This is a genomic window from Mycobacterium scrofulaceum, assembly GCF_001667885.1.
GTDB lineage: Bacteria > Actinomycetota > Actinomycetes > Mycobacteriales > Mycobacteriaceae > Mycobacterium > Mycobacterium scrofulaceum_C.
Genome location: NZ_LZJW01000171.1, coordinates 1 through 57671, shown reverse-complemented (window position 1 = coordinate 57671; position 57671 = coordinate 1). Strand labels below are relative to the sequence as shown.

Sequence of the window (57671 nt, the reverse complement as noted above, 5' to 3'; positions counted from 1 at the left end):
CCCTCACTTGGAAGTACTTCGGCGATCTCCGCACGGGAATGATGGGCGTGTGGATCGGCGCGATCCAGAACATGTACCCGGAGCTGGGCGCCGGCGTCGAGCAACATTCGATCCTGCTGCGCGAGCCCCTGCAGCGGGTGGCCCGGTCGGTGTACCCGATCATGGGCGTCGTCTACGACGGCGAGCGCGCGGCGGCGACCGGGCGGCAGATCACCAGCTACCACCACACCATCAAGGGCGTCGACGCGACCGGTCGCCGGTATCACGCGCTGAACCCCGAGACGTTCTACTGGGCGCACGCGACCTTCTTCATGCTGGTCATCAAGGTGGCCGAGTACTTCTGCGGCGGCCTGACGGAGGCCGAGAAAAGGCAGCTGTTCGAGGAGCACGTGCGGTGGTACCGGATGTACGGGATGAGCATGCGCCCGGTGCCCAACTCCTGGGAGGAGTTCTGCGAGTACTGGGATCGGGTGTGTCGCGAGCAACTCGAGATCAATCAGGCCACGCTGGACATCTTCCAAATCCGCATCCCGAAGCCGAAATTCGTGCTGATGCCCACGCCGATCTGGGACCAGATGTTCAAGCCGCTGGTCGCCGGCCAGCGCTGGATCGCGGCGGGCCTGTTCGAGCCCGCGGTCCGCGAGAAGGCGGGCATGCGCTGGACCCCGGGCGACGAGGTGCTGCTGCGCCTGTTCGGCAAGCTCGTCGAGCTGGCCTTCCTGGCGGTGCCCGACGAGATCCGGCTGCACCCGCGCGCGCTGGCCGCCTACCGCCGCGCCGATGGCCGGCTGCCCAGCAATGCGCCGCTGGTGGAGGCACCGACGTTCGTGGCGCCGCCCCGCGACCGCCGCGGACTACCGATGCACTACTTCCCCCCGAGGCCCCGCTCGCCGCTCGACCCGGCCAAGGCGCTGATGGAGCGCGCGGGCTCGCTGGTGCACGGGACGCTGTCGCTGGCGGGTCTGCGGCCGGCCCGCGGACGGGTCAGGGCCGCCTGAACACGCCCAGCGCCTGCGCGCTCTGGTAGAGGCAGATCGCCGCGGCGGAGGCGACGTTCAGGCTCTCGGCCCCGCCGGCCATCGGGATGCGCATGCGGTGATCGGCCGCCGCCGCCAGTTCGGTTGGCAGGCCATGGGATTCGGGACCGAACAGCCACGCCGTCGGCCTGCCGAGCACCCCGGCGGCCTCGTCAAGCCGCGTCTCGCCGTCGACCGTGGTGGCCAGCACCTGCAGCCCCGCCTCGCGCAACGCGGCCAGCGCCGCGGCGGCGTCGGGCGCGGCGACGACCGGAATCGAGAAGATGCTGCCGGTCGAGGCGCGCAGGCACTTGCCGTTGTACGGGTCGACGCTGTGGCCGCCGAGGATCACGCCGTCGGCGCCCATGGCGTCGGCGATGCGGATGACCGTGCCGGCGTTGCCGGGCTCGCCGATCTCGACGGCGACCGCGACCAGCCGGGGCGAGCCGGCCAGCACGTCCGCCAGCCCGGTCGGCGGCATCTCGCACACCGCCACCAGCCCGGTGGGAGTGACGGTGTCCGACAGCGCCTTCGCGGCCCGCTCGGTGACCAGGTGGACCGGACCACGCTGCGCGGCAAGCAAATCCGCATACCGCTGCTCGGCGGCTTCGGTGACGAAGACGTCGCGGACCAGGCCGCGGGCGGCCGCGGCCTCGACCAGGTTGGGGCCCTCGGCCAGGAACCGGCCCGCCCGCCGCCGGCCGACGTGCCGATGCAGTTTGACCGCCGCGGCGACGCGGGCCGAACGTTCGGTCAGCAGGGGCTAGGCGGCCTCTCCGGAATCCGACGGAGCGTTGACGTCCTCGGGCAGCGCGGCCCGGGCGACGTCAACCAGCGCGGTGAACGCCGCGGGGTCGGTGATCGCGATGTCGGCGAGGTTCTTGCGGTCCACTTCCACACCGGCGGCCTTCAGGCCCTGGATCAGCCGGTTGTAGGTGATGTCGTTGGCGCGCGCCGCCGCATTGATCCGCGAGATCCACAGTTTCCGGAACTCGCCCTTGCGCGCGCGGCGGTCGCGGTAGGCGTAGTTCAGCGAATGCAGTTGCTGCTCTTTGGCTTTGCGGTAGAGCCGCGAGCGCTGGCCGCGATAGCCCTTCGAGGCCTTGAGAATGCTGCGCCTCTTCTTTTGGGCGTTGACCGCCCGCTTCACGCGTGCCATGGGTGTTCCTACTCTCTAAGTAATCGGGTCGGGTGTCGGCAGCGGCGCCGGCGCCCCGGCTTGTTGAAGCTCAGCCGTTGAGCAGCTTGTTGATCCGCTTGGTGTCGTTGGCGGCCACGGTGGTGCGGCCTTCCAGCCGGCGGGTCCTGGTGGACGGCTTGTGCTCGAACAGGTGCCGACGATTGGCTTTCTGGCGGACGATCTTGCCGGTTCCGGTGCGCCGGAACCGCTTCGAGGCCCCGCTGTGGGTCTTGGCCTTGGGCATGTTTCCTCTAATTCTTCGTTTCGTGCCGGGTCAGTTGGGTGAAGGGTTGGTGTCGGCGCCCGCATCGGCGTCCGGTGCCGCGCCCTCCCCGTGTCCTTCGGGGTGCCGCGCCCTGGCGCGGGTTTTCGCGCCGCGGTGCGGGGCCAGCACCATCGTCATGTTGCGGCCGTCCTGCTTGGCGGACGTCTCGACGAAGCCGTATTCGGCGACGTCGGCGCCCAGCCGCTGCAGCAGGCGGTAGCCCAGTTCGGGCCGCGACTGCTCACGTCCGCGGAACATGATGGTGACCTTCACCTTCGAACCCGCCTCCAGGAAGCGGATCACGTGACCCTTTTTGGTCTCGTAATCGTGATCGTCGATCTTGGGTCGCAGCTTCTGCTCTTTGACGACGGTCTGCTGCTGGTTCCGGCGGGATTCGCGCGCCTTTTGCGCCGCCTCGTATTTGAACTTGCCGTAGTCCATGATCTTGCAGACCGGGGGTCTGGCGTTCGGGGCGACTTCGACAAGGTCGAGATCGGCGTCCGCAGCGACGCGCAGTGCGTCTTCGATGCGCACTATGCCTACCTGCTCTCCCCCGGGGCCGATCAATCTGACTTCAGGTACGCGGATGCGCTCGTTGACGCGGGTCTCAGTGCTGATGGGGCCTCCCTTGTTGGGCTTATACGTGTACTGCGATTCACGGCCGGGCCTGTGTCGGGATCCAGCGGCGGAATAACCACACCACCAGCAGAAAAGCCCTGCAATAGCAGGGCCCAATGCCGACCGATCGGGGCTTGCCAATGGTCAAGCCGCCCGCGTCGCTCGCGGAACAGGCATGCGCGATGCCTGTGACCGGACCGCCAAGCCTTGGTCAATCTCGTGGCTCGCGGTGGGAGTGGGACTCCACTTACTGTTTCCTGGCCTTCGCCGGGATGGTCGCGATCGCCAGTTTAGCAGCCACGGGGTGGCTTTTTGCACTTCGCCCCCGGACCCCGTCCGGCGTCCTTCGGCAACGGGGCGAACTATTGCTAGCCACTCTTAGCGCTTCGTCAAGCTTTTCACGGATTGAGGGCATATCCTCGCGGTCTGTGACACTCGCTTCATCTCGCTCGGGGCGTCGTTCGGGGCCCCGCGGTCGGTCGCATTCCCGGTATCGCTGGGTACCGGCGGCGGCCGGGTGGATCGTGGGCGTCATCGCCACCGTGTCGTTGCTGGCCAGCGTGTCCCCGGCGCTGCGGTGGCTGATCAAGGTGCCCCGCGAGTTCATCAACGACTACCTGTTCAACTTCCCCGACACCAGCATCGCGTGGTCGTTCGTGCTGGCCCTGCTGGCGGCGGCCCTGACCGCGCGGAAACGCATCGCCTGGCTGGTGTTGCTGGGCCAGATGATCCTCGCCGCCGCGTTGAACGCCGCCGACATCGCCGCGGGCGACAACACCGCCGCCGAGACGTTCGGGGAGAACCTCGGGTTCGCGGTGCACATCGTCGCGATCGTGCTGCTGGTGCTGGCCTATCGCGAGTTCTGGGCCAAGGTTCGCAAGGGTGCGCTGGTCAAGGCGGCGGCGGTGCTGGTCGCCGGCGACGTGATCGGGATCCTGGTGTCCTGGGGTCTGGTCGAGTTGTGGCCGGGAACGCTGGCGCGCCAGGACCGCCTGCCCTACGTCGCCAACCGGGTGGTCGGGTTCGCCCTGGCCGACCCGGACCTGTTCACCGGCAAGCCGCACGTTTTCCTCAACGCCATCTTCGGCCTGTTCGGCGCGCTGGCGCTGATCATGGCGACCATCGTGCTCTTCCAATCGCAGCGGGCCGAGAACGCGCTGACGGGTGAGGACGAGTCGGCCATCCGCGGGCTCCTCGAGCTGTACGGCAAGAACGACTCGCTGGGTTACTTCGCGACCCGCCGCGACAAGTCGGTGGTGTTCGCGCCCAGCGGCCGCGCCGCGATCACCTACCGCGTCGAGGTCGGCGTGTGCCTGGCCAGCGGCGACCCGATCGGCGAACCCCGGGCGTGGCCGCAGGCCATCGACGCCTGGCTCGGGCTGTGCCAGACCTACGGCTGGGCGCCCGGGGTCATGGGCGCCAGCACGCAGGGGGCTCGGGTGTACCGGGAGGCCGGGCTGAACGCGCTCGAGTTGGGCGACGAGGCGATCCTGCGGACCGCCGACTTCCGGCTGTCGGGTCCCGACATGCGCGGGGTGCGCCAGGCCGTGACCCGGGCCCGCCGGGCCGGGCTGACCGTGCGCATCCGGCGGCACCGGGACATCGCGGCCGAGGAGATGGCCGAGACCATTACCCGCGCCGACGCCTGGCGGGACACCCAGACCGAGCGCGGCTTCTCCATGGCGCTGGGCCGGCTCGGCGATCCCGCGGACGGCGATTGCCTGCTGGTCGAGGCGCTCGACCGCGACGGCGCGGTCGTCGCGATGCTGTCGCTGGTCCCGTGGGGAACCACGGGTGTCTCCCTGGACCTGATGCGCCGTTCGCCGCAATCCCCCAACGGCACCATCGAACTGATGGTCAGCGAGCTCGCCCTGACCGCCGAAACCCTTGGCATCAGCCGGATTTCGCTGAACTTCGCGATGTTCCGCTCGGCGTTCGAACAAGGTGCCCAGCTCGGCGCCGGCCCGGTCGCGCGGTTGTGGCGGGGGCTGCTGCTGTTCTTCTCGCGGTGGTGGCAGCTGGAGACGCTGTACCGCTCGAACATGAAGTACCAACCCGACTGGGTTCCGCGCTACGCCTGCTACGAGGACGCGCGCCTGATCCCCCGCGTGGGCGTCGCGTCGGTGATCGCCGAGGGGTTCCTGGTGTTGCCGTTCACCCGGCGCGACAGGGTGCACACCGGCCATCACCCGGCCGTGCCCGCGCGACTGGCGGAGTCGGGCCTGTTGCATCACGACGGCTCGGCGCCCGACGTCAGCGGGCTGCAACGACGAAACGACGACGAGGAACTGGAAGAGTCCAGGGCCCGTCTGCCCGAGCAGGTCAGGGTCCGGCTGGCGAAGCTGAAGGTGCTGCGGCGCAAGGGAATCGACGCCTACCCGGTCGGCTCCCCGCCCACCCACACCGTTTCCCGGGCGCTGGAAGCGGACGACCAGGAGACGGTCTCGGTGTCGGGCCGGATCCTGCGCATCCGCGACTACGGCGGCGTGCTGTTCGCCCAGCTGCGCGACTGGTCGGGCGAACTGCAAGTGCTGCTGGACAATTCGCGCCTCGAGCGTGGCCGTACCGCCGATTTCACCGCGGCCATCGACCTGGGCGATCTGGTCGAGATGACCGGGCACATGGGCTTCTCCAAGAACGGAACCCGGTCGTTGATCGTGCGCGACTGGCGGATGATCGGCAAGTGCCTGCGGCCGCTGCCGAACAAGTGGAACGGGTTGACCGACCCGGAGGCGCGGGTGCGGACCCGCTACGTCGACCTGGCGGTCAATCCCGAATCCCGCGAGCTGATCACGGCCCGCAGCAGCGTCTTGCGCTCCCTCCGGGAGACGTTGTTCGCCAAGGGTTTCATCGAGGTCGAGACGCCGATCCTGCAGCAGATCCACGGCGGGGCGACCGCCCGGCCGTTCGTCACCCACATCAACACCTACGACATGGACCTGTTCCTGCGCATCGCGCCGGAGCTGTACCTGAAGCGGTTGTGCGTCGGCGGCGTGGAGCGGGTGTTCGAGCTGGGCCGGGCCTTCCGCAACGAGGGCGTCGACTTCAGCCACAACCCGGAGTTCACCCTGCTGGAGGCCTACCAGGCGCACGCCGACTACACCGTCTGGATCGACGGCTGCCGCGAGCTCATCCAAAACGCCGCGCAGGCGGCCCACGGGGAGCAGACCGTGCTGAGGCCCCGCGGTGACGGCGCCGACGGCAAGCTGCATCCGGTCGACATCTCCGGCGACTGGCCGGTGAAGACGGTGCACGACGCGGTGTCCGAGGCGCTCGGGGAGCATATCGATCCCGACACGCCCCTGCCCGTGCTGCGCAAGCTCTCCGACGCCGCCCGCATCCCGTATCGCGCGCAGTGGGACGCCGGCGCCGTGGTGCTCGAGCTCTACGAGCACCTGGTCGAGGACCGCACCGAGGGGCCGACGTTCTACATCGACTTCCCGACGTCCGTCTCGCCGTTGACCCGGCCGCATCGCAGTCGGCACGGCGTCGCCGAGCGGTGGGACCTGGTGGCGTGGGGGGTCGAGTTGGGGACCGCTTACAGCGAACTCACCGATCCGGTGGAGCAGCGGCGCCGCCTGCAGGAGCAGTCGCTGCTGGCCGCCGGCGGTGACCCCGAGGCGATGGAACTCGACGAGGACTTCCTGCAGGCCATGGAGTATGCGATGCCGCCCACGGGCGGGCTCGGCATGGGCGTCGATCGGCTCGTGATGCTCATAACCGGCCGCAGCATCCGCGAGACGCTGCCATTTCCGCTGGCCAAGCCGCACTGACCCGCCCCGCGACACGGCGGCGGCCGACGGCGAACATTCGGTGAATATGTTCCAGGCCGGTTAACAATCGATCACAATGAATGCCGTGACCGCGTCGACGACCTACGCCACGACGCAGTTGCTGGCAAGTAGTCACACGTCCCTGATGCACGGCTGGGTGCCCATCACGGTCCAGGTGGTGACCGCCGTGGTGCTGACGCTGGCGGTGGGCTGGCGATCGCGCCGGTGGCGGACGGTGTGGCTGCCGGCGGCTGCGTTGGCCGGCGGCGCCGCCGCCTACCTGACGCACTGGTACATCGTCGACCGCGGCCTGTCCGACGAGCCCGCGCCGGCCGCGCTGTGGCTCTGGATCGCGCTGACCGGCACCGCGGTGGCGGTGCTGGTCCTCGGGTGGCGCAGCGCGCGCGGCTGGCGGCGCGGCGCCGGCCTGCTGGCCATACCGCTGTGCGCGCTGTGCGCCGCGCTGGTGCTCAACCTGTGGGTCGGCTACTTCCCCACCGTGCAGGCGGCGTGGAGCCAGCTCACCTCCGGCCCCCTGCCCGATCAGACCGACCCGGCCACCGTCACCGCCATGGTCGCCAAGCGGGCGCGGCCGTCGCACGGCAGCGTGGTCCCGGTGGTGATCCCCTCCGACGCTTCGCATTTCAAGCACCGCGGTGAACTGGTTTACCTGCCACCCGAATGGTTCACCAGCAGCCCGCCGCCGGCGCTGCCGACGGTCATGATGATCGGCGGTCAGTTCAACACCCCGGCGGACTGGACCAGAGCGGGCAACGCGGTCAAGACGATCGACGACTTCGCGGCCGCCCACGACGGCAAGGCGCCGGTGCTGGTGTTCGTCGACTCCGGCGGGGCCTTCAACAACGACACCGAATGCGTCAACGGCGTCCGCGGTAACGCCGCCGACCATCTGACCAAAGACGTTGTGCCATATATGGTTTCCAAGTTCGGCGTCAGCCGCGACCGGTCAAACTGGGGCGTCGCCGGCTGGTCGATGGGCGGGACCTGCGCCGTGGACCTGACCGTGATGCATCCCGACATGTTCAGCGCGTTCGTCGACGTGGCCGGCGACTTCTTCCCCAACGCCGGAACCAAGGCGCAAACGATCGCCCGGCTCTTCGGCGGAAACGCCGACGCATGGGCCGCGTTCGATCCGACGACGGTGATCAGCCGGCACGGGCCGTACAGCGACGTGGCCGGCTGGTTCGCCATCTCGTCCGAGGGCCCGCCCGCCGGGCGCCCGCTGATGACCGACAGCGGCGCGATTCGGCTGGCCGGCCGGGAGGCCGCGGCCGACCCCGGCAACCAGACCGCGGCCGCCTATTCGCTGTGCGCGCTCGGGCGCGCCAACGGCATCGACTGCGCCGTGCTGGCGCAGCCCGGCAAGCACGACTGGCCGTTCGCCGACCGGGTCTTCGCCGCCGCGCTGCCGTGGCTGGCCGGCCGGCTGGGGACGCCCGGGATTCCGCGGATCCCGCTGCCCGGCGCCGCGCCGCCCGCGCCCGCCACCCCGGTCATCGTCCCGGCCGACCGTTCCAACCCCGCCCGGCGGTAGCGGGGGGTGCCTTCCGTTGCGCGGGTTCGGCGTGCGATCTTCGCGCGGCACTGCAATCCCTGGAGCGCCTGGACCCGGTGGGCGAGCACTCCGCTGATCCTGGTGCCGCCGTGGACGCGGCGCGTCAGCCACGCGGCGTGGATCGCGCTGTGGCTGGCGGTGAACCCGTTCGTGTTCGGCGCGCCGTCGCACCAGCGGGCGTGGTCGACGCGGGCGATGCTCGGCGAGGAGCTGTGGATCAGCCGTCGCCCGCGCGACGGCGCGATGGCGGTCAGCGCGCTGACGTCGGTGGCCGCGCTCGTTGCCGTCGCCGCCGCCTGGCGCCGCCGGCCGCTGCCCGCGGCGATCGCCGTCACGGCGCAGATGGCGCTGACGCTGGTGTACTGGGAGCAAATGGTGCGCTATCTGGAGCGCGAACGGCGGGGGCGGGCCGGGCTTTTAGTAGCGTAGCGCCCATGCCCGACGAACCAGCGACGCCCGGCGCCACCCCACCCGACCCCGGCTACGACAGCGCCGGTGTGCCCACCTTCGAGTCGGTGCGCGAGAAGATCGAGAATCGCTACGCGACGTCGTTGGGCGGCGCGGAATTGGACGCCGAGTCCCCCGAGGGCCGTTCCGTCGCCGAGCAATACGACGAGCGCGAGCGCGCCGCCGCCGAGCGGTTGGCCCAGATCCGCGAGTCGATGCGCGCGGACGAGGGCTAGGGAAGTCGGCTTAGCGTCGGGGGGACGTCGATGAGTGAAACGCAGCCCAGTTCGCGGATTGGGAGCCGGTTCGGCCCCTACCAACTGCGGCGACTGCTGGGGCGCGGCGGGATGGGCGAGGTCTACGAGGCCTACGACACCGTCAAGGACCGCGTGGTGGCGCTCAAGCTGATGTCCGAGCAGGTGAGTTCGGATGACTCGTTTCGGCGGCGCATGCAACGCGAGGCCCGCACAGCGGGCCGGCTGCAGGAGCCGCACATCGTGCCGATCCATGATTTCGGCGAGGTGGACGGGCAGGTGTTCATCGACATGCGCCTCATCGAGGGGCGTGACGTGGGGACGGTGCTCAGCCGCACCGGGCCGCTACCGCCGCCGCGCGCGGTCGCGATCGTCGAACAGGTCGCCGCCGCCCTCGATGCCGCGCACCGCGCCGGGGTCATCCATCGCGACATCAAGCCCGAGAACATCCTGCTCGGCGAGGGCGACTTCGCCTACCTGGTCGACTTCGGCATCGCCGCCGCGGCCACCGACGAGCGGGTCACCAAGACCGGCGCCGCGATCGGCAGCTGGAACTACATGGCACCCGAGCGATTCGGCAACGACGACCCCACCTACCGCGTCGACATCTACGCACTCGCCTGCCTGCTTTTCGAATGCCTCACGGGCACAAGGCCTTTCCAGACCACCAGCCTCAGCAGCCTGATGGCCGCGCATCTGGTGGAGCCGGTGCCGCGCCCGAGCATGCGCAATCCCGCCGTCCCGGCGGCGTTCGACGAGGTCGTCGCCCGCGGGATGGCCAAAGACCCGAACGACCGCTACCTGACCGCGGGCGATCTGGCGAAGGCGGCCCTGCACGCGCTGAGCACGCCGGATCAGCGCGCCGCGACCGAGCTGATTCAGCACAGCCAACATTTCGCGCCGCCGCCGCGGGTGGAGCCGTTTGCCGGCCAGCCCGCGCCGCCGCACCCGGCGTGGTTCGCGACTCCGCCCGGCGCGCCCTGGCCGCCGCCGGCGCCCCCGCGGCGCAGGCTGGGGCTGGTCATCGGCGCACTCGCGCTCGTCGTCGCGGTCATCGCGGGCACCGGGGTGTGGTTGGCGGTCGACAAGTCCGGGGCGACGCAGCCCGACAGCCCGAGCACCACCGCCGCCGCACCACCGACGACGAGCGCGGTGACCACGAGCGCCGCCCCCACAGTGGCTCCCGCACAACTGGATTCGCTGATGCTTCCGGTCGACCAAATCAACGCCCTGGTCGGCACCACCGGAATCGTCGTCGAGGGCAGCACGCGCGAGATGACGGACCCCGACCCAACCAGCACCGTGTCCGACGACAAGTGCACCGGGGCGTTCATCGGTTTGCAGACCCGGACGTACAAGAGCAGCGGCTACACCGCGATGCTCGCCCAGGTGATGAAGAAGCCGCAAGGCGACCCGGCCTACGTCGTGGTCCAGGGGGCGGTGATCTTCGCGTCCGCCGACCAGGCCCGGGGATTCGTGAACAACCAGTGGCCGCAATGGCGCGACTGCGGCGGGAAGACCGTCACCCAGCTCGGCGACAAAGGGTCACTCCAATGGACCTTCGGGCAGATCAGCGGCAATCCACCCAACATCGCCATACAGCACACGCTGGCCAACAGCCTGGTGGTGTGCCAGCACGTCCTGGAGGCGGCGTCCAACGTGGTTTTCGACGTCGACGTCTGCGGCCTGGGAATCATCAACCAGGCCAGGCTGATCGCCAACCAGATGGCGACCAAGATTCCCGGGTGAGAATCAGGCGGTGACTTTGCGTCGCCGCTTCGACCGCTGCGGCGGGGCGGCGCGGCCGATCACCTCGGCGAGAAATTTGCCGGTGTAGCTTTCCGGCACGGCGGCGATGTCCTCCGGGGTGCCCTCGGCCACAACGGTTCCGCCCTCGGCGCCGCCCTCGGGTCCCATGTCGACGATCCAGTCGGACGTCTTGATGACGTCCAGGTTGTGCTCGATGACGATCACGGTGTTGCCCTTGTCCACCAGCCCGTTGATGACGGTGAGCAGCTTGCGGATGTCGTCGAAATGCAGTCCGGTGGTGGGCTCGTCGAGGATGTAGATGGTCCGCCCGGTCGAGCGCTTCTGCAGTTCGGCGGCCAGCTTGACGCGCTGCGCCTCACCGCCGGACAGGGTCGGGGCGGGCTGGCCCAGCCGGACGTAGCCCAGGCCGACGTCGACCAGCGTGCGCAGGTAGCGGTGGATGCCGGTGATCGGCTCGAAGAACTCCGCCGCCTCCTCGATCGACATGTCCAGCACCTCGGAGATGGTCTTGCCCTTGTAGTGCACCTCCAGGGTTTCCCGGTTGTAGCGCGCGCCGTGGCAGACCTCGCAGGGCACGTATACGTCCGGCAGGAAGTTCATCTCGATCTTGATCGTGCCGTCGCCGGTGCACGCCTCGCAGCGGCCGCCCTTGACGTTGAACGAGAACCGGCCCGGTTGGTAGCCACGGACTTTGGCCTCCGTGGTAGCCGCGAACAGCGTGCGGATCTTGTCGAACACGCCGGTGTAGGTGGCCGGGTTGGACCGCGGCGTGCGACCGATCGGCGACTGGTCGACGCGGACCAGCTTGTCCAGGTGATCCAGGCCCGTCACCCGGGTGTGCCGGCCCGGCACCAGCCGGGCGCCGTTGAGCCGGTTGGCCAGCACCGTGGCCAGGATGTCGTTGACCAGCGTCGACTTGCCGGACCCGGACACCCCGGTCACCGAGGTCAGCACCCCAAGCGGGAACGAGACGTCGATGCCGCGCAGGTTGTGCTCGCGCGCGCCGACCACGGTGAGCTGACGCTTGCGGTCTATCGGACGCCGGATCGCCGGCATCTCGATGGCCTCCTTGCCCGACAGGAAGGCGCCGGTGATCGACTCCGTGTTGGCCAGCAGCTCGGCGTAGGTGCCGCTGTGCACGATCTGCCCGCCGTGCTCACCGGCCCGGGGACCGATGTCGACGATCCAGTCCGCGTGGGCGATGGTGTCCTCGTCGTGCTCGACGACGATCAGCGTGTTGCCCAAATCCCTTAGCCGCGTGAGGGTTTCGATGAGCCGACGGTTGTCGCGCTGGTGCAGCCCGATCGACGGCTCGTCCAGCACGTACAGCACGCCCACCAGGCCCGACCCGATCTGGGTGGCCAACCGGATGCGTTGGGCCTCACCCCCGGACAGCGTGGCAGCGGCGCGGGACAGCGACAGATAGTCCAGCCCGACGTCGAGCAGAAAACCCAGCCGGGACTGGATCTCCTTGAGCACCTGCCCGGCGATCGCCTGCTCCCGGTGACCCAGGGTAAGCGCGTTCAGGAAGTCCGAGCAGTCCGAGATCGACAGCTCGGACACCTCGGCGATGGACTTGGCACCCCGGTCCCCCGCGGACAGCGTCACCGCCAGGATCTCCGGCTTGAGCCGGGTGCCGTGGCACTCCGGGCAGGGCACGTCGCGCATGAAGCCCTCGTAGCGTTCCTTCATCTGCTCGGACTCGGTCTGCGCCATCTTGCGCTGCAGGAACGCCAGCACGCCCTCGAAATCGGCGTAGTAGGAACGGGTTCGGCCGTACCGGTTGCGGTAGCGCACGTGCACCTGGTGGTCGGAGCCCTCGAGAATCGCCTTGCGCGCCTTGGCCGGCAGCTTGCGCCACGGGGTGTCGACGTCGAAGCCCAGCTCGTCGCCGAGGCCGGCCATCATCCGGGTGAAGTACTCCGCGGTGTGGCCCGTCGACCACGGCGCCACCGCGCCCTCGGCCAGCGTGCGCTCGGGGTCGGGCACCACCAGGTCGGGGTCGACCTCCTTGCGGATGCCCAGGCCGGTGCACTCGGGGCAGGCACCGTAGGGCGAGTTGAACGAGAACGACCGCGGCTCGAGGTCGTCGACCGCCAGCGCGTGCCCGTTGGGGCAGGCCAGCTTCTCGGAGAACCGCTGCTCGCGGTTGTGAGCGTCGTGCTCGTGGTCGACGAACTCCAGCACCACGATGCCGTCGGCCAGGTTCAGCGCGGTCTCCACCGAGTCGGTGAGCCGCTGCTTGGCGCTGGCCTTGACGGTCAGGCGGTCGACCACCACCTCGATGTCGTGCTTCTCCTGCTTCTTCAGCTTCGGCGGATCGGTCAGCGAATGCACCACGCCGTCGACCCGCACCCGGCTGTAGCCCTGCGCGTTGAGCTTCTCGAACAGGTCGGCGAACTCGCCCTTGCGGGTGCGCACCACCGGGGCGAGCACCAGGAACCGGGTGCCCTCGGGCATCGCCAGCACCTGGTCGACGATTTGCTGGGGCGTCTGACGGGCGATCCGCTCACCGCAGACCGGGCAGTGCGGCGTGCCGGCGCGCGCGTAGAGCAGCCGGAGGTAGTCGTACACCTCGGTGATAGTCCCGACCGTCGACCGCGGGTTGCGGTTGGTGGACTTCTGGTCGATCGACACCGCCGGGGACAGGCCCTCGATGAAGTCGACGTCCGGCTTGTCCATCTGCCCCAGGAACTGGCGGGCGTAGGCCGACAACGACTCCACGTACCGGCGCTGGCCCTCGGCGAAAATCGTGTCGAAAGCCAGCGACGATTTGCCCGATCCCGACAGCCCGGTGAACACGATCAACGCGTCACGCGGCAGGTCGAGGTCGACGCCCCGCAGGTTGTGTTCGCGGGCGCCCTTGACGATCAGGCGGTCAGCCACGCTGCCCTCTCTCAGTGAATCTTTGACGTGCGGTAGCCGTTGATGCGCACGGCGCATTCCATGCTATGTGCCCATACCGACAAGCAACGTTTGACCAGTAACGTGGCCGCTATGACTGCCCTGGACGACAACTACACCGGACACGTCGACCCTGGTACCGCGGCCCGCCGGACCCTACCCGGCGCCACGATCCTAAAGGCCTCGGTGGGCCCCATGGACAACAACGCGTATTTGGTGACTTGTTCCGCCACCGGCGAAACGCTCTTGATCGACGCCGCCAACGACGCCGACGTCCTGATCGACCTGATCCGGCAGAACGCGCCCAAGGTGTCGTTGATCGTGACCAGCCACCAGCACTTCGACCACTGGCAGGCGCTTCAGGCCGTGGCCGCGGCCACCGGCGCGCCGACCGCCGCGCACGAGATCGACGCCGAGCCGTTGCCGGTCAAGCCGGACCGTTTGCTGGCCGACGGCGACACCGTCGAAATCGGCGAGCTGCGGTTCAAGGTCATCCACCTGCGCGGCCACACGCCCGGCTCGGTCGCGCTCGCCCTCGACGGGCCCGCGACGGGCGGGGTCACCCAGCTGTTCACCGGCGACTGCCTGTTCCCGGGCGGCGTCGGCAAGACGTGGCAGCCGGGCGATTTCACCCAGTTGCTCGACGACGTCACCACCCGGGTGTTCGACGTGTACGACGATTCCACCGTCATCTACCCCGGCCACGGCGACGACACCGTGCTGGGCGCCGAGCGTCCGCACCTGGCCGAATGGCGCGAGCGGGGCTGGTAGACCCCGTGGCGTAGTCGGAAGGGACTACGACGTGGTGTGCACGATCAGCACGTCGACCTTGGCCCGGCGTGAGACGTTGGCGGGCACCGATCCCAGCAACCGGCCGGCGATCGTGCTCAGGCCGACGTTTCCGACGACGAGCAGGTCGGCCTTCTCGTCCTCGGCGAGCTTGACCAGCGCGTCGACCGGGGCGCCGACGATCGGGCGCTCCTCGACGTTCTTGGCTCCGGCCTTGTGCGCCCGCTCCTTGGCGTCCTGCAGGATCGCGTAGATGGGCGCCGTGCCGGACACCTTGTAGCTCTCGTCGCGCAGCGCGTCGGCGGCCCGGGTGTCCTCGTGCTGGGGCAGGTATGCCGACGCGACGAGCAGCTTGGCGTCGGGCCCGGCGATCTGCGCCGCCTTGTCTACCGCACGCATTGACGAGTCCGAGCCGTCGGTTCCCACCACCACAGTCCGATAGGCGCCCATTTACCCTCCCTGATTCGGTTGGTCAGCCAACCCAAGACACTATCGCGTTTGCCCGTTGCGCAGGGAAGAGATTAGCGACACCACGTGGCTCGGCGTGTCGACAATTTGCGGCGCCGCGCTGCGGCGACGGACAATATCGCCGATGACAAAACAATCAAATGCTCTGGCCCGGGGCGGAAAGCGTTGCATAACGCCGCTTTTCGCGGAATGCGCATGCCGGTGCCGAATAGGCCGGAGCCGTTTTGTGACCCGGGCCGGCGATTCAGCTTTACAGTGACAAGCATCATGTCCATCGTCGAGCAGCGCGTCGCGGATGAAGTCGAGGAGCCCGCTCCCGAAAGTCCGCCCGGCCGATTGCTCGACCCGTGGGTCATCGCCGTCTTCGCGGCCGTGGTCAGCGGCGCCTGGGCCTGCCGGCCCTCCCTGTGGTTCGACGAGGGCGCGACCATATCGGCCGCGGCGAGCCGGAACTTGGCCGAGCTGTGGCGGCTGCTGAGCCACATCGACGCGGTGCACGGGCTGTATTACCTGCTGATGCACGGTTGGTTCGCCGTTTTTCCGCCGACCGAGTTCTGGTCGCGGGCCCCCAGCGCCCTGGCGGTCGGCGCCGCCGCCGCCGGTGTCACGGTGTTCACCCGACGCTTCTCGACCCGGCCGGTCGCGGTGTGCGCGGGCGTCGTCTTCGCCATCCTCCCGCGCACCACCTGGGCGGGCATGGAGGCGCGGCCCTACGCGTTCGTGGCCGCCGCGGCGGTCTGGCTCACCGTATTGCTCGTCGCCGCCGTCCGGCGCAACAGAGCGCGATTGTGGATTTGCTATGCGCTGGCGTTAATGCTGTCGATTCTGCTGAATCTGAACATGGTGCTGATGGTGCCGGTTTATGCGGTAATGGTGCCGCTGCTGGCGCAAGAGAAAGCGCGCAAATCTCCGGTCATTTGGTGGGCCGCCAGCTCGGCGGTCGCGGTCGCGGCGATGACGCCGTTCATGTTGTTCGCCCACGCCCAGGTTTGGCAGGTCAACTGGATTTATCCGGTCAGCTGGCATTACGCGTTCGACATCGTCCTGCGCCAGTATTTCGACCACAGCGTTCCGTTCGCCATCGGATCCGCGGTCCTCATCGTGGCGGCGATCGCGGCCCGGCTGGCGGGGGTCCGGCCCCCGGCCGGCGACCTGCGCCGCCTGTTGATCGCCTGCTCGGCGTGGCTGGTCATTCCCACCGCGCTCGTGGTCGTCTATTCGGCCGTCAGCGAACCGATCTACTACCCGCGCTACCTGATCTTCACCGCGCCCGCGATGGCCGTCGTGCTGGCCGTGTGCATCGTCACGCTCGCCCGCAAACCGTGGGCCATCGCCGCTGTGGTGCTGGTCTGTGCCGTGGCAGCGGTGCCGAACTACCTGTTCATCCAGCGCTGGCCGTACGCCAAGGAGGGCTGGGATTACAGCCAGGTCGCCGATTTGATCAGCTCCCGCGCGGCCCCGGGTGACTGCCTGATGGTGGACAACACCGTGCCGTGGCGGCCCGGGCCGATCCGCGCGCTGCTGGCCACCCGGCCGGCGGCCTTCCGATCCCTGATCGACGTCGAACGGGGCGCGTACGGGCCGAAGGTCGGGTCGCTGTGGGACGGCCACGTCGCCGTCTGGCTGACCACGGCCAAAATCAACAAATGCCCCGCGATCTGGACCATTACCAACAAAGAAACGTCGCTGCCCGATCACCAAACCGGGGCGTCATTGCCCCCCGGGCCGGCATTCGGCCGCGCCCCGGCCTATCGATTCCCGAGTTACCTCGGATTCCGCATTGTCGAACGCTGGCAGTTCCATTACTCGCAGGTGGTGAAGTCCACCCGCTGATTGGCGCTTTGCCGGCGGCGTGAACCGCCATTTGTGGGGTAGTTGATCAGGTATGCAAAACTGGCTGGCCGCGCCGCTGCTGGGCGGCAACGTGCAGGGTCTCCGACACCTGGTCGAGCTGTTCGCCGCGTTCGGGCTGACCGCGCTCATCGGCCTTGAACGCACCGTCCAGGGCAAGAGCGCCGGGCTGCGGACGCAGACCATCGTCGGGACGTCGTCGGCGTTGATCATGCTGGTCAGTAAGTACGGTTTCGCCGACGTCCTGTCGGCCGGCACGATCGTGCTCGACCCGTCCCGGGTCGCCGCCCAAATCGTCTCGGGCATCGGATTTTTGGGAGCCGGAATCATCATCACCCGACGCGGCGCCGTGCATGGGCTCACGACGGCGGCCGCGGTGTGGGAATCGGCCGCGGTCGGCATGGCCGTGGGCGCCGGCCTGCTGCTGCTCGCCATCGCCGTCGTGGCCCTGCACTTCGTCAGCGCGCTCCTCTTCAAGGCCGTCGAGGGGCGCCTGACGGCCCAGCTGCGGGGCACGGTCCGGGTACAGATCATCTACGAGAACGGCCGCGGCATGCTGCGGGAGGTGCTGCGCATCTGCGGGCAGCAAAACTGGCAGCTCACCGAGCTCGACGCGGACGCGCACGACATCGACGACGGCGAGGTTCGGGTGGCAATGACGTTGTCCGGCAGCAGGATCGCCAGCGCGCGGCAGGTGTTGGGCGACGTCGACGGGGTGGTGGCCGTCCTGCAGGCCGACGAAGACCCGGACTAGGACGGGCTAACCGACCGGCTGCACCTGGCGCGCGCCGCGCGTCGCCCCGTAGGACACCGCCACCCCGGCGGCGCAGAGCGCGGTGAACACGGTGAACAGCCAGTGCGCCGCCATCCCGTCGCCACCCTTGGTGGTGTTGACCACCACCCCGGCCAGGCCGGCGGCGATCGCCGCGGAAATCAGCTGGACGGTGTTGATCGCCGCCGATGCGGCGCCGCCTTCGGCCGGATCGTCGACCGAGGCCATCGCGCGCGCCGACAGATGCGGCCAGGCCATCCCGATCCCGGTGCCCGCGACCAGCAGTGCCACCGCCCACAGCGCGGCCGTCCACGGGGACGTGTCCCCGCGGCGGGCCACCGCGGCCAGGGCCAGACCGGAAGCCGCCACGATGGGTGCCGCCACGATGACCCGCGCGATCGTCCGCGGGCTCTCCAGGGATGCGCTGAGGATCTCGCTGACCGTCCAGCCCAGCGCCAGCGCCGCTCCCAGGAATCCGGCCGCTATCGGGGTCAGGTGCGCCAGCCGCTGGCCGAACAGCGGCACGTAGGTGTTCACCATCGCGGCGCCCATCAGCGCCCCCATGGTCAGGTAGATCCATTTCGACGGCCCGGGGCCGAAGACGCTGGGCGGCAGGATCGCCGCGTGCGTCCGCCAGTCGACGAGCACGAACGCCCCCACCAGGGCGACGCCGAGGGCGAGCAGCGCGAACGTCGCCAGCGTGTTGCTCGGGATCTGGGCGACGCTGACCGCCAGCGCCGCGGCACCGATCAGCAGCAGCGAGCGCACCGGAACCTTGATCGGCGCCAGGACGGGCGTGCGCTCGACGCGGTCCAGCGCGACGGGCACCAGCAGGGCCATCAGCGCGGTCAGCACCGCCATCGCCACGAAGGCCCACCGCCACAGCCCCAGCTGGGCGAACAGGCCACCCGTCGTCGGGCCAACCACCGTCGCCACGCCCCACATCGCCGACACCAGCGCCGAGCCGCGGGTCCACAGCATCCGCGGCAGGGCGGAGTTGATGACCGCGTATCCGAGCCCGGCCAGCAGGCCCCCGGCCACACCCTGCAGGGCGCGGCCCGCGATCAGAACCTGCATGTTGGGCGCCGCCGCGCAAACCAGGCTGGAGACGCCGAACACGGCGAGTCCGGTCAAATAGCACGAGCGCGCCCCGACGCGCAGCAGCATCGGATTGACCATCGCCGCCGCCACCACCGACCCGACGAGGTACAGCGTCGTGACCCAGGCGTAGAGCCGGCTGCCGCCGATTTCGGCGATCGTGTTGGGCAACAAGCTGGTGGTCAGGAACTCGTTGGTGGCGTAGAGAGCCACCCCACCGGCCAGCAGGATGGCGGTCCTCAAATACCTGGCGCCCAGCAGCTGGCGCCAGCCGCCAGTCACGGTCGCGGTGTCGGTCACCCTTCTACCGTATGGGGTGACTCGGGGGTGGAAATCGGAGATCCCCTGCCAGCAAACTCATTTCAGGCCGGCGGCGTCCATCCCCCGCAGCTCCTTCTTCAGGTCGGCGATCTCGTCGCGGAAGCGCGCGGCCAGCTCGAACTGCAGGTCCCGCGCGGCGGCCATCATCTGCTCGGTGAGGTCCTTGATCAGGTCGGCCAGCTCGGCGCGCGGCATGCTGGTCGTGTCGCGGCCCTCGAACACCCCGGCGCTGACGGCGCGGCCCGGTTCGCCCTGAGCGCGCCGGCCTCGCGAGGAGTTGCGGCCGGACCCGCCCACCCCCACGGTGTCCGTGTCGTCGGCCTCGCGATACACCTGGTCGAGGATGTCGGCGATCTTCTTGCGCAGCGGCTGCGGGTCGATGCCGTGCGCCTCGTTGTAGGCGACCTGCTTGGCCCGCCGCCGTTCGGTCTCGTCGATCGCCTCCTTCATCGAGTCGGTGATCGAGTCCGCGTACATGTGCACTTCGCCGGACACGTTGCGGGCGGCGCGGCCGATGGTCTGGATCAGGCTGCGCGATGACCGCAGGAAGCCCTCCTTGTCGGCGTCCAGGATCGCCACCAGGGAGACCTCGGGGAGGTCCAGACCCTCACGGAGCAGGTTGATGCCGACGAGCACGTCGTACTCGCCCAGCCGCAGCTGGCGCAGCAGTTCCACCCGGCGCAGCGTGTCGACCTCCGAGTGCAGGTAGCGCACCCTGATGCCCATCTCCAGTAGGTAGTCGGTGAGGTCCTCGGCCATCTTCTTGGTCAGCGTGGTGACCAGCACCCGCTCGTCGGCGTCGGTGCGCTTGCGTATCTCGCCGATCAGGTCGTCGATCTGCCCCTTGGTGGGTTTGACCACCACCTTCGGGTCCACCAGGCCGGTCGGCCGGATCACCTGCTCGACGAACTCGCCGCCGGCCTGGCTCAGTTCGTAGGGGCCCGGGGTGGCCGACAGGTACACCGTCTGCCCGATCCGGTCGGCGAATTCCTCCCAGGTCAGTGGGCGGTTGTCGCACGCGGACGGCAGCCGGAACCCGTACTCGACCAGGTTGCGCTTGCGGGACATGTCGCCCTCGTACATGCCGCCGATCTGCGGCACGGTGACGTGCGACTCGTCGATGACCAGCAGGAAGTCCTCCGGGAAGTAGTCGAGCAGGGTCGCCGGCGGCGAGCCCGGGCCGCGGCCGTCGATGTGGCGCGAGTAGTTCTCGATGCCCGAGCAGAAGCCGACCTGGCGCATCATCTCGATGTCGTAGTTGGTGCGCATCCGCAGCCGCTGCGCCTCGAGCAGCTTGCCCTGGCCCTCCAGCTCGGCCAGCCGCTGCGCCAGCTCCTCCTCGATCGTCGAGATCGCGTGGGCCATCCGCTCCGGGCCGGCGACGTAGTGGGTGGCCGGGAAGATCCGCAGCGAGTCGACCTGGCGGATCACGTCGCCCGTCAGCGGGTGCAGGTAGTACAGCGCCTCCACCTCGTCGCCGAAGAACTCGATGCGCACCGCCAGTTCCTCGTAGGACGGGATGATCTCGACGGTGTCGCCGCGCACCCGGAACGAGCCGCGGGTGAAGGACAGGTCGTTGCGGGTGTACTGCACGTCCACGAGCAGTCGCAGCAGGGCGTCGCGGGGCACCTCGGTGCCCACTTTGAGTTCCACGGAGCGGTCCAGGTACGACTGCGGGGTGCCCAGACCGTAGATGCACGACACCGAGGCGACCACGACCACGTCGCGCCGCGACAGCAATGACGACGTCGCGGAGTGCCGCAGCCGCTCCACGTCGTCGTTGATCGAGCTGTCCTTCTCGATGTAGGTGTCGGTCTGGGCGATGTACGCCTCCGGCTGGTAGTAGTCGTAGTACGACACGAAGTACTCAACCGCGTTGTGCGGCAACATCTCTCGCAGCTCGTTGGCCAGCTGGGCGGCCAGCGTCTTGTTCGGCGCCATGACCAGGGTGGGCCGCTGCAGCCGCTCGATGAGCCAGGCGGTGGTGGCCGACTTCCCGGTGCCGGTGGCACCGAGCAGCACCACGTCGCGCTCCCCCGCCCTGATGCGGCGTTCCAGCTCGTCGATGGCCGCCGGCTGGTCGCCGGCGGGCGCGTGGGGGCTGACGACCTCGAAGTGGCCGCCGACGCGCACGACCTCGTCGACCGCGCGGTATTCCGAATGTGCGAGTACCGGATGTTCCGTGGCGAAAGCCATGCCACCAGGTTAGAACCGCGCACCGACAAGTGTCGCGGTGCTGGCTCTATGCAGGCCTTTTGACCGGATGATGCGATCAGACCGGATTGCCGTAACGGCGAGGCGGCGTGGCGGGCCGGCCTTCGTTCGGGCGGGGCATCGAGGCGGACGCCCTGCGCGATGGCGTGCGCCGATACGCCTCGGCAATGTCCGATGGCCGTTCGGGAAGGTCCGCGCGCGGCGAGCCGAACCACCAAATGGCGTTGGGCTCGCCCGGCCGACGCGTCGACGAGGAGGGCTGGTTCTCCTCGAAATCGAGCAGATAGTAATAGAGCACCGCCTCGTCCACGGTCGGCCACGGGCCGGGGTCGATGATCGATTCCCTGGTGTCGCGGACCAGGCCCCAGGTCCCGTCCGACGGCGGTGCCGTGTAGACCAGGTACATCATCGGTCCGTCGGTCCACGCGTGGGTGATGAGATACGGCTGGGTGCGCCTGCGGTTCTCGTCGTCGATGTGGCGCAACAGCTTTCGCAGCACAGCGGCCGCAAACCGCACGTGGCCGTCGGCGGCGTCAGTCGACGGGCACATCCGACCGGACACCCATCGCCCGCAGAGCCGCTGGGTCGACCCGCACTACCTGCATACGCGGAAGCTTATTCGGAACATGACGTCGCCAATGCCGGTCGGCACGTGGGCGAACCGGCCACATCCGTCACACGAGTACCGGTCCGGCGGGGAAAGGCGAGCCCGAAAACTGATAGCGCCGGCGATATCAAATTCGACGGTCGCCTGATGGTGCGGACACCCGCTACCCCACCGGCCGGGTCCACGTCCGCGTGACGGGGTCACACTGCAGCAAGTAGCCGTCGTTCGAGGTGGTCATCGCGAACACCGAGGTGCCCGGCCGGTCGCATGAGCTGCCGGAGGCGTGCACGCCCATCGTGATGGGCGCCTTGGCCCAGCTGTTGCCCTCGCAGACGATCTGCTCGCTGTTGGTCGGGTCATAGGCCAGCTTGCCGACGTCGCCGCACGCCGCGCCGAGCACGGGCGGCGCCGGGGCGGCCGCGGCGGTCGACGTGGCGACGGCCTGGGCGGGGTCGCCGAGGTTCACCCCGGCGGGCACGTCGCCGACCCGGGTGGCCACCACGGGCACCCGCACCACCGCACCCTGCGCACCACATTCGTTGGTCAGCACGGTCTCGGTCACGGTGCCCCGCAGGGTGCCGTCGGCCTGGGGGGCCAACGACCACACCAGCGTCTCCTGCTGGGCCGCGTTCTGGCCGGGGGCCGGCGTGCAGTCCATCCGTTCCTGCTGAGGCGCGCCCTGCCAGTAGCCGCCGACGAAGCGCAGCGTGTCCGTCGGGCCGCTCGCCGTCTGGTGCGCCGCGTTGTCCAGCCGTGCGCCGGTGGCCGCGCAGCCGTTGGTGGTGCACACGGATCTGAAGGCCCACCAGCCGGTGGCGGGGCCGTCGTGGCGGATCGCGACGCCGTTGGTGGTCCGCTTGCTCTGGTCGTAGTCCAGCCGGTAGCTGCCGGAGAGCGACGGTCCCCCGGACCTCGCGGGCGCCGGGACGGAAGGCTTCGACGCGAGCGCCGGGTTGGCCGGCGGGGTGTCGGGCTCGAAGGAGTACAGGACCGATCCGGTGGCGGCCACCGCGATGAGCATTGCGCACACCAACCCGACCGCCCATCGCGTCCGCGCCGAGAACCGGTGGTTCAGCGCGGCGAAAGCGGCGCGCGGGCCGCTGCGCGGCGGCGCCGTCGCCACGGTGCGGGCGCGGGCGCGTTGGCCGGCTTCCGCGGCGGTGTCGCACCGCTCGCTGACGGCGGCGGCGAACGCGCGACACCGCTCGAAGCGGTCCTCGGGTTGCTTCGCGAGGGCAGTGCGGAACACCTCGTCGAGATGCGCCAGCTCCGGGCGGTAATCGCTGAGCCGGGGCGGCTCTTCGTGCAGGTGCTGGCTGATCACCGCGATCGGATTCGAATGCTGGAACGGCGGGGCTCCGGTGAGCAGATGGAAAGCCGTTGCGGCCAAGGCGTATTGGTCGGCCCGACCGTCGATGTTGGATCCCGTCAACTGTTCCGGCGCGGCATAGGCCACCGTGCCCACCGCGACGTTGGTCTCGGTGATCCCGCTGATGTCGCCCAGGTGACGCGCCACACCGAAGTCCGCCAACAGGATTCGGCGTTCGCCGTCCTCCGGATGGGTGAGCAGGATGTTCGCCGGTTTCACGTCCCGGTGCAGCAGCCCGCGGTCGTGGGCGTAGTCGAGGGCCCCGGCGACGGCCTGGACGATGGCGCACACCTCGCCGACCGGCATCCCGTCGGGATAGCGCTCCTTCACCAGCCGGGAGGCGTCGGTGCCCTCCACGTAGTCCATGGAAATCCAGAGGTGACCGTTGTATTCGCCGCGGTCGTGGACGCCGACGATGTGGGGATGCCACAACGTCGCGGCGAGATCGGCCTCGCGGTTGAACCTTTCGCGAAACTCGGGATCGGCGGTGACCGCTTCCGCCAGGACCTTGATGACGTCGCGACGCGGCAACCGGGGATGCAGTGCCAGGTACACCTCGGCCATCCCGCCCGCGCCCAGCTGGCGCAGGATCGTGTAGCCCGCGAACGGCGCCCCGCTGGAAATCGACAGGCGGGCACCGTCGGCCTCCACGAGGCCGGCCACGGGCTCCGCGTTCGGCGCCGAGCTGACCGGCGGGATGCGACGGAACAGATGGGAGATGGTGACCGCGGGCAGCGACTGAAATCCCGCCCGCAGCGCCGCGCGGGCCCCGCTCGGGTTGCTCAGCAGCCGCCGCCCGGCGCCGATGCGCCGGGTCGTGCCCTTGTCGTCATCCATCTACCGCCCCGCCCCCTCGTCGTTTCAGCCCCGGCTTGCCGCAACCTGCGCGGTGCGCACTGCCTCGGGCACGTACATCGCGATTGAGCCTCGCTTCGCCTCGGCGCTGCCGCCGGCACGACGATGTGCCCGGCGCGCACGGAAACAGGCCTCCCCCTTCCGTTGAAGATCATGCCGGATCCCGGTAGGGGCTGGTTTTCAGCGAGCTATGAAACGGCTATGAGTGGCCGAACCGAAACATAGCGAAATCACAGGCGGTCCCAATAGAGACCACTCACCGCGCGCACCGATACTTGAGTGGTGACTCGACCCGCTCCGCCCATCCTGACGATTCGGCATGACGGGTCCCAACGATCCTTCGCGGCCGGCCACGAGGTGGTCGTCGGCCGCGACGCGCAGGCCGACGTGCGCATCCCCGATCCCCGGATCTCGCGCGCCCACCTGATCGTGCGTTTCGACCAGGGCCGGTGGCTGGCAATCGACAACGGCTCGCTGAACGGGACCTATCTCAACGGATACCGGATGCCGGTCATCGATGTCCACGACGGCCAGAGCATTCACGTCGGAAATCCGCGGGGCCCGCGCCTGACCTTCGCCATCGGCCCGCAGCAGGGATACGCCGACCGCCCGGGCCGGACCCGGCCGGGCCACGAGGCCGGACCGCCGACGCTGGCCTGGTCGGCGCTCCCCGAGCAAACGAATCCGACGCGGCCGCCGCGGCCCGCGCCACCCAGGCCGCCCGCCCGGCCGCCGAATTCCCCGATCCGCCAGCCCATTCCACCGCCCCGGCAGGCGCCGCCACCGCAACCGGGCCGGCCCGTGCCGGCCTCGGGCGGTCCGCTGCGCGGCATCCCACCGGAGGAGCGGACCGACGTGCACGCCGGCGCGCCGCCGCCGCAGCGGTCGACGCCGCCCGCCGAACTCACGGTGGTGGACGCGAAGTCGGCCGACGTGTCGAACCTCGCGACGCGCTTTGTGAAGTTGCTCTCACCGCGCTCGTCGGCGGCCGCGGGCACCCACGCCATGACGATCGGGCGCGCCGCGGAGAACGACATCGTGGTCTCCGACGTGCTGGCCTCGCGTCAGCACGCGACGTTGGTGCAGACGCCGCTGGGCACCGAGATCCGGGACAACAGCATCAACGGGACCTTCGTCAACGGCACCCGGGTCGGATCGGCGATCCTGTCCGACGAGGACGTCGTCACCATCGGCAACGTCGACCTCGTGTTCCGGGACGGCGCCCTTGCCGAACGCAGCGAGGCCGAGACCCGCACGGGCGGGCTGGAGGTGCGCAACGTCAAGTACGTCGTCGACAACGGCAAACAACTGCTGGACGACATCTCGCTGATCGCGCGGCCCGGAACGCTGACCGCCGTGATCGGCGGGTCGGGTGCCGGAAAGAGCACGCTGGCCAGGCTGATCGCCGGCTACACGACGCCCAGCTCGGGCTCGGTCACGTTCGAGGGGCACGACATTCACGCCGAATACGCGTCGTTGCGCAGCCGCATCGGCATGGTCCCACAGGACGACGTCGTGCACCGGCAGCTGACGATCAACCAGGCGCTCGGCTACGCCGCCGAACTGCGGCTGCCACCCGACACCAGCAAATCCGACCGGGCGAAGGTCGTCGCCCAGGTCCTCGACGAACTCGACCTGACCAAACACGCCGACACCCGGGTGGACAAGCTGTCCGGCGGTCAGCGCAAGCGCGCTTCGGTGGCGCTCGAGCTGCTCACCGGCCCGTCGCTGCTGATCCTCGACGAGCCGACGTCCGGGCTGGACCCGGCGCTCGACCACCAGGTCATGACGATGCTGCGGCAGCTGGCCGACGCCGGTCGCGTGGTGATCGTGGTGACGCACATGCTGTCCTACCTCGACACCTGCGACCAGCTGCTGTTGGTGGCCCCGGGCGGCAAAACGGCCTACTGCGGCCCGCCCGACCAGATCGGCGCGGCGATGGGCACCACCAACTGGGCGAAGATCTTCACGAAGGTGGGCGCCGATCCGGAGGAGGCCAACCGGCGCTTCATCGAGCAGCGTGACGCCGAGAAGCGGCCGCAGAAGCTCCTGCCGGACAAGGCGGACGAGCCGGGCGCCCTGGGCGAACCGGTGCACACCAGTGTGCGACGGCAGATCTCGACGGTCGCCCGCCGGCAGATCCGGCTGGTCGTCGCCGACCGCGCCTACTTCGTTTTCCTGGCGCTGTTGCCGTTCATCCTCGGGTCGCTGTCGCTGACCGTCCCGGGCGGCAACGGATTTCATCTTCCCGGCCCGAACGCGGGAACGCCGGACGAAGCGGCGCAGATCCTGGCCCTGCTGATGCCCGCCGCGGCGTTCATGGGCACCGCGCTGACGATCCGTGATCTGGTCGGCGAACGCGCCATCTTCCAGCGCGAGCAGGCGGTCGGGCTGTCGACGACGGCCTACCTGCTCGCGAAAACCGCGGTGTTCTGCGGGTTTGCCATCCTGCAGTCGGCCGTCATCACCGCGATCGTGGTGATCGGCAAGAGCGCGCCGACGCGCGGCGGCGTCCTGCTCGGCCACTCGACCGTCGGGGCGACGGTCGAATTGTTCGCCACCGTCGCGGCGACCTGTGTCGCCTCGGCGATTCTCGGCCTGGCGATCTCGTCGCTGGTGCGCTCCAGCGAGCAGATCATGCCGCTGTTCGTGGTGACGGTGATGGCCCAGCTGGTGCTCTGCGGCGGCATGGTCCCTGTGACCGGCCGGCTGGGACTGGATCAGCTGTCGTTCGCGATGCCCGCGCGCTGGGGGTACGCCGCGGCGGCGTCGACGGTGGATCTGCGGCACCTGGTGCCCGATTCGCTGCTGTCCCAGGACCGGTTCTGGCAGCACACGTCGAAGGTGTGGCTGCTGGACATGGGCATGCTGGCGGCGTTGTCGCTGTTCTATGCCGGCTTCGTGCGGTGGAGAATCCGCCTGCGCCGATAGGCCCGGGCCTCAGATTTGCTCCGCACCGCCGTCGACGAAGATCTCGCTGCCGGTCATGAAGCTGCTCTCGTCCGACGCGAGGAAGAGCACCGCCGCGGCGACCTCCTCGGGCCTGCCCAGCCGGCCCATCGGGACCTTGGACGCCTCGCCTTCTCGTAGCTCCTGCTCCCGTCCGGCCGGCGCCAGCCCCATCAGCCCCGGGGTCTCGACCGGTCCGGGCACGATCGTGTTGACCCGGATCCCGCGGCCCACGAGTTCGGCGGCCCAGGTCCGCCCGAACGAGCGGATCGCCGCCTTGGTCGCCGCGTACACGCTGAACGCCGGGGTGCCGTTGTAGGCGGCGGTCGAACCGGTCAGCACGATCGACGAGCCGGGGTTGAGCAGCGGCAGCATGGCTTGCACGGTGAACAACGTGCCGCCCACGTTGGTCATGAACGTGGAGGTGAAGTGTTCGACCGAAATGTCGCCCAGTGCCGCGAATTCTCCGCCGCCCGCGTTGGCGAAGAGGACGTCGAGTCCTTTCCCGCGGGACGCGATGACGTCGGCGACGGCCGCCACGTCGTCGAGGTTGGCCACGTCGGCGCGGATGCCCGTCGCCCGTTCGCCGATCGAGGCCACGGCGGCGTCGATGGTCTGCTGATTGCGCCCGGTCAGAATCACGTGGGCGCCCGCGTCGGCCAGCCGCCGCGCGGCCGCCAACCCGATGCCCGAGTTGCCGCCGGTGACGAGGGCTGTCTTTCCGCTGAGGTCGCTCACTGTGCCCTCCCAAGTTGGCCCGCTGTGCCGGCTTCGACTTCGACGTGGCCCCGAGACGGCCCCGGCAACTAGAGTAGGTCCATCCATCCGCCCAAGCACGAGACGTTCGACCTGATCGCCCGCACCAACACCGATCCCAAGGGCATCGTGCGGGACGTGGACGACTATGCGGTCCACCCGTGGGGACTCTACGTGGCCCGACCCACACCCGGCCGCGCCCAATTCCATTACCTCGAGTCGTGGTTGCTGCCCTCACTCGGATTGCGCGCCACGGTGTTTCACTTCAATCCCGGCCACGAACGGGATCACGACTACTACCTCGACGTGGGCGAGTACACGCCCGGACCTCAGGTGTGGCGTTCGGAGGATCACTACCTCGACATCGAGGTCCGCACCGGCGACGGCGCGGACCTGGCCGACGTCGACGAGTTGCTGGATGCCGTCCGGCACGGCTTGTTGACGCCGGAGGTCGCCGAGGGGGCCGTGCGGCGCGCCGTGGACGCCGTTGCGGGGTTGGCCCGCAACGGCTATGACCTCTCCCGCTGGCTGGCCGGCCACGGGATGGAGCTGACGTGGCGCGAGACATAGCCGCGGGGCTGCCCGATGAACCGGTGCCCGACTGGCGATCCCCCACGCTGGCGACGCTGACCGACGAGCGGTTCTCCGATCCGCGCTGGATCTTCGAGCGCAAGTTCGACGGGATGCGCTGCCTGGCCTTCCGCGACGGCGACCGGGTGCGGCTGTTGTCGCGAAACCGCCAGCCGCTCAACGGAACCTACCCGGAACTCGTCGACGCGCTTGCCGCCCAGGGCGCGACCCGCTTCGTCGTCGACGGGGAGGTGGTCGCCTTCGAAGGCCGCCGCACCAGCTTCGCCAGGCTGCAGGGCCGGCTGGGCATCACCGACCCGCAGGTCGCCCGCGCATCGCCGGTCCGCGTCTTCTATTACCTGTTCGACCTGTTGCATCTGGACGGCAAGTCGACGCTCGACGCGCCGCTGTTGTTGCGTAAGCGGTTGCTGCGCAACGCGATCGAGTTCGCCGACCCGCTGCGGTACACCCCGCACCGGGTTGAGGACGGCCTGGCCGCCTACCGCGCCGCCTGCGCACGCGGCGACGAAGGGGTGATCGCGAAGCTGGCCGAGTCCCGATACGACGGTGGCCGGTCAAAGAATTGGCTGAAGTTCAAGTGCGTGCGGGACCAGGAGTTCGTGGTCGGCGGCTACACCAGCCCCAAGGGCAGCCGGGTGGAGCTCGGGGCGCTGCTGCTGGGCTATTACGACGGCCGCGACCTGGTCTACGCCGGCAAGGTCGGCACGGGCTTCGACGAGGCCACGTTGCGCCGTCTGCACGAGCGGCTGTCGGCGATCGCCCGGGACACCCCGCCCTTCACCCGCGGCCTGGTGCGGGAAGCCGGCGCCCATTGGGCGCAGCCCGAGCTGGTGGTCCAGATCGGTTTCACCGAGTGGACGCGCGACGGGAAGCTGCGCCACCCGCGTTATCTCGGCGTCCGCACCGATAAGGAAGCCGGCGAGGTCGTGCGGGAGAGCGGGTAATGTCACCAGCTATGAGTTACACCGGCCGCAGGCTGCCGCCGATCACCGCGATCGCGATCATTGCCGTTGCCGCCCAGCTGAGTCCGGCGACCGCGCGGGCGGACCTGCACAACATCACCTACCGTGCCCGTATCGATGCGTTGACGACCGGCAGTCAGGCCACCTTCGTCATCAACGGCGGCCAGACCAACACCACCAACCTGCCGTCCATGCCCGGCAACGTATTCGAGGCCAACACGGTGCTGCCCGACCCCCAGCAGGCCGGGATGCGGATAGTGCTGCATTTCCCCTACGCGGCGAACGTGCACTGCGAGATCGACGTCGACGACGCCGTTTTCACCCAAACCGATCAGTTCGTCAAACCGGCGGCCGGCAACGCCGACCCCAACAGCGGGGCGCTGCAGTGCGGCGCGCCGCTGCCCGCCTGAGATCGAAGGACGGGATTGTCGACCTGCTTACCGGCTATCCAACAGGGCGTCCAGATCGGCGATCGCGCGCAACGTGTCGTTGAGGTGGGTGCAGGTGCTGGTGCCGACGAATTCACCGCGGACGCGGTCGCGTAACTCGGCCAGAGTCATACCGCGGATGCGGGATGCGCTACCGATCGCCCCCGGGCACTCCTGCCAGGGCAGCACCCGCACTTCCGCGTTCACCCCGGTGATCACCCGCCTCGAGGTGTCAATCGTGCCGGCGACCGTGTACTCGTGCACGATCGTCTCCACCAAGTCGTCGTCCACGTGAGAGTCGCGGAAGTGGGCCTGGAACTGCGCCGGCCCGGTGTCGAAGTCCGCCAGATCCAGCCGTCGGTACCTGCGCATCCCGCGCGCTCGCAGCGGCTCCACTTCGTGTAGTCCGCTCAGCGGCGGCGCCACCGGGCCGCGGCCCGTCGGGATGACATCGTGCCGCCGGGTGTACGCGATCAACGAAGCGTCCGGCGCGAAACCGGCGCAGATGCCGGCCATCCGGTCGGCGATGCCCAGCGGCATCTTCTCCTCGACGCCCTCGATGATCGCCGCGTATTGGGTGGCGTATCCGGACACCAGGGTTGCACCGACCCAGTCGTCGAGCAGCAGATGCAGCAGGCTGGCGCGCTCCGCTTCCTCGGGGAACAGCCGGCCAACCTTCGCCCGGAATCCGGCGCCGACACGACAGCCCAGCAGTGCGTCGAGACCGGCGGGCGAAGTGATGTCGTCGACGACCTGATCGGTGAGATGCGCCTGCATTCGGATCTCACCGAGTACCTCGACGCGTCCGTCCTCGGCGCCCACCACGTCGCGCGCCCGCAGGTCGGCCAGGGAGCCGCCCGCCCCATCCGGATGGGTGTCGATGGTGCTGGTGCGCCGCCGTCGTCCGGCCACCAGCTGCGGCGCCTCGTCCACGAAGGGCCGCCGCGGGCCCAGGATGTCGTTGACGAACGGCATCGTGGCTCAGGGCTTCCAGCCGGTGGCGTCGGCCCACGCCCACGCCCGCCGATAGGCGTCGGCGAACCAGGGTTCCTTGGCCTCGACGTACGACGCCGTGTCGCCGCCCGCGCGCTCGGCGGCCGCCCGCTTGACGTTCACGTATTCGGCCGCCACCTCGGGCTCCGCGGTCATCCAGTCCTTGAACAGCAGGGCGAACTGCTGGCCGGGCCAGCCGTCGACCCGCAGGTGCACGTTGGTCGGCCGGCCCGGGTCGGCCGAGCCGTGAAAACGTTTGCGCCACAGCGATGGATCGTCGCTGTAGTCGTATTCCTCGACGCGGCTGCGGGCTTGCGGCTTGGCGACGTCGGCGCCGATGCCCTCGATCCGCGGGTAACCCGCGGCGAGCAGGGGCTCGGCGAGTTCGTCGGCGACCGCCAACGATTCGACGGTGATCTGCACGTCGACGACGTCCTTGGCGGGTAACCCCGGCACGGCGGTCGAACCGATGTGGTCCACCCGGATCGCCCGGTGGCCGCAGGCGGTCTTCAACCGGTTGACGATGCGAAGGGCCTGATCCGGCCACGTCGCGTCGGGCGGCACCAACCGGGCCGCCGCCCGGGCGGCCCGATGCCGACTCAGGTTGTGCGCGAACGGCAGTATCCGGTTGTCCCACACGTCATGGGCCCGTCGCACCAGGTCGTCCGGGCTGCCGGAGTTGTCCACCCAGACATCGGCGACGGCGCGGCGCTGCTCGTCGGTGGCCTGTGCGGCGATCCGGGCGCGGGCGTCGGATTCGGGCATGCCGCGCTGATCGACCAGCCGCCGCAGCCGCACCTCGACGTCGGCGTACACGATGACGACGAGCGGAAACAGCGGCGCCATCCCCGATTCCACCAGCAGCGGAATGTCTTCCACGACAACCGAATCCGCGGGCACCGATTCGATGATCTCGGCGCGCCGCTTGCCCACCAACGGGTGGACGATGCCGTTCAGCTTTTGCCGCGCCTCGTCGTCACGGAACGCCTTGGCGGCCAACGCCGGACGATCCAGCGATCCGTCGGGCAGCAGGATGTCGTCACCGAAGGCCTCGACCAGGGCCGCCAGGCCCTCGGTGCCCGGCTGGACCACCTCGCGCGCGATGACGTCGCCGTCGACGATGACCGCCCCGCACTTCGCGAAGGTGGCCGCCAGCGCGGACTTGCCGGCGCCGATGCCGCCGGTCAACCCGATACGCAGCATGCGGTGCGGCTTAGGCGTTGCCGGCGAGTTTCTCCCGCAGCGCGGCCAATTGGGCGTCGCTGGCCAGCGAGCCACCGGCCGCCTTCTCCTCGCGCGCGCCGTTGCCCGACGACGGTTCGGCGTGCCCGGCCGCCTCGGCCGCGGCGAACTTCTCCATCTGCGCGGTGTGCATCTTGTGCCGGCGCTCGGCCTCGGCGTACCGGGCCTCCCACTCGGCGCGCTGCTTCTCGAAACCCTCGAGCCATTCGTTGGTCTCGGCGTCGAAGCCCTCCGGGAAGATGTAGTTGCCCTGCTCGTCGTAGCTGTCGGCCATGCCGTACTTCGCCGGGTCGAACTCCTCGGTGTAGTCCTCGTTGGCCTGCTTGAGCGACAACGAGATCCGGCGCCGCTCCAGGTCGATGTCGATGACTTTGACCATGGCGTCGTCGCCGACGGCGACCACCTGGTCGGGCACCTCGACGTGGCGCTCGGCCAGCTCGGAGATGTGCACCAGGCCCTCGATGCCCTCCTCGACGCGAACGAACGCACCGAACGGCACCAGCTTGGTGACCTTGCCGGGCACGATCTGGCCGATGGCGTGCGTGCGGGCGAAGTGCCGCCACGGGTCTTCCTGAGTTGCCTTGAGCGACAACGAAACCCGCTCGCGGTCCATGTCGACGTCGAGCACCTCGACGGTGACCTCGTCGCCCACCTGGACGACCTCGGACGGGTGGTCGATGTGCTTCCAGCTCAGCTCGGAGACGTGCACCAGCCCGTCCACACCGCCGAGGTCGACGAAGGCGCCGAAGTTGACGATGGAGGAGACGACACCCTTGCGGATGGCGCCCTTCTGCAGCTGGTTGAGGAACTCGCTGCGCACCTCGGACTGGGTCTGCTCCAGCCAGGCACGACGCGACAGCACCACGTTGTTGCGGTTCTTGTCCAGCTCGATGATCTTGGCCTCGATCTCCTTGCCGATGTACGGCTGCAGATCGCGGACCCGGCGCATCTCGACCAACGATGCGGGCAGGAAGCCGCGCAGGCCGATGTCCAGGATCAGACCACCCTTGACGACCTCGATGACGGTGCCCTTGACGGCCTCGTCCTTTTCCTTGAGAGCCTCGATGGTGCCCCAGGCGCGCTCGTACTGGGCGCGCTTCTTGGACAGGATCAGGCGGCCCTCTTTGTCCTCCTTGGTGAGAACCAGGGCCTCGACCTCGTCGCCGACGGAAACGACCTCACTGGGGTCGACATCGTGCTTGATGGAGAGCTCGCGGGCGGGGATGACGCCCTCGGTCTTGTAGCCGATGTCGAGGAGCACCTCGTCCCGGTCCACTTTGACGATCGTCCCCTCGACGATGTCGCCATCGTTGAAGTACTTGATCGTTTTGTCTATTGCGGCAAGAAAATCCTCGCTGGAACCGATGTCGTTGACGGCTACTTGGGGCGAGGTGACGGTGGGACTCGGCATGTGGTGGGTTGCTCCGGACAGGTTGGGTCGTAGGGACAAATCTGGGATTTACCTATTGAGGCTACTCGACTGCGTACACGCTGGCCAAACCCGGGCGGCCCAGCCTGCGCGTTTCTGACGAGAACATGACGTGTCGGCAAAATTCCGGGGCCGAAGTTTCACTAATGCGCGGCCGCGTCCCAGGAGCGGCCGTAACCCACCGAAACCTCCAGCGGGACGTCGAGCGGGTACGCGCCGCCCATCCTCTCGCGCGCCAGGGCCTCGACGCGGTCCCGCTCGCCGGGCGCGATTTCGAACAAGAGTTCGTCGTGCACCTGCAGCAGCATGCGGGACTTCAGTCCGGCCTCTTTGATCGCCTTGTCGACCTCGATCATCGCCACCTTGATGATGTCGGCGGCGCTGCCCTGAATGGGCGCGTTGAGCGCCGCGCGCTCGGCGGCCTCCCGCACCTGGCGGTTGCTGCTGTCCAGCTCGGGCAGGTAGCGGCGGCGGCCCAGCACCGTCGAGGTGTAGCCGTCCTTGCGGGCCTGCTCCACGACGTTCATCAGATAGTCGCGCACGCCGCCGAACCGGGCGAAGTAGGCGTCCATCTGCTCCTTGGCCTCCTCGGTGGAGATCTTCAGCTGCTGCGACAGCCCGTACGCGCTCAACCCGTAGGCCAGCCCGTACGACATCGCCTTGACCCGGCGGCGCAGCTCGGAGGTGACCTCCTCGATCGGCACGCCGAACGCCCGCGAGGCGACGAACGAATGCAGGTCCTCCCCGGTGTTGAAGGCCTCGATGAGGCCCTCGTCCCGCGACAGGTGCGCCATGATCCGCATCTCGATCTGGCTGTAGTCGGCGGTCATCAGCTCGCTGTAGCCCTCGCCCACCACGAACGCGTCCCGGATCCGCCGGCCGGCCTCGGTGCGGATCGGGATGTTCTGCAGGTTCGGCTCGGTCGACGACAGCCGGCCCGTCGCCGCGATGGTCTGGTTGAAGGTGGTGTGGATGCGCCCGTCGGAGGCCACCGAATTCAGCAAGCCGTCGACGGTCACCTTGAGCCGGGTGGCGTCGCGGTGCGCCAGAAGGTGTTGCAGGAACGGATGTCCGGTCTTGTCGAACAGCGACTGCAGGGCGTCGGCGTCGGTGGTGTAGCCGGTCTTGGTGCGCTTGGTCTTCGGCATCTGAAGCTCGTCGAAGAGCACCGCCTGCAACTGCTTCGGCGAGCCCAGGTTGATCTGCTTGCCGATCACCGCGTAGGCGGCTTCGGCGGCGTCGCGGATCTGGTGGGCGAAGTCGCTCTGCAACTCGCCCAGCAGGTCCAAATCGACTGCGATGCCGGTGTGTTCCAGCTCGGCCAGCACCCGCTGGACCGGCAGCTCCATGCCGCCCAGCAGCGACGTGGAGTTGATGCGGGCCAGCTCCTCGTCGAGGGCATCGGCCAGGTCCAGCACCGCGACGGCCCGCAGGATCAGGGTCTGCACCGCTTGGTCGTCCGTCCCCTCGGGATCGTCGAGAAGCGAAAGCTGTTGCTGCTCAGCCGTTTCCGCACGCAGCTCGCGGCGCAGGTAACGCAGGGACAGGTCCTCGAGGGAGAAGCTGCGCTGACCGGGACGCACCAGGTAGGCGGCCAGCGCGGTATCGGAGGTCACGCCGGCCAGCGTCCAGCCGCGGCCGGCCAGGTCGTGCATCGCCAGCTTGGCCTCGTGCAGCGCCTTGGGCGGGCCCGGGTCGGCCAGCCAGGACGCCAGCGCCGCCTCGTCGTCGGGTTCCAGCGCGGAGGTGTCGATGTAGCGGCCCTCCCCGTCGGCGGACACGATCGCCAGCGCGGTGGCGTCGGCGTCGTAGGCCAGGTGGGTGCCGACGACCGCCAGGCCGAACCGCTTGCCCGAGCTGTGTTCGGCCAGCCACACGGCCAGCTCGCCCGCCTGCAGCGCCCCGCCGCGCACGTCGAACCCCGCGTCGACCTCGGGCTCCACCGCGGCCAGCGTGTCGAACAGCCGGTCCCGCAAGACCCGGAACTCCAGGTCGTCGAACAGGCGGTGGATCTGGTCGCGGTCCCACGGCAGCATGCGCAGCGTGTCCGGGGTCTGCGCCAGCGGCACGTCCTTGACCAGGTCGGTGAGCTCGCGGTTGCGGATCACGCTGGCCAGGTTGGCCCGCAGCGCGTCGCCGACCTTGCCCCGCACCGAGTCGACGTTGTCCACCAGGCCCTGCAGCGAGCCGTATTCGGCGATCCACTTGGACGCGGTCTTCTCCCCCACGCCGGGGATGCCGGGCAGGTTGTCGCTCGGATCGCCGCGCAGGGCCGCGAAGTCGGGGTACTGCGTGGGGGTCAGCCCGTACTTCTCGACGACGGCCTCGGGCGTGAACCGGGTCAGTTCGCTGACGCCCTTGCGCGGGTAGAGCACGGTGACGTCGTCGCTGACCAGCTGCAGGGAGTCCCGGTCGCCGGTGACCACCAGCACGCGGAAGCCCTCGTTCTCGGCCTGGGTGGCCAGCGTCGCGATCAGGTCGTCGGCCTCGAAACCCGGCTCGGCCAGCACCGTGATGCCCAGCGCGTTCAGCACCTCCTTGGTGATGTCGATCTGGCCGTGGAACTCGTCGGGCGTCGACGAGCGGTTCGCCTTGTACTCGGGGTAGCGCTCGGAGCGGAACGTCTGCCGCGAGACGTCGAACGCCGCGGCGACGTGGGTGGGGGCCTCGTCGCGCAGCAGGTTGATCAGCATCGCGGTGAAGCCGTAGACGGCGTTGGTGGTCAGGCCGCCGCGGGTCTTGAAGTTCTCGGCGGGCAGCGCGTAGAAGGCCCGAAATGCCAGCGAATTGCCGTCGAGCAACATCAGTGTCGGCTTGGTGTGTTCCTCGGTCGTCTGAGCGGGCGGAGCGGGCACGGCTATCACTCTAGGCACCCGGACCGACGAGCCAGGCGCCGCCGCAGAACTGCAACACGTTTCAGTTTTGTGTTGGGCCTGGGTAGTCTGGCCGAGTGCCAGAGGTCACCAGCCAAGAACCCGCGATCGACGGATGGTTCGCCACCGACGAGGCCGGCCAGCCGCACCTGATCGGCGGCAAATGCCCCGAGTGCGGCACCTACGTCTTCCCGCCGCGGGAGAACAACTGCCCCAACCCGGCGTGCGCCAGCGACACGCTAGAGCCGGTCGCGCTGTCGACCCGGGGCAAGCTGTGGAGCTACACCGAAAACCGGTATCCGCCGCCGGCGCCCTACCCCGCCCCGGATCCCTTCGAGCCCTTCGCCATTGCCGCGGTCGAGCTGGCCGACGAGGGACTGATCGTGCTGGGCAAGGTGGTCGAGGGCACGCTGGCCGCCGACTTGAAGGTCGGCATGGAGATGGAGCTGACCACCATGCCGCTGTTCACCGACGATGACGGCGTGCAGCGCATCGTCTATGCGTGGAGGATCGCCTGATGCCCGAACCGCTTTACATCCTCGGCGCCGGCATGCACCCGTGGGGCAAGTGGGGCCGCGATTTCACCGAATACGGGGTCGTGGCCGCGCGCGCCGCGCTGGCCGAGGCCGGCCTGGACTGGCGGCAGATCCAGTTGGTCGCCGGCGCGGACACGATCCGCAACGGCTACCCGGGCTTCATCGCCGGGTCCACGTTCGCCCAGAAGCTCGGCTGGAACGGCGTGCCGGTGAGCTCGAGCTACGCCGCGTGCGCCAGCGGCTCACAGGCGCTGCAGAGCGCGCGCGCCCAGATCCTGGCCGGCTTCTGCGACGTCGCGCTGGTGATCGGTGCGGACACCACCCCCAAGGGCGCGTTCGCCCCGGTCGGCGGGGAACGCAAGAACGATCCCGACTGGCAGCGATTCCACCTGATCGGCGCGATGAACCCGGTGTACTTCGCGCTGCTGGCGCGCCGACGGATGGACCTCTACGGCGCGACCACCGACGACTTCGCCCAGGTGAAGGTGAAGAACTCCCGACACGGATTGCAGAACCCGAACGCCCGCTACCGCAAAGAAGCCTCGCCCGAGGACGTGTTCGCCAGCCCGGTGGTGGCCGACCCGCTGCGGCAGCTCGACATCTGCGCCACCTCCGACGGCGCGGCGGCCCTGATCGTGGCCAGCGCCGAGTTCGCCCGCAAGCACCTCGGCTCGCTCGACGGCGTTCCTTCCGTGCGCGCCGTCAGCACGGTCACCCCCCGCTACCCCCAGCACCTGCCCGAATTGCCCGACATCGCAACGGATTCCACCGCCGCGGTGCCCGCGCCGGAGCGGGTGTTCAAGGATCAGATCCTGGACGCGGCCTACGCCGAGGCGGGCATCGGGCCCGAGGACGTCAGCCTGGCCGAGGTCTACGACCTGTCCACCGCGCTGGAGCTCGACTGGTACGAGCACCTCGGGCTGTGCCCCAAGGGCGAGGCCGAGGCGCTGTTGCGCAGCGGCGCGACCACCATCGGCGGCAGGGTCCCGGTCAACCCGTCGGGCGGGCTGGCCTGCTTCGGCGAGGCCATCCCCGCGCAGGCCATCGCGCAGGTCTGCGAGCTCACCTGGCAACTGCGCGGTCAGGCGACGGGCCGGCAGGTGGAGAACGCCACGGTCGGCGTCACGGCCAACCAGGGCCTGTTCGGCCACGGCTCCTCGGTGATCGTCGCGCGCTGACGGCGCTTAGCCGCCCAATGTGCAACGGGGGCGGCCTCATTCGGCGTGTCGTCGCCCTGAGCGCACCCCGAAAGCCGTCGGCGCACGCTCGACGGCCCAGCGCTACTCGTCGTCGGTGTCCAACGTTTCCAGGACGACCTCGGCGACCCGCTTCATCGTGGTCCGCCGGTCCATCGCGGCGCGCTGAATCCACTTGAACGCCTCGGGCTCGGTCATGCCCTGCTTGGTCTGCAGCAGCCCCTTGGCGCGTTCGACGAGCTTGCGCGTCTCCAGCCGCTCGGACAGCGTCGCCACTTCGCGTTCCAGCTCACTGATCTCGGCGAAGCGGCTCACGGCCAGCTCGATGGCCGGAATCAGGTCGCTGATAGTGAAGGGCTTCACCAGGTAGGCCATCGCGCCGGCGTCGCGGGCGCGTTCGACCAAGTCCCGCTGGCTGAACGCGGTGAGCACCACGATCGGGGCGATGCGCTTGCTGGCGATCTCCGACGCCGCGTCGATCCCGTCGCGGCGCGGCATCTTCACGTCCATGATCACCAGGTCGGGCCGATGGCGCTCGGCCAGCTCGACGGCTTCCTGGCCGTCGCCGGCCTCCCCGACGATCTCGTAACCCTCCTCTCGGAGCATCTCGGCGAGGTCCAGTCGGATGAGCGCTTCGTCCTCGGCGATCAGGACCCGGCGCGGCACAGCTGCGTCGGTGTCGGTCGTGGGGCCTGTCATGACGGACATTGTGTCGTGAACGCCTCGAACCAGCGACCTCGGGGGCGGTGAGATGGTCCGCGGCACCAAATCCTTTATGGTGGGAGGCTGCCTCTAACCTAGGAGGCCGAGCAAGCCCTCGTATCCCAACTGGCAGAGGAAACGGACTCAAAACCCGTCCAGTGTGGGTTCGAATCCCACCGAGGGCACCATCAGCGGCAGCGCCCTTCTCACGGGCGGCGCCGGAAAGGTCGACGCGGTCCTGCGCGGCTGCGCGGGCAAACCCGCCACACCTGGCGTAGGCCCCCGGGACCCTGGAGTCGATCGGAGGGGTCGCCCAACAAACTCTTCGGGGGTCCGGCCCCAGGGCGCGATCGCTGTGTGCACGCCGGCGGGCCGCGACGGGGCCCCCCGCGGCAAACCGGCTGCGGCTGATAGCCGCCTCTCCGATACCGAAGTCGGCGCGATGCGCGGGGGTAGCAAGCCTCCGGCTTGGAAAAGCCACAAAATACGTTCCAAAGGTATGGAATAGGCCCCATTTAAGTACCGCGAAATTTAACTCCGGCTTTGCATTCAATCGCGGCGCGACGGTTCATGATGAATTCATACTAATTCGGGTAACTAGCAACTCACGCCGCCGAAACACAATTAACAACGGCTCCCATCGACCCCTCACGATGGGCGCCGCTCCGCGAGCTAACTCCAGTCCGGCGGTGGCACCGAACGCCACCGCGTTAGCGGCTGATGCACACTTGTTCTTCCGAGTGCACCACGTTGACCTGCATCGGATCGCTCTGCATCGAGTCGGTGGCCACCCGCAGCAGCGAGGCCGCGCCGTTACACCCCACCCCGCACGCGGGCGTTGCCGCCGCGGTGCACGCGAGCATAAGCGCGATTCCAATCCTGCTGCTGAGACTTGCCATCCCGCACCCCCGCATTAGAGGAACACATGACCCACATCACAGCCCGACATATGTTTAATAACACGTCGGAAAAATTTGCAAAACCCTCATACGGAAAATCTTTTTTACAATTTTTTCTCGACCCGCTGACGCCGCCCGTGGACCGGCACCGGTAGCGGCGGCCGAGACCTGATTCCGCCTCCGCCGTCGGGGCCGACAAATCCGAGCTCAGCGGGTTACGCTTTGACCGTGGCGGCGAAGAAGTGCGGTGCCCCACCGGTGTCAGCTGGCGAGCCGAACCGCCCGGACTGCGTAGCCGCGGTGCGGGCGCAGACCCGCGACCGCAACCAGCACTACGTCGCCAGCGCCGCGCGCCGCGCCCGGATCTTGACCATCACCGCGTGGCTGGCCGTCCTGGTCAGCGTCAGCTTCGTTCTGGTTCAGATCCTGGGCGGATCCTGGTTGTGGCAGGTCAGCTCCATCAACGTCCTGGGCGCCATGGTCTTCGCGATGGTCCCGTGGCTGCAGCGATTCGGCGAACTCGTTGCCCCGCTGACGTTCTTGGGCGCGGCCTACGTGTCGGTCTTCGCCAGCTGCGTCGACGTCGGCACCGGCTCGGGCGCTCAGTTCTTCTTCCTGGTGGGCGCCTGCATCGTGGTGCTCCTGCTGGGGATCGAGCACATCGTCCTGGCGTCAACGCTGGCGGCGGTCGCCGCCGGCCTGATCATCGCCGTCGAATTCTTGATCCCCCGCGACACCGGCCTGCAACCCGCATGGGCGCAGTCGGCGGGATTCGTCATCACCGCGATCTCCAGCGTCGTGATGGTCGTCGTGACGGTGTGGTTCGCCCTGCGCGACACCGCTCGCGCGGAGGCCGTGATGGAGGCGCAGTACGAGCGCTCCGAAGCGCTGTTGGCCAACATGTTGCCGGCCAGCATCGCCGAGCGGCTCAAGGAGCCGGACCGCAGCGTCATCGCCGACAAGTACGACGTCGCCTCCGTCCTCTTCGCCGACATCGTCGGGTTCACCGAACGAGCCAGCAGCACCGCTCCGGCCGATCTGGTGCGCTTCCTCGACCGCCTCTACGGCGCCTTCGACGCGCTGGTGGACAGGCACGGACTCGAGAAGATCAAAGTCAGCGGGGACTCCTACATGGTCGTCAGCGGGGTGCCGCGCGCACGCCCCGATCACGCCCAGGCGCTCGCGGACTTCGCCCTCGACATGGCCAATGCCGCGGCCGCACTGAAGGATCCGCATGGCAACGCGGTGCCGCTGCGGGTGGGCATGGCATGCGGGCCGGTGGTCGCCGGCGTCGTGGGCTCGCGCCGCTTCTTCTATGACGTGTGGGGCGACGCGGTCAACGTCGCGTCCCGAATGGAATCCACCGACTCCGTCGGCCGAATTCAGGTGCCCGAGGCCATGTACGAGCGCCTCAAGGATGAGTTCGTCCTACAGGAGCGCGGCCACATCGACGTCAAAGGCAAGGGCCTCATGCGCACCTGGTATCTGATCGGGCGCAAGGCGGCCGGCGAAACCACCGAGGAAACCGGCGACCTGCTGACCGAGGATTCGCGCACCGCCCACGTGTAGCCAAAGTGCCCTATACCGGGGGCGGCGATTGTGTCAGACTGCGGCCATGCAAACCACACCCGGACCTCCTCCAGCTCCAACTCTGTTGCCGCATCTGTGGAAATCGACCCTGATATCGGGAATTCTGTCGCTCGCCCTCGGCGTCGTGGTGCTGGCGTGGCCCGGGATATCCATCGTCGTCGCGGCGACCGCGTTCGGCGTGTACCTCTTGATCACCGGCGCGGCGCAAGTGTTCTTCGCGTTCAGCCTGCATGTCTCGGCGGGCAGCCGGATACTCCTGTTCATCAGCGGCGCCGCGTCACTCATCTTGGCGCTCTTGGCGTTTCGTCATTTCGGTCAGGGTTACGCAATTCTGTTGCTGGCCATCTGGATTGGCATCGGATTCATCTTCCGCGGCGTCGGCACGACGGTCTCAGCCATCCAGGACCCGCATCTGCCGGGTCGGGGATGGGCGATCTTCATCGGCGTGATCAGCCTGCTCGCCGGCATCGTCGTCCTGGCCTCGCCGCTCGAATCGATTGTCACGCTGGCGCTCGTGGTCGGGGTGTGGTTCGTGGTCATCGGCATTTTCGAGATCATCTCGTCCTTCGGCATCCGCAAGGCGTCCAAGACACTGACGGGCTGACGGCGGTTCTCGCTAGCGCCGGCCCCGACCCTTCTACTACAATCCGTAGTAGCCGTGCCCACGGCTCCGCTGTATCGGGAGATGACAGATGAATGTCGTCGATATTTCACGGTGGCAGTTCGGTATCACCACCGTCTACCACTTCATCTTCGTGCCGCTCACGATCGGCCTGGCGCCCCTGCTGGCCGTCATGCAGACGGTGTGGGTGGTCACCGACAACGTCGCGTGGTACCGCCTCACCAAGTTCTTCGGCAAGTTGTTCCTGATCAACTTCGCCATCGGCGTGGCGACCGGGATCGTCCAGGAGTTCCAATTCGGGATGAACTGGTCTGAGTATTCGCGGTTCGTCGGCGACATCTTCGGGGCGCCCCTGGCCATGGAGGGGCTGTTCGCCTTCTTCTTCGAGTCCACCTTCATCGGGTTGTGGATCTTCGGCTGGGGCCGGCTGCCGAAACTGATCCACCTGGCCTGCATCTGGATCGTCGCCATCGGCGTCAACGCGTCCGCGTTCTTCATCATCGTGGCGAACTCTTTCATGCAACATCCGGTCGGTGCGCACTACAATCCCGCGACGCACCGCGCCGAACTCGACAGCATCACCGCGCTGCTGGGCAATAACACTGCGCGGTGGGCGTTTACCCACACGGTGACCGGCGCGTTGCTGACCGCGGGAACGTTCGTCGCGGCGGTCAGCGCCTGGTTCCTGGTCCGGTCCCGCCGCCCGGAAACCGCCACCCCCGCCGCCGAATCGAATGCGCGCACCATGTTTCGGCCGGCGACCATCCTGGGCTGCTGGGTGGTGCTGCTCGCCGCCGTCGGCCTGTTCTTCACCGGCGACCGGCAGGGCAAGCTGATGTTCGTCCAGCAACCGATGAAGATGGCGTCGGCGGAATCTCTATGCGCCACCGAAACCGACCCGGACTTTTCGATCCTCACCGTCGGCACGCACAACAACTGCGACAGCATCACCCGGGTGATCGAGGTGCCCTACGTGCTGCCGTTCCTCGCCGAGGGCCGGACCAGCGGCGTGACGTTGCAGGGCGTGCGCAATATCCAGCAGGACTTCGAGCATCGATTCGGCCCGAACGACTACCGGCCCAACCTGTTCGTCACCTACTGGTCCTTCCGCCTGATGATCGGTTTCCTGGCCGTACCGATCCTGTTCGCCCTCGCGGCGCTGTGGCTCACCCGCGGCGGCCGGGTCCCCAACCAACGCTGGTTCTCCTGGCTGGCGCTGCTGACCATTCCCACGCCGTTCCTGGCGAACATCTCCGGGTGGGTCTTCACCGAAATGGGCCGGCAACCCTGGATCGTCGCCCCGAATCCGACCGGCGACCAACAGGTTCGGTTCACCGTCCGCGAGGCCGTGTCGAACCATCCGCCCGGCATGGTCATCACGTCGCTGGTCACCTTCACCCTGGTGTACGCCGTGCTCGCGGTGATCTGGTTCTTCCTGCTCAAGCGCTACATCACCGAAGGGCCGCGGGAACACGACGCCGAACCGGCTCCCCCGCCCGCACCCGGCGACGCCGAGGTGGCCCCGCTGTCGTTCGCCTACTAGGCCCGAAGAACCCACGACTCGGAAGGGAGCTGATCGATGGGGCTGCAGCAGTTGTGGTTCGGCATCATCGGATTGCTGTTCCTCGGCTTCTTCGTTCTGGAGGGCTTCGACTTCGGCGTGGGCATGCTGATGGAACCGCTCGCGCGCGTCGGCATCGGCGAGCCGGAACCGATCCGACGCACGGCGCTGAACACCATCGGCCCGATCTGGGACGGCAACGAGGTCTGGCTGATCGTCGGCGGCGCAGCGATGTTCGCCGCCTTCCCGGGCTGGTACGCCACCGTGTTCTCGACGCTGTACCTGCCGCTGCTGGCCATCCTGTTCGGCATGATCCTGCGGGCAGTGGCGATCGAATGGCGCGGCAAGATCGACGACACGAAGTGGCGGGGCTGGGCCGATTTCGGCATCGCGGCCGGGTCGTGGCTGCCGGCGATTCTGTGGGGGGTGGCCTTCGCCATCCTGGTTCGCGGGCTGCCGGTGGACGCCGACGGCCAGGTTCACCTGTCGGTCACCGACGTGCTCAACGCCTACACGCTGCTGGGCGGCCTGGCCACGGCCGGGCTGTTCCTGTTCTACGGCGCGGTGTTCATCTCGCTGAAGACCTCCGGTGCCATCCGCGACGACGCCCACCGGCTGGCGGTGTGGCTGTCGCTGCCGGTGACCGGACTGGTTGCGGTCTTTGGGATCTGGACGCAACTGGCCCACGGCAAGGACTGGACCTGGGTGGTGCTCGGGGTCGCGGTGGTGGCGCAGCTGGCGGCGGTGCTGCTGGTGTGGCGGCGCCTGTCCGACGGTTGGGCCTTCGCCTGCACGGCGACCGTCGTTGCGGCGGTGGTGGTGCTGTTGTTCGGCGCGCTGTACCCGAACCTGGTGCCCTCGACGCTGAACAAGCAGTGGAGCCTGACCATCTACAACGCCTCCTCGACGCCCTACACCCTCAAGGTGATGACGTGGGTGACGGCGTTCATGGCCCCGCTGACGGTGGTGTATCAAGCGTGGACGTATTGGGTTTTCCGGCAACGGATCTCGGCGGATCGGATACCTGAGTCCATCGGCCTGGCGAGGCGGGTGTCCTGAGCGCGACGGATTCGCCGCCCGACTCGAAAACGCGGGGCCCGCTGGACCCGCGACTGTGGCGGGCCTCGATCGCCTTGCGGCGCTACCTGACCGCGACCGTCTGCTGCGGCGTGGTGATCTCCGGGTGTGCGATCGGCTCGGCGATCGTGCTGGCGAACGTCGTCGCGCGCGCCGTCGGTGATCACGCGGCGCACGGCCTGCGGACCTGGCTGGGACCGCTGTCGATGCTCGCCCTGCTGTGGACCGTTCGCGCGCTAGCACAGTGGCTGCAGGCCCGGTTGGGCCAACGCGGCGCCACCGCGGTGATCGCCGATCTGTCCGGTCAGGTGCTGACGGCGGTGACCGCCCGGCAGCCGGGCGAACTCGCTTCCCAACGGGACGCCGCCGCCGTGGTGGTCACCCGGGGTCTCGACGGCCTGCGCCCTTATTTCACCGGGTACCTGCCCACGCTGGTGCTCGCGGGGATCCTGACGCCGGCGACCGTCGCCGTGGTCGCGTTCTACGACCTCAAGTCCGCGGCGATCGTGGCGATCACCCTGCCGCTCATCCCGGTATTCATGGTGCTGATCGGCCTGGCCACCGCCGACCGGTCGGCGGCCGCCCTGGCCGCCATGACGACGCTGCAGGGGCGGTTGCTGGATCTGATCGCCGGCATCCCCACGCTGCGCGCGCTGGGCCGCGCCCGGGGCCCCGAACAACGCATCGCCGAACTCGCCGCGGCCCATCGCCGCTCGGCCATGGCCACACTGCGCATCGCCTTCCTGTCGGCGCTGGTGCTGGAATTGCTGGCGACGCTGGGCGTCGCGCTGATCGCGGTGGGGATCGGGATGCGCCTGGTGTTCGGCGAGATGACGCTGGCGACCGGGCTCACGGTGCTGTTACTGGCGCCCGACGTGTACTGGCCGCTGCGCCGAATCGGCGTGGAATTTCATGCCGCGCAGGACGGCAGGACCGCCGCCGACAAGGCCTTTGCGCTCATCGGCGCGCCGATTCCCCCAACGGCCCGAAGCCAGACCGTCACCGCACGCGGGGCGGAGATCCGACTCGAGGGGCTCAGCGTCGCGGGCCGCGACGGTCAAGCGCCGCGCGGCCTCACCGCGCTGATCGAACCGGGCTCGGTGACGGTGCTGACCGGACGCAATGGTGCCGGCAAAAGCACGGCCCTGCAGGCGATCACCGGCATCACGGTACCGACGTCGGGCCGCGTGACGGTGGCCGGCATCGACGTCACCGACCTGGAGCCGGGCGCTTGGTGGCGTCAGCTGTCCTGGCTGCCGCAGCGCCCGGCGCTCGTCCCGGGCACCGTCCGGGACAACCTGATCTTGTTCGGCGACCTCGACGACCTGGACAAGGCTTGCACGGCTTCGGCTTTCGATGCGGTGCTGGCCGAGCTTCCGCAGGGGCTGGACACCGTGCTGGGCCGTGGCGGCGTCGGCCTGTCGCTGGGCCAGCGGCAACGGCTCGGCCTCGCCCGGGCGCTCGGGTCGGCCGCGCCCGTGCTGTTGCTCGACGAGCCCACCGCACACCTGGACGCCCGCGCCGAGCAACGCGTGCTGCGGGCCATCGAGGAGCGCGCCCGCGCCGGTGCGACCGTCGTCGTCGTCGGGCACCGCGAACCGGTGCTGGCCATCGGCGATCGGGTGGTGGAGGTGGCCGCCGACAGCGGAGCGCGTTATGCCGCAATCTGATCCGCTGCGGGCGGCCCTGCCGCTGCTGCGTCCGAGCCTTCCCCGCATCGGGGCGGCGATCGCGCTGGGTGTGCTGTCGCTGGGCAGCGCGCTGGCGCTGGCGGGCGTCTCGGCGTGGCTGATCACCCGGGCCTGGCAGATGCCGCCGGTGCTCGACCTGTCGGTCGCGGCGGTCGCGGTGCGCGCGTTCGCCATCTCGCGGGGCGTGCTGCACTACTGCGAGCGACTGGTCACCCACGACGCCGCGCTGCGGGCGGCCGGCACCGCCAGGGCGCGGGTCTACGATCGGCTGGCCCGTGGGCCCGCGGCGGCCGCGGTCCGCCTGCACAGCGGTGAGCTGGTCGCACGCGTGGGCTCCGACGTCGACGAACTGGCCAACGTGCTGGTGCGTGCCGTGGTGCCGATCGGGGTCGCGGCGGTGCTGGGGCTGGCGGCGACCGCCGTGGTCGCGGCCATCTCGCCGCCGGCGGCGGCGGTGCTGGCGATCTGCCTGCTGGTCGCCGGCTTCGTCGCGCCGCGGTTTGCCGGCAGGGCCGCGGCCGGCCAGGAAAGCCTTGCCCGCCAGCATCATTCGGAGCGGGACACGGCGGCCATGATCGCCCTCGAGCACGCGCCCGAGCTTCGCGTCGCCGGCCTCCTCCCCCGTGTCATCGCCGAGTCGCAACGCCGCCAAAAGGCTTGGGGCGCCGCGCTCGACGCCGCCGCCAGACCGGCCGCCATCGCCGAGGCCGTGCCCACCGCCGCCATCGGCGCCAGCGTGCTCGGCGCGGTGGTGGCCGGGATCGGGTTGGCGCCGTCGGTCGCGCCCACCACCTTGGCCGTCCTGATGTTGTTGCCGCTGTCCGCGTTCGAGGCGATGACACCGTTGCCGGCCGCCGCGGTCCAGCTGACGCGGTCGCGCATCGCCGCGCGCCGGCTGCTCGACCTGGCGGCGCCCGAGCACCCGAGCCGGCCCGAGGCTGCAACCGGGAGCCCGGTGCGACCCGGTGACGCCGCCGTGTTGTCGGCCGACATCCGCTCCGGCCACACCGAGGCCACCCGGTCGAACCGCGTCACCCTCGACCTGGCGCCTGGTGCCCGGCTGGCCGTCACCGGCGCCAGCGGCTCCGGCAAGACGACGCTGTTGATGACGCTCGCCGGGCTGCTCCCCCCGCTGCAGGGACAGGTAACGCTCGACGGCACCGACCTTGTCGAATTCGACGAAGGGGAATTGCGGCGCGCCGTCAGCTTTTTCGCCGAGGACGCGCACGTCTTCGCCACCACCGTCCGAGACAACTTGCTGGTCGCCCGCGGCGACTGTCGAGACGACGAACTGGCGGCCGCGCTGGGTGCGGTCGGGCTGGGCGGCTGGCTCGCCGGTCTCCCCGACGGCCTGTCGACGGTGCTGACCGGTGGGGCCCAAGCGCTTTCGGGCGGTCAGCGCCGACGGCTGCTGCTGGCGCGCGCCGTGCTCTCACCGGCCCGGATCGTCCTGCTCGACGAGCCCACCGAGCACCTGGACGCGGCCGACGCCGAACCGATCCTGCGTGACCTGCTGGGGCCGGATTCTCGACTGGTGCCCGCCGACCGGACCGTGGTGGTGGCCACCCACCACCTACCCGACGGCATCGGGTGTCGCGAGCTGCGCGTCGATGGGCTCAGAGATGTCGCCGGCGCGGCATGAACTCCAATGACAGCAACACGATCAACAACGTGACGATCTGGGTCATCGAAACCAGGGCGTAGCGCCGGGCGTCGAGCGCGTGGAACTTGCGCACATACCGGTAGAGCGACTCCAGCGCGATCAACGGATCGAGGATGTGGATGAGTCGATAGAAGACGCGCTGGGCGCGGCTGCGGTTCTTCTCGTCGAAGATCTCCGGGAACGCCGCGAAGGCGAGCGAAAGCCGTTCGGCCCCAGTCTCTTTGCCGGCCATGATCATGTCGATGCTGAGCCGCTCGTCGATGCCGTTGGGCGCCCCCCGCCGGCGCCACGGCACGTCGAGGGTGATGTCGCTGCCGCCGCCGGCCGTCGCGTAGCGGTGAAAGCCCTGCACCTTGCCCGTGGCGTCCCTGGCGAGGATCAACTGGATGCCGGGGAACCGGCCCTCCAGCACTCCGTCGAGATTCATGTGGAACCCGCGTTCGGTGTGGGCCGCTTTGCTCGAGGCCCGCACCACCTCGGTCAGCTCGGCGAGTTGATCACCGGTGAGCTCCTGTTCCGCGACGATCTCGGTGGTGATGCCGCAGTTGTGCGAGCGCTTCACCGCCTGGCGCAGGTTGCGAAACTTGCGGCCCGCCATGTCGAAAGCGGTGACGTCGACGACCACGTCGCGCCCGATCGGCACGGCGCGCAACGACTGTCCGAGCAGCGCGGCGTCGTTCCACAATCCGAGCCGCCGCTCGCTGCAACCCACCACCGCGATTCGCCACCCGTGAGCGTGGCACATGGCGGCGAAGCCGGCGACCAGCTCGGGGAATCGGGTCTCGTCGCCGATCGGGTCACCGCCGACCACCGCGATGCCCAGGCGAGTGCGGTACGCCAGCGCCGCGCTGCCGTCGGCGGTGAAGTGGTAGCTCTTGCCGGTCTGCATCGCGAACGGCGCCAACGGATCGTCCTTGGTGGCCTGGATCAACGTCCAGATTCGGGGTAGGTCCTCCGGACGCGGGTGCGACGCCGTCGGCCACATCAGGACCAGGCCGGAGCCGGCGATCACCAGGTCGCCGAGCAGGTCGAAGGACAGCACGTGCAGGCCCAGGCCGGCCAGCACGAAGAATCCGGCGGCGACCGCATGCATCGCGGTGACCGGTCGGCCCAGGAAGATGCCCCGCGCGATCCACGCCACCGCGACCAGCACCGTCAACGACCAGGCCAACCGATCGGTGTAATGCCACGCCGGCTGGTGGTGGTGGCGAACGAGGATTTCGGCCAGCCAGCAGGTGGCGCTCAACAGCGCCAGGGCTCCGATCAGTCGGGCTGCTCGTGAATCGACCGGGACGACGACGCGTTCGCGCCCGCGAGCCTTCGCTGAGACGTCGACCAACGGCCCGCTCACACTCACCTCCCGATGCGCTGACGTTCCAGCTGGGCGGACGTCCGCCGCCTCTGCACCGAATACCCGGCTGCTATGAACTTACGCGCGGTCCTGGCCCTGCCGGGCCCGAACCACGGCGACGTCCTGCGGGTATCCCGACCTGTCTATCGGCGGGAGGGTGGAAAGTATTTCAGCACGCCCTCTTGCACCACCGTGGCCAGCAGCTGCCCGGAGCGATCGAAGAAGTGGCCGGTCCCGAGCCCGCGCGAATCCGCGGCCACCGGCGACGACGTGGAATACAGCACCCAGTCGTCGAAGTCGACCTGTCGGTGGAACCACACCGAATGGTTGGCGGAGGCGGCGAAGATGCGGTCGAACCCCCAAGACAGGCCATGCCTGGTGATCACCGAATCGAGCACGGTGGTGTCCGAGGAGTAGACCATGGTCGCGGTGTGCAGGACCGGGTCGTCCGGCAGCTTGCCGCCGGCCTTCATCCAGACCCGGTTGTGCGGCAGCCGATCGCCCTTCTCGCGCATCACCCAGGCCGGGTCGTTGGTGTAGCGCCACTCGATCGGCTGCAGGGCGTTGACGAAATGCGGAACGGTTTCCTCGTAGCCGCGGAGCAATTCGCTGATCGGCGGCTGGGTTTCGGGCTCGCCGACCTGCGGCGGGTCCACGCCGTGTTCGAGGCCGGGGCCGCCGGCCATGTAGGAGATCATCGCCGAGGACAGCAGCATGCCGTCCTGCACGGCGTCCACGCGCCGATTGGCGAAGCGCCGCTCGTCGCGCAGCCGGGTGACGTGGAACTCGATGTCCTTGGCGGTGTCACCCCCGTTGACGAAGTGCACGGACAGGGCGCCGGGCGGCAGGTCGTCCCGGACCAGCGTGCGGCTGCTCGCGACGAACGATTGGGCCATCAGCTGGCCACCGAACGTCCGCATCGGGTTCTTGGTGGGATGAGACCCGACGAAACGGTCCTCGGCGACCCGGGTGAGGTCGAGGGTCGCAAGCAGCTCCTTGAAATCGGAATCGGTGCCGATCGCGGCCTCTCCTTGGTTCGGTTGCCGGCCCGGACGGGCTAGACGTCGTCCTCCCCGATGCGGTGCACATGGATGAGGTTGGTCGACCCTACTGTGCCAGGTGGCGCGCCGGCCACGATCACCACCAGGTCACCGCGCTTGTAGCGGCCCAGTTCCAGCAGCGACTTGTCGACCTGGCGGATCATGCCGTCGGTGGACGTCATCATCGGGACGATGAACGTCTCGGTGCCCCACGTCATCGCGAGCTGACTGCGCACCTCGGGCCAGGCGGTGAAGGCCAGCAGCGGCAGCGGGGTATGCAGCCGCGCCAGCCGCTTGACGGTGTCGCCGGACTGGGTGAAGGCGACCAGCGCCTTGGCGTCCAGGCGCTCGCCGATGTCGCGGGCGGCGTACGAGATCACCCCGCGCTTGGTGCGCGGCACGTGCGTCAGCGGCGGCGCGGCGGTGGAATTGTCCTCGACGGCGCAGATGATGCGCGACATGGTCCGCACGGCCGCCAGCGGGTACTTGCCCACCGACGTCTCGCCCGACAGCATCACCGCGTCGGCGCCGTCGAGCACGGCGTTGGCGACGTCGGACGCCTCGGCGCGCGTCGGGCGTGAGTTCTCGATCATGGAGTCGAGCATCTGGGTGGCCACGATCACGGGCTTGGCGTTCTCCCGCGCCATCTGGATGGCCCGCTTCTGCACCAGCGGCACCTCTTCGAGCGGCAGCTCGACGCCGAGGTCGCCGCGGGCCACCATGATGGCGTCGAAGGCCAGCACGATCGCTTCCAGATTGTCGACGGCTTCCGGCTTTTCGAGCTTGGCGATCACCGGCACCCGCCGACCGATCCGGTCCATCACCTCGTGCACCAGCTCGACATCGGACGGCGAGCGCACGAACGACAGCGCGACCAGGTCGACCCCGAGGTCCAGCGCGAACGTCAGGTCCTCGACGTCCTTGTCGGACAATGCCGGTGCGGACACGTTCATCCCGGGCAGCGAGATGCCCTTGTTGTTGCTGACGGGACCGCCCTCGACGACGGTGCAGATGACGTCGTCGCCGTCGATGCGGTCGACGACCAGGCCGACCTTGCCGTCGTCGACGAGCACCCGGTCCCCGATCGCGGCGTCCGCGGCCAGCCTCTTGTAGGTGGTCGACACGCGGTCGTGGGTGCCTTCGCAGTTCGCGACGGTGATGCAGACGGTTTCGCCGTCGGCCCAGTAGGTGGATCCGGTGGCGAAGCGGCCCAGCCGGATCTTCGGGCCCTGCAGGTCGGCGAGCACGCCGACCGCGCGGCCGGTGGTGTCGGAAGCGGCGCGCACCCGCTCGTAGGCGGCCTTGTGGTCGGCGTAGTCGCCGTGGCTGAAGTTCAAGCGGGCGACGTCCATTCCCGCCTCGACCAGCGCCAGAATCAGCTCGTCCGAATTGGTCGCAGGGCCAAGGGTGCAGACGATCTTCCCGCGTCTACTCACGCCGACCCAGCATAGTCGTGTGGGCCCCCCGCGGTCCGACTTAACGGGCTGTCGCGCTGTGAGCGGCTAGCCACTCTGAATCGCCGGAAACAGAGGGAAGCCGGGCAGGTTACGCAACACCGTCCACCCGATGACCGCCAGCACCATGATCAGCCACGCCGCCGTCGACAGCGCCGGCTTGCCACGGCTCCGGCCAACCAGCAGCCATCCGGCCAGCATCGGGATGCCGACCAGCAGGAAAACATTGTCGTTGACGGCGGCGGCCAGGTGGCCGTGCAACAGGTCGTGGGTCATGCGCAGGCCACCGCAGGCCGGGCAGTTCCAGCCGGTGAGCCACTTGAAGGGGCATTGGGGATACAACGAATTCGCGTTGTGCGGGTCGACCAGCGCGACGTAGCCGAGTGCGCCGCCCAGCACGACGGTGGTGCCGACTGCGACGTAACGGCGCTGGCCGTCACGCCGCTCCACCGCTTGGCCGGCGGGATGCGGTTGCGTCACGGTCTCAGCATGCCAGACCGAGCCGGCCTCTAGCTGTTCGACGGCCGGTTCCTGCGCAGCCTCCAGCGGCTGCGCGGTGTCTTGTACGGCTCGGCGGCCGAAGCCGGTTCGGCCGAGTCGTGTGCCGGCGTCGGCTCGGGTTCGGGCTCTTCGGGTTCGTCGGCCGCTTCGGCTTCTGCTTCGTCTGGCTTTTCTGCTTCGGCGTCGGACGCTTCGGGTTCTGCCTCGTCAGCCTCTTCGGTCTCGGCCTCGGGCGATTCGACTTCGGCTGGCTCTGGGGCTTCGGGTTCTTCCGCCTCGGCCGCCGCGGTGTCCGGCTCGTCGGCTTCCTCGGCCTCGTCGGCTTCGTCGGCCTCGTCGGCTTCCTCGGCCGCGTCGGCCTCGTCGGCCTCCGCGCTGGACGACTCGGCCGCCGCGGTGTCCGGCTCGTCGACTTCGTCGGCCCTGTCCGTCTCCGTCACCTCGTCGGAGTCGGCGCCGGCCGTGCCCGACGCCCCGGCCGCGGTCGATGCCCCGACCGCGGCGACGGTCGCGAGCTCCTCGGCCGGCTCCGCCGCCGCGGATTCTTCGGCCTCCTTGCCGCGCAGGCTCTCGGGGGCCTCCCGCCCCTTCGGCGCCACCATGATGTACACCACGGCCCCGATGAACACGAAAGTCGATGTGAACGAATTGATCCGGATGCCCGCGATGTGGGTGGCGGTGTCGTCGCGCAGCAGCTCGACCCCGAACCGCCCGATGCAATAGCTGGCCACGTACAGCGCGAACAATCGCCCGTGGCCGAGCGCGAAGCGCCGGTCCGCGTAGATCAGGATGGCGAAAACCACGACATTCCAGATCAATTCGTACAGGAATGTCGGCTGCACGACGAGTGCGACCTGTCCCGTCGAGACGCCGTCCAGCGAATGGGGATCGATGTATCCGGAAGGATCCCGACGGTAGAAGATCTCCAGGCCCCACGGCAGGGTGGTTTCGCGGCCGTAGAGCTCCTGGTTGAAATAGTTGCCCAGCCGGCCGATGGCCTGCGCCAGGACGAGCCCCGGGGCCACCGCGTCGGCGAAGGCGGGCAACGGAATGCCGTGCCGTCGGCACCCGATCCACCCGCCCACGCAACCGAGCGCCACCGCGCCCCAGATGCCGAGCCCGCCGTCCCAAATGCGCACCGCGGCACCCAATCCGGCGCCGCCCGGCCCCCAATAGGTCCGCCAGTCGGTGGCCAGGTGATAGAGCCGCCCGCCCACCAGCCCGAACGGCACCACCCACAGCGCGATGTCGTAGATGACGCCGCGTTGCCCGCCGCGGGCCTCCCAGCGGCGGTCGCCGATCAACAGCGCCACCACGATGCCGGTGATGATGAACAGCGCGTACGCGCGGATGGGCAGGGGCCCGAGGTGCCAGACGCCCTGGGGCGGGCTGGGAAAGTACGTCGGCAACGTCGTCATCACGCGGACGCCTTCTGCCGAACGCCCGCGGCCAGTTCCTCGGTCAGTTCCCGCAAGGCCGGCAATCCTCCCGCACCGAGCGCCGACACCAGCGCCGAACCGACGATGACGCCGTCGGCGTAGCTGCCGATCTGGGCGGCCTGCTCCCGCGACCGCACCCCGAGGCCGACGCCGACGGGGATGTCCGAGACCGCCTTCACCCGCCGCACCAGCTCGGGCGCGGCCTGCGACACCGCGTCCCGCGCCCCGGTGACCCCCATCGTGGAAGCGGCGTAGACGAATCCGCGCGACGCCTCCACGGTCATGGCCAACCGTTCCGGCGTCGACGACGGCGCGACGAGAAAAATGCGATCCAACCGATGCTCCTCAGCTGCCGTCAGCCACTGCCCGGCTTCGTCGGGGATGAGGTCCGGGGTGATCAAGCCGAGCCCGCCGGCCGCCGCGAGATCCCGCGCGAAGGCGTCGACCCCGTAGCGCAACACGGGATTCCAATAGGTCATCACCACCGCGCGGCCGCCGGCCGCGCTGATCGCCTCGACCGCGGCGAGAGTGTCCCGGACCCGCACTCCCCCTCGCAGCGCGGCCTCGGTGGCCCGGGCGATGGTCGGCCCGTCCATGCCGGGGTCCGAATAGGGCACACCGACTTCGATGATGTCGCAACCGGATTCGACCAGGGCAAGCATTCCGTTCACCGAACCCGGCACGTCGGGGTAGCCGGTCGGCAGGTAGCCGATCAAGGCCGCGCGATTCTCCGTGCGGCACGAGTCGAAGACGGGCCCCAGCCTGCTGGCTTGCCTCTGTTGCACGCTCATCGCTCGCTGGGCCCCATCAGGCCGAACCATTTGGCGGCCGTCTCGACGTCCTTGTCACCGCGACCCGACAGGTTCACCACGATGATCGCGCCCTGCCCCAATTCCAGCCCCAGCTTGACCGCACCCGCGACCGCGTGGGCGGATTCGATGGCCGGGATAATGCCCTCGGTGCGGCACAGCAGGGCGAACGCGTCCATCGCTTCCGCGTCGGTGATCGGCCGATACTCCGCGCGCCCGATCTCCTTGAGGTAAGCGTGCTCGGGCCCGACCCCGGGATAATCGAGACCCGCTGAGATCGAATGGGATTCGATGGTCTGGCCGTCCTCGTCCTGCAGCAGGTACGAGAACGACCCCTGGAACGCCCCCGGCGATCCGCCGGCGAAAGTCGCTGCGTGCCTTCCCGTCTCGACGCCGTCACCGGCCGCCTCGAAGCCGACCAGGCGCACCCCCGGATCGTCGATGAACGGGTGGAAAATGCCGATCGCGTTGGATCCGCCGCCGACACAGGCCACGACCGCGTCGGGCAACCGGCCCGCCTGCGCCTGGATCTGGACCCGCGCCTCCAAGCCGATGATCCGCTGGAAGTCGCGCACCATCGCCGGAAACGGGTGCGGCCCGGCCGCGGTGCCGAAGCAGTAGTAGGTGCGCTCGGCGTTGGTCACCCAATCGCGGAACGCCTCGTTGATCGCGTCCTTGAGCGTCTTGGACCCACTCTGGACCGACACCACCTCGGCGCCCAGCAGTCGCATCCGCGCCACGTTGAGCGCCTGGCGCGCGGTGTCCACGGCGCCCATGTAGATCACGCACTCCAGTCCGAGCAGGGCGCACGCGGTGGCCGTGGCCACGCCGTGCTGCCCGGCGCCCGTCTCGGCGATGACCCGGTTCTTGCCCATCCTCTTGGCCAGCAGCGCCTGACCGAGGACGTTGTTGATCTTGTGAGAACCGGTGTGGTTCAGGTCTTCTCGCTTGAGGAAGATGCGCGCCGATCCGGCATGCCCGGACAGCCGGGTGGCCTCGTACAGCGGCGACGGCCGGCCGGCGTAATTGGCCTGCAGGTCATCCAGGGTGTCCAGGAAATCGGGGTTGATGCGTTCCTTCTCGTAGGCGGCGGTGACCTCTTCGATCACCGCCATCAACGCCTCCGCCACGTAGCGGCCGCCGTACACGCCGAAATGGCCACCAGCATCGGGTTCGTGGCTGGTGGGTTCGGCGACGGCTGCACTCGGAAGGGGAAGGTCCGGGCGGGACAGATTGACCATCACCAAGGCTCTACGCGGGGACGGCTCATGAGGTTCAACGTTTCAGCGCCGGGATTCTTCAAGTGACTTGCCGACTAGCGAGACGGTTTCGGGCAAGACGGGTGGGTTCCCGCGGTGACCAGGTCGGCGACCGCGGCACGCGGGTCACCGCTTTTGACCAAGCCCTCGCCGACCAAGACCGCGTCCGCACCCGCACCGGCGTACGCCAGCAGGTCACCGGTGCCGCGGACGCCGGACTCGGCGATCCTGATCACGTTGCTCGGCAGCCCGGGAGCGATGCGCGCGAAGCAGTCGCGGTCGACCTCCAGCGTCGCGAGATCCCGTGCGTTGACACCGATTACGTTGGCCCCGGCCTTGAGTGCCCGGTCGGCCTCCTCCTCGGTGTGCACCTCGACAAGGGCCGTCATGCCGAGCGATTCGGTGCGGTCCAGCATCGACACCAGGGCCGACTGGTCCAGCGCGGCAACGATCAGAAGCAGCATGTCGGCGCCGTGCGCGCGGGCTTCGTGGATCTGATACGGCTGCACGACAAAGTCTTTGCGCAAGACCGGGATCGAGACCGCGGCGCGCACCGCGTCGAGGTCGTCGAGCGATCCGTGGAAGCGCCGCTCCTCGGTCAAGACGCTGATGATCCGAGCGCCGCCGTCCTCATACGCGCGGGCCAGCTTCGCCGGATCGGCAATCGTCGCCAGGGAACCCGCCGACGGACTGGCGCGCTTGACTTCGGCGATGACACCGATGCCGGGTTCGCGCAGGGCGGCCATCACGTCGCGCGGCGGGGGCGCGGCGGCGGCGGCGGCTTTGATTTCGGAAAGGCTGATGAGGGCTTCGCGCGCCGCAACGTCGGCCCGGACTCCCTCGAGGATGGAGTCAAGCACGGTAGCCGGACTCATGCCTGTTGCTTCCCTTCGCGCTGTTACCCATCGTCACCCCGCGGCCAATCTGACACATCCGAGCCGATTGCGACGACGTGAATGAAGGGTAGCGGCCCTCGGCTCGCGGCCCGTCACCGACCCTCGGTGTCCGAGTCGCGCGGCCGATCGGTCGGGTCCCGCGTTGGGTCGCAACCCTCGTCAAGCGCGTCCCAGATCATCCGCTCCGACATTTCCGGCGTCTCCGGCTCCTCCAGCATCGCGCCATCGGCGTCTCCGCGGAGCGCATTTGAGCGGCGCGTCGCCGGCGCCGCATACTTTTCCGCGCTCAACCGGGCCGCGCCCGAGTCGCCGGCCGAGCGCAGCAGTAGGACGGCCGCGACAAGGGTGCACGCGGCGGCGGCCACCGCGATGCCCGCGCCGACGTACCGTCGCTCGCTGCCGACCAGCGACATCACGGCGACGTGCGCCAGATCGGCCCCGCGTACGGCGACGTCCGGCAGCGCCCACAGACTGACCCCGAGATAGCCGACCGCCAGGCTGGCCAACGCCAGCAGTCCCGCCAACGCCCGCAGCGGCCAGCCGCGCACCGCGATCGCCGCCACGGCCGTCGCGAGCATCAGCACCGCCAACGGCAGCAACGCCGTCGACCACGCCGCGCCGGACAGCGTCACGTCGCGGGGCGGGCTCAGCCCGTCGAACGACCGGACCACCACCCACGGCAGCCGGGACGACGCCCACAACGCCGCCGCCGACAGCACCAGCAGCGCCTGCGCCACTCCGACCGATAGCCGCGCACGCCGATTCGGCCGCGCCTCAGTCATGGTGGTCGGCGTCCGGGGCGGTCAGCGTCTCGGCGGCCGCGATCGCGTTGAGCACCGCGCTGATGCGCGACGGGACGGCCTACGTTCAGGCGGGCGGCGGGGTGGTGGCCGACTCCAACGGTCCGTACGAGTACACCGAGGCCTCCAACAAGGCGCGCGCGGTGCTCAACGCGATCGCGGCCGCCGAGACGCTGACCGCCCCGGACGCCGACCACCATGACTGAGGCGCGGCC

General features: G+C 69.1%; 46 protein-coding genes, 1 tRNA gene and 2 pseudogenes (1 of these 49 running past the window's edge). 23 read left to right on the top strand and 26 right to left on the bottom strand.

Annotated elements, in window-relative coordinates; all coding sequences use genetic code 11:
• Nucleotides 1-998: the 3' portion of an oxygenase MpaB family protein gene (locus A5681_RS23965; RefSeq protein ID WP_067281587.1), read on the top strand. 46 nt of this gene lie to the left of the window's left edge; the window shows 998 of its 1044 coding nt (coding positions 47-1044); its start codon lies off the left edge, out of view; its stop codon occupies nt 996-998.
• Here A5681_RS23965 and A5681_RS23960 read toward each other — a convergent pair.
• The 4 genes from A5681_RS23960 to infC all read right to left on the bottom strand — a co-directional run bounded on the left by A5681_RS23960 (nt 985) and on the right by infC (nt 3079).
• Entirely contained in the window at nt 985-1776 is a 792-nt protein-coding gene (locus A5681_RS23960; protein WP_067281583.1) for a TrmH family RNA methyltransferase, read from the bottom strand. The two genes, A5681_RS23965 and A5681_RS23960, sit on opposite strands and share 14 nt — an antisense overlap.
• 3 nt (nt 1777-1779) lie before the next feature.
• Nucleotides 1780-2175 carry a 50S ribosomal protein L20 gene (gene rplT / locus A5681_RS23955; RefSeq protein ID WP_067281580.1) on the bottom strand — a complete coding sequence of 132 codons (396 nt, stop codon included), beginning with the start codon at nt 2173-2175 and terminating at the stop codon, nt 1780-1782.
• 70 nt (nt 2176-2245) lie between these two features.
• Complete coding sequence (rpmI, locus tag A5681_RS23950) at nt 2246-2440, bottom strand: 50S ribosomal protein L35 (protein ID WP_067281574.1); 195 nt, start codon at nt 2438-2440, stop codon at nt 2246-2248.
• Between the two features lie 30 nt (nt 2441-2470).
• Nucleotides 2471-3079 carry a translation initiation factor IF-3 gene (gene infC, locus A5681_RS23945; RefSeq protein WP_082968529.1) on the bottom strand — a complete coding sequence of 203 codons (609 nt, stop codon included), beginning with the start codon at nt 3077-3079 and terminating at the stop codon, nt 2471-2473.
• A gap of 413 nt (nt 3080-3492) precedes the next feature.
• Between infC and lysX the strand changes: the two genes are divergently transcribed.
• The 5 genes from lysX (at nt 3493) to A5681_RS23920 (ending at nt 10878) form a co-directional block, all read left to right on the top strand.
• Nucleotides 3493-6852, top strand: a complete 3360-nt coding sequence (lysX, locus tag A5681_RS23940; protein ID WP_082968528.1) for a bifunctional lysylphosphatidylglycerol synthetase/lysine--tRNA ligase LysX — start codon at nt 3493-3495, stop codon at nt 6850-6852.
• A gap of 76 nt (nt 6853-6928) precedes the next feature.
• Nucleotides 6929-8407 (top strand): alpha/beta hydrolase, encoded by a 1479-nt coding sequence (locus tag A5681_RS23935; protein WP_197498709.1) that lies wholly within the window; start codon nt 6929-6931, stop codon nt 8405-8407.
• Nucleotides 8408-8413: 6 nt separating this feature from the next.
• Nucleotides 8414-8857 carry a DUF6653 family protein gene (locus A5681_RS23930; protein WP_231996404.1) on the top strand — a complete coding sequence of 148 codons (444 nt, stop codon included), beginning with the start codon at nt 8414-8416 and terminating at the stop codon, nt 8855-8857.
• Between the two features lie 5 nt (nt 8858-8862).
• Nucleotides 8863-9111, top strand: coding sequence for a hypothetical protein (locus tag A5681_RS23925; RefSeq protein ID WP_067281564.1), 249 nt, complete (start codon nt 8863-8865; stop codon nt 9109-9111).
• Nucleotides 9112-9141: 30 nt separating this feature from the next.
• Nucleotides 9142-10878, top strand: a complete 1737-nt coding sequence (locus A5681_RS23920) for a serine/threonine-protein kinase PknH/PknJ (RefSeq protein ID WP_067281561.1) — start codon at nt 9142-9144, stop codon at nt 10876-10878.
• Between the two features lie 3 nt (nt 10879-10881).
• Here the strand turns inward: A5681_RS23920 and uvrA are convergent, their stop codons facing one another.
• Entirely contained in the window at nt 10882-13785 is a 2904-nt protein-coding gene (gene uvrA, locus A5681_RS23915) for an excinuclease ABC subunit UvrA (RefSeq protein WP_067281558.1), read from the bottom strand.
• A 111-nt stretch (nt 13786-13896) separates the two neighbouring features.
• Between uvrA and A5681_RS23910 the strand changes: the two genes are divergently transcribed.
• A complete protein-coding gene (locus A5681_RS23910) occupies nt 13897-14574 on the top strand; it encodes an MBL fold metallo-hydrolase (protein WP_067281556.1) in 678 nt (225 codons plus the stop codon).
• Between the two features lie 24 nt (nt 14575-14598).
• Here the strand turns inward: A5681_RS23910 and A5681_RS23905 are convergent, their stop codons facing one another.
• Complete coding sequence (locus A5681_RS23905; protein WP_067281553.1) at nt 14599-15042, bottom strand: universal stress protein; 444 nt, start codon at nt 15040-15042, stop codon at nt 14599-14601.
• A gap of 285 nt (nt 15043-15327) precedes the next feature.
• On the opposite strand from A5681_RS23905, the gene A5681_RS23900 reads away from it, so the two are divergent.
• A complete protein-coding gene (locus A5681_RS23900) occupies nt 15328-16893 on the top strand; it encodes a glycosyltransferase family 39 protein (RefSeq protein ID WP_082968518.1) in 1566 nt (521 codons plus the stop codon).
• A gap of 52 nt (nt 16894-16945) precedes the next feature.
• Complete coding sequence (locus A5681_RS23895) at nt 16946-17665, top strand: MgtC/SapB family protein (RefSeq protein ID WP_067281549.1); 720 nt, start codon at nt 16946-16948, stop codon at nt 17663-17665.
• A 6-nt stretch (nt 17666-17671) separates the two neighbouring features.
• Here the strand turns inward: A5681_RS23895 and A5681_RS23890 are convergent, their stop codons facing one another.
• The 4 genes from A5681_RS23890 to A5681_RS23875 all read right to left on the bottom strand — a co-directional run bounded on the left by A5681_RS23890 (nt 17672) and on the right by A5681_RS23875 (nt 24129).
• Nucleotides 17672-19081, bottom strand: a complete 1410-nt coding sequence (locus A5681_RS23890) for an MFS transporter (protein ID WP_067281546.1) — start codon at nt 19079-19081, stop codon at nt 17672-17674.
• 57 nt (nt 19082-19138) lie between these two features.
• A complete protein-coding gene (gene uvrB / locus A5681_RS23885) occupies nt 19139-21298 on the bottom strand; it encodes an excinuclease ABC subunit UvrB (protein ID WP_067281544.1) in 2160 nt (719 codons plus the stop codon).
• A gap of 76 nt (nt 21299-21374) precedes the next feature.
• Complete coding sequence (locus A5681_RS23880) at nt 21375-21866, bottom strand: hypothetical protein (protein WP_067281542.1); 492 nt, start codon at nt 21864-21866, stop codon at nt 21375-21377.
• A gap of 220 nt (nt 21867-22086) precedes the next feature.
• Nucleotides 22087-24129 carry a serine/threonine-protein kinase gene (locus A5681_RS23875; RefSeq protein ID WP_067281540.1) on the bottom strand — a complete coding sequence of 681 codons (2043 nt, stop codon included), beginning with the start codon at nt 24127-24129 and terminating at the stop codon, nt 22087-22089.
• A 297-nt stretch (nt 24130-24426) separates the two neighbouring features.
• Between A5681_RS23875 and A5681_RS23870 the strand changes: the two genes are divergently transcribed.
• Nucleotides 24427-27078: an FHA domain-containing protein gene (locus tag A5681_RS23870; RefSeq protein ID WP_197498708.1), complete on the top strand. Its 2652-nt coding sequence runs from the start codon at nt 24427-24429 to the stop codon at nt 27076-27078.
• A gap of 9 nt (nt 27079-27087) precedes the next feature.
• On the opposite strand, the gene A5681_RS23865 is transcribed toward A5681_RS23870, so the two are convergent.
• Nucleotides 27088-27834 (bottom strand): SDR family oxidoreductase, encoded by a 747-nt coding sequence (locus tag A5681_RS23865; protein ID WP_067281536.1) that lies wholly within the window; start codon nt 27832-27834, stop codon nt 27088-27090.
• 147 nt (nt 27835-27981) lie between these two features.
• Here A5681_RS23865 and A5681_RS23860 point away from each other — a divergent pair, with 147 nt between their 5' ends.
• The 3 genes from A5681_RS23860 to A5681_RS23850 are packed head-to-tail and all read left to right on the top strand — an operon-like array spanning nt 27982 to nt 29815.
• The gene (locus A5681_RS23860) at nt 27982-28422 is read left to right on the top strand and encodes a DUF402 domain-containing protein (protein WP_067281533.1); all 441 of its coding nucleotides are present in this window, start codon (nt 27982-27984) and stop codon (nt 28420-28422) included.
• Entirely contained in the window at nt 28407-29387 is a 981-nt protein-coding gene (gene ligD, locus A5681_RS23855; RefSeq protein ID WP_067281531.1) for a non-homologous end-joining DNA ligase, read from the top strand. Before A5681_RS23860 ends, ligD begins: the two co-directional genes overlap by 16 nt.
• An 11-nt stretch (nt 29388-29398) precedes the next feature.
• Entirely contained in the window at nt 29399-29815 is a 417-nt protein-coding gene (locus tag A5681_RS23850; protein ID WP_067281529.1) for a hypothetical protein, read from the top strand.
• 27 nt (nt 29816-29842) lie between these two features.
• Here A5681_RS23850 and A5681_RS23845 read toward each other — a convergent pair whose 3' ends face one another.
• The 4 genes from A5681_RS23845 to polA form a co-directional block, all read right to left on the bottom strand.
• Nucleotides 29843-30808 carry a DUF2889 domain-containing protein gene (locus A5681_RS23845; RefSeq protein WP_067281526.1) on the bottom strand — a complete coding sequence of 322 codons (966 nt, stop codon included), beginning with the start codon at nt 30806-30808 and terminating at the stop codon, nt 29843-29845.
• 6 nt (nt 30809-30814) lie between these two features.
• Nucleotides 30815-32029 (bottom strand): dephospho-CoA kinase, encoded by a 1215-nt coding sequence (gene coaE / locus A5681_RS23840; RefSeq protein ID WP_067281524.1) that lies wholly within the window; start codon nt 32027-32029, stop codon nt 30815-30817.
• A 10-nt stretch (nt 32030-32039) separates the two neighbouring features.
• Nucleotides 32040-33479, bottom strand: a complete 1440-nt coding sequence (rpsA, locus tag A5681_RS23835) for a 30S ribosomal protein S1 (protein ID WP_067281522.1) — start codon at nt 33477-33479, stop codon at nt 32040-32042.
• A 161-nt stretch (nt 33480-33640) separates the two neighbouring features.
• The gene (gene polA, locus A5681_RS23830) at nt 33641-36301 is read right to left on the bottom strand and encodes a DNA polymerase I (RefSeq protein WP_197498713.1); all 2661 of its coding nucleotides are present in this window, start codon (nt 36299-36301) and stop codon (nt 33641-33643) included.
• A gap of 146 nt (nt 36302-36447) precedes the next feature.
• Between polA and A5681_RS23825 the strand changes: the two genes are divergently transcribed.
• The gene (locus tag A5681_RS23825) at nt 36448-36888 is read left to right on the top strand and encodes a Zn-ribbon domain-containing OB-fold protein (protein ID WP_067281510.1); all 441 of its coding nucleotides are present in this window, start codon (nt 36448-36450) and stop codon (nt 36886-36888) included.
• Complete coding sequence (locus tag A5681_RS23820; RefSeq protein ID WP_067281857.1) at nt 36888-38084, top strand: lipid-transfer protein; 1197 nt, start codon at nt 36888-36890, stop codon at nt 38082-38084. The genes A5681_RS23825 and A5681_RS23820 overlap by 1 nt, the downstream gene beginning before the upstream one ends.
• Before the next feature lie 102 nt (nt 38085-38186).
• Here the strand turns inward: A5681_RS23820 and A5681_RS23815 are convergent, their stop codons facing one another.
• A complete protein-coding gene (locus A5681_RS23815) occupies nt 38187-38801 on the bottom strand; it encodes an ANTAR domain-containing response regulator (protein ID WP_197498707.1) in 615 nt (204 codons plus the stop codon).
• A gap of 114 nt (nt 38802-38915) precedes the next feature.
• Between A5681_RS23815 and A5681_RS23810 the strand changes: the two genes are divergently transcribed.
• Nucleotides 38916-38992 (top strand) — tRNA-Leu (locus A5681_RS23810).
• A gap of 522 nt (nt 38993-39514) precedes the next feature.
• On the opposite strand, the gene A5681_RS27300 is transcribed toward A5681_RS23810, so the two are convergent.
• The gene (locus A5681_RS27300; protein ID WP_156738128.1) at nt 39515-39667 is read right to left on the bottom strand and encodes a hypothetical protein; all 153 of its coding nucleotides are present in this window, start codon (nt 39665-39667) and stop codon (nt 39515-39517) included.
• A 264-nt stretch (nt 39668-39931) separates the two neighbouring features.
• Here A5681_RS27300 and A5681_RS23805 point away from each other — a divergent pair, with 264 nt between their 5' ends.
• The 6 genes and pseudogenes from A5681_RS23805 to cydC all read left to right on the top strand — a co-directional run bounded on the left by A5681_RS23805 (nt 39932) and on the right by cydC (nt 47948).
• Nucleotides 39932-41272 (top strand): adenylate/guanylate cyclase domain-containing protein, encoded by a 1341-nt coding sequence (locus A5681_RS23805; protein WP_067281504.1) that lies wholly within the window; start codon nt 39932-39934, stop codon nt 41270-41272.
• Between the two features lie 28 nt (nt 41273-41300).
• Nucleotides 41301-41897, top strand: coding sequence for an HdeD family acid-resistance protein (locus A5681_RS23800; RefSeq protein ID WP_156738127.1), 597 nt, complete (start codon nt 41301-41303; stop codon nt 41895-41897).
• A gap of 88 nt (nt 41898-41985) precedes the next feature.
• On the top strand, nt 41986-43458 hold the full coding sequence (locus A5681_RS23795) for a cytochrome ubiquinol oxidase subunit I (RefSeq protein WP_067281501.1): 1473 nt from the start codon (nt 41986-41988) through the stop codon (nt 43456-43458).
• A 36-nt stretch (nt 43459-43494) separates the two neighbouring features.
• Nucleotides 43495-44535 carry a cytochrome d ubiquinol oxidase subunit II gene (gene cydB, locus A5681_RS23790; RefSeq protein WP_067281497.1) on the top strand — a complete coding sequence of 347 codons (1041 nt, stop codon included), beginning with the start codon at nt 43495-43497 and terminating at the stop codon, nt 44533-44535.
• 74 nt (nt 44536-44609) lie between these two features.
• Nucleotides 44610-46223: a thiol reductant ABC exporter subunit CydD gene (gene cydD / locus A5681_RS23785; protein WP_067281495.1), complete on the top strand. Its 1614-nt coding sequence runs from the start codon at nt 44610-44612 to the stop codon at nt 46221-46223.
• Nucleotides 46210-47948: pseudogene (cydC, locus tag A5681_RS23780) on the top strand (thiol reductant ABC exporter subunit CydC). Before cydD ends, cydC begins: the two are co-directional and overlap by 14 nt.
• Here the strand turns inward: cydC and A5681_RS23775 are convergent.
• From A5681_RS23775 to A5681_RS23735, 9 genes are all read right to left on the bottom strand, one after another.
• Nucleotides 47861-49258 carry a bifunctional lysylphosphatidylglycerol flippase/synthetase MprF gene (locus A5681_RS23775; RefSeq protein WP_067281490.1) on the bottom strand — a complete coding sequence of 466 codons (1398 nt, stop codon included), beginning with the start codon at nt 49256-49258 and terminating at the stop codon, nt 47861-47863. The pseudogene cydC and the gene A5681_RS23775 overlap by 88 nt on opposite strands.
• 143 nt (nt 49259-49401) lie before the next feature.
• On the bottom strand, nt 49402-50277 hold the full coding sequence (locus tag A5681_RS23770) for an acyl-CoA thioesterase II (protein WP_067281487.1): 876 nt from the start codon (nt 50275-50277) through the stop codon (nt 49402-49404).
• A gap of 38 nt (nt 50278-50315) precedes the next feature.
• Nucleotides 50316-51734, bottom strand: a complete 1419-nt coding sequence (gene pyk / locus A5681_RS23765) for a pyruvate kinase (protein ID WP_067281485.1) — start codon at nt 51732-51734, stop codon at nt 50316-50318.
• Between the two features lie 66 nt (nt 51735-51800).
• Nucleotides 51801-52202: a DUF2752 domain-containing protein gene (locus A5681_RS23760; RefSeq protein ID WP_067281851.1), complete on the bottom strand. Its 402-nt coding sequence runs from the start codon at nt 52200-52202 to the stop codon at nt 51801-51803.
• A gap of 59 nt (nt 52203-52261) precedes the next feature.
• On the bottom strand, nt 52262-53671 hold the full coding sequence (locus A5681_RS23755; RefSeq protein ID WP_067281484.1) for a prolipoprotein diacylglyceryl transferase: 1410 nt from the start codon (nt 53669-53671) through the stop codon (nt 52262-52264).
• A complete protein-coding gene (gene trpA / locus A5681_RS23750; protein WP_067281482.1) occupies nt 53671-54483 on the bottom strand; it encodes a tryptophan synthase subunit alpha in 813 nt (270 codons plus the stop codon). The genes A5681_RS23755 and trpA overlap by 1 nt, the downstream gene beginning before the upstream one ends.
• Complete coding sequence (trpB, locus tag A5681_RS23745; RefSeq protein ID WP_067281480.1) at nt 54480-55742, bottom strand: tryptophan synthase subunit beta; 1263 nt, start codon at nt 55740-55742, stop codon at nt 54480-54482. The genes trpA and trpB overlap by 4 nt, the downstream gene beginning before the upstream one ends.
• Before the next feature lie 74 nt (nt 55743-55816).
• Nucleotides 55817-56635: an indole-3-glycerol phosphate synthase TrpC gene (trpC, locus tag A5681_RS23740; protein WP_055404126.1), complete on the bottom strand. Its 819-nt coding sequence runs from the start codon at nt 56633-56635 to the stop codon at nt 55817-55819.
• Nucleotides 56636-56748: 113 nt separating this feature from the next.
• The gene (locus A5681_RS23735) at nt 56749-57438 is read right to left on the bottom strand and encodes a TIGR02234 family membrane protein (RefSeq protein WP_067281478.1); all 690 of its coding nucleotides are present in this window, start codon (nt 57436-57438) and stop codon (nt 56749-56751) included.
• A 38-nt stretch (nt 57439-57476) separates the two neighbouring features.
• On the opposite strand from A5681_RS23735, the pseudogene A5681_RS26850 reads away from it, so the two are divergent.
• Nucleotides 57477-57662 (top strand): annotated as a pseudogene (locus tag A5681_RS26850) (anthranilate synthase component I); the annotation flags it as partial.
• Between the last annotated feature and the right edge of the window lie 9 nt (nt 57663-57671).

Coding starts and splice junctions, on each gene's coding strand:
- A5681_RS23795 (WP_067281501.1), top strand. CDS start 41,986: ATGAATGTCGTCGATATTTCACGGTGGCAGTTCGGTATCACCACCGTC.
- rpmI (WP_067281574.1), bottom strand. CDS start 2,440: ATGCCCAAGGCCAAGACCCACAGCGGGGCCTCGAAGCGGTTCCGGCGC.
- trpB (WP_067281480.1), bottom strand. CDS start 55,742: ATGGTCAATCTGTCCCGCCCGGACCTTCCCCTTCCGAGTGCAGCCGTC.
- A5681_RS23755 (WP_067281484.1), bottom strand. CDS start 53,671: ATGACGACGTTGCCGACGTACTTTCCCAGCCCGCCCCAGGGCGTCTGG.
- A5681_RS23815 (WP_197498707.1), bottom strand. CDS start 38,801: ATGACAGGCCCCACGACCGACACCGACGCAGCTGTGCCGCGCCGGGTC.
- trpC (WP_055404126.1), bottom strand. CDS start 56,635: ATGAGTCCGGCTACCGTGCTTGACTCCATCCTCGAGGGAGTCCGGGCC.
- A5681_RS23895 (WP_067281549.1), top strand. CDS start 16,946: ATGCAAAACTGGCTGGCCGCGCCGCTGCTGGGCGGCAACGTGCAGGGT.
- A5681_RS23820 (WP_067281857.1), top strand. CDS start 36,888: ATGCCCGAACCGCTTTACATCCTCGGCGCCGGCATGCACCCGTGGGGC.
- coaE (WP_067281524.1), bottom strand. CDS start 32,029: ATGCTGCGTATCGGGTTGACCGGCGGCATCGGCGCCGGCAAGTCCGCG.
- A5681_RS23935 (WP_197498709.1), top strand. CDS start 6,929: ATGAATGCCGTGACCGCGTCGACGACCTACGCCACGACGCAGTTGCTG.
- A5681_RS23845 (WP_067281526.1), bottom strand. CDS start 30,808: ATGCCGTTCGTCAACGACATCCTGGGCCCGCGGCGGCCCTTCGTGGAC.
- polA (WP_197498713.1), bottom strand. CDS start 36,301: ATGTTGCTCGACGGCAATTCGCTGGCATTTCGGGCCTTCTACGCGCTG.
- A5681_RS27300 (WP_156738128.1), bottom strand. CDS start 39,667: ATGCTCGCGTGCACCGCGGCGGCAACGCCCGCGTGCGGGGTGGGGTGT.
- uvrB (WP_067281544.1), bottom strand. CDS start 21,298: ATGGCTTTCGCCACGGAACATCCGGTACTCGCACATTCGGAATACCGC.
- A5681_RS23920 (WP_067281561.1), top strand. CDS start 9,142: ATGAGTGAAACGCAGCCCAGTTCGCGGATTGGGAGCCGGTTCGGCCCC.
- A5681_RS23900 (WP_082968518.1), top strand. CDS start 15,328: ATGTCCATCGTCGAGCAGCGCGTCGCGGATGAAGTCGAGGAGCCCGCT.
- A5681_RS23910 (WP_067281556.1), top strand. CDS start 13,897: ATGACTGCCCTGGACGACAACTACACCGGACACGTCGACCCTGGTACC.
- A5681_RS23735 (WP_067281478.1), bottom strand. CDS start 57,438: ATGACTGAGGCGCGGCCGAATCGGCGTGCGCGGCTATCGGTCGGAGTG.
- A5681_RS23905 (WP_067281553.1), bottom strand. CDS start 15,042: ATGGGCGCCTATCGGACTGTGGTGGTGGGAACCGACGGCTCGGACTCG.
- A5681_RS23875 (WP_067281540.1), bottom strand. CDS start 24,129: ATGGATGACGACAAGGGCACGACCCGGCGCATCGGCGCCGGGCGGCGG.
- trpA (WP_067281482.1), bottom strand. CDS start 54,483: ATGAGCGTGCAACAGAGGCAAGCCAGCAGGCTGGGGCCCGTCTTCGAC.
- rplT (WP_067281580.1), bottom strand. CDS start 2,175: ATGGCACGCGTGAAGCGGGCGGTCAACGCCCAAAAGAAGAGGCGCAGC.
- rpsA (WP_067281522.1), bottom strand. CDS start 33,479: ATGCCGAGTCCCACCGTCACCTCGCCCCAAGTAGCCGTCAACGACATC.
- A5681_RS23850 (WP_067281529.1), top strand. CDS start 29,399: ATGAGTTACACCGGCCGCAGGCTGCCGCCGATCACCGCGATCGCGATC.
- cydB (WP_067281497.1), top strand. CDS start 43,495: ATGGGGCTGCAGCAGTTGTGGTTCGGCATCATCGGATTGCTGTTCCTC.
- A5681_RS23925 (WP_067281564.1), top strand. CDS start 8,863: ATGCCCGACGAACCAGCGACGCCCGGCGCCACCCCACCCGACCCCGGC.
- A5681_RS23880 (WP_067281542.1), bottom strand. CDS start 21,866: ATGTGCCCGTCGACTGACGCCGCCGACGGCCACGTGCGGTTTGCGGCC.